This is a genomic window from Alistipes sp. CHKCI003, assembly GCF_900021155.1.
Classification (GTDB): domain Bacteria; phylum Bacteroidota; class Bacteroidia; order Bacteroidales; family Rikenellaceae; genus Alistipes; species Alistipes excrementavium.
The window spans coordinates 1-57,671 of the sequence record NZ_FCNT01000027.1 but is presented as its reverse complement, the minus strand read 5'-3'; the positions used below and the strand labels follow the sequence as shown (position 1 = coordinate 57,671).

Here is a 57,671-nt window from a genome sequence, read left to right as displayed (position 1 = left end):
CCAGATCCCAATCGGCGTGCTCCGGACGGACGGGCGCGAAAACCTCATCACGGCGATCGAGATCGCCGGCGCGCAACTGGCGGGCCGTCCCGTGGTGCCGGAAGTGTCGCTCTATTTCCAGAACCGCCTGTTTCGTGCGAACCGCACGAGCAAGCGGAGCGCCGAAGCCCTCAGCGCTTTCCGGTCGTACAACTATCCGCCGCTCGCGGAGGTCGGGGTCAACATCGCCTACAATCTCCCGGCGATCCTGCGCCCGGAGGATTCCTCTCCGCAACTGCATGTCGCCACGCGGCTGAGCGACGGGATCGCGGTCGTCAAACTCTTCCCCGGGCTCGACGAACGGACCCTGCGTGCGATGCTTTCGGCCGAGGAGCTGCGCGGCGTGGTGCTCGAAACGTTCGGCGCGGGCAACGCCCCGACGAGCGAGTGGTTTCTGCGAGCGCTCGAAGAGACCATTGCGCGCGGTGTGATCGTTCTGAACATCACGCAGTGCGGCGAGGGCAAAGTGTCGATGGAGCTTTACGAAACGGGGCTCAGGCTGCAGAAGATCGGAGTCGTGTCCGGCTATGATATGACGACCGAGGCGGCCGTTGCGAAACTCATGTATGTGCTGGGCAAGGAGCTGTCCGTAGGTGAAACGCGCGCCCTTTTGCGCAGGCCGCTGAAAGGCGAATTTACGGCATAGGGCGTTGCACGGAACGTTTTTTTTTACTATATTTCGCACTGCTAATAGAGTTAATCGGGCTGCAAAGTTGTGGCTCCGGTGTGTGGCCGGATAGGTAATGTGCTGGTTTGCAGTCGATTGCCGTGAGTGATGCGGCTCGCGGGCCGTGTGTGGGCGACTGCTCCGATCCGGCCTGTGAAGTACGCGAAGCGACCTTTTTCGGACGGGAGCGTGTCCGAAAGGACGAAAAATTTGCGGAAACCGCCGAAACGAACGTAATTTTTAACGAAACGGAAATACTTAAAAACAACAAAACAAAGTAAACTAATCAAATCTTAATTTATCAAAACACGATTATGAAAAAATTTTTTTTGATTCTGACGGTTGCCATCTTTGCTCTTGGCACTGTTAACGTATTCGCGCAAGACGCTGCTGCAGAGAGCGCTGCCGCTGCCGAACCCGTTGCTGAAGCCGTTACGGAAGTAGTGGACGAAGTGGCGGAGACCGAGGTTGCCGGCGAGACGATGCACCACGTGATGATGCAGAAGTTCCTCGAAGGCGGCTGGGCTTGGATGCTCCCCATTCTCATATTCCTCGTGATCGGTCTGGCCGTGGCCATCGAGCGCATCCTTTATCTGGCGCTTTCGACGATCAATACGAAGAAATTCGTCGCTGAGGTCGAGCAGACCGTCAAGAGCAAGGGCATCGGTGCCGCCAAGGAGCTTTGCCGCAATACGCGCGGTCCGATCGCTTCGATCTACTATCAGGGTCTCGACCGTTACGATCAGGGATTGGACGCCGTCGAGAAGTCGGTCGTTTCCTACGGTTCGGTACAGACGGGCCAGATGGAGTCGGGTCTGACGTGGATAGGTCTGTTCATCGCGCTTTCGCCCATGTTGGGATTCATGGGTACGGTCGTCGGCATGATTCAGGCGTTCGACCAGATTCAGGCTGCCGGCGATATCAGCCCGACGCTCGTTGCCGGCGGTATCAAGGTCGCCCTTCTGACCACTCTCATGGGTCTTATCGCTGCGGTTATTCTCCAGCTGTTCTATAACTACATCGTGTCGAAGATCGATTCGCTGGTCAACGACATGGAGGATGCCTCCATCACGCTGATGGACATTCTGACTGCTTACAGCAAGAAATAATTCCACGATCAAGAGTAAAACGAAATTATGAAAAAGGTATTGAATATATTGCTGGGGGTCCTGATGGCGATCACCGCCGCGTTGTTGATCTATGCGGTGGCGACACCCCATTCGGACAATCCGGCGGTGTACGATCCGTCGATCAGTCTGAACATCGTCTGGGGATATATCCTCGTTGTTCTGGCCGTGGCTTCGGCGGTCTTCTGCGCCGTCTGGGGGATGATCCAGAATCCCAAGGGAATCAAGGGTACGCTGCTTTCGCTGGTGCTGATCCTCGTGATCGTGGGTGCGGCCTACTTCTACTCCGCGGGCCATACGGTCAACATTCCCGACTTGCAGAACAGCGGTTTCTTCGACCATTCCGTTACGGTGCTTACCGAGACCAGCATCATCGTAACTTACGTGGCGTTCGTCGCAGCTTTCCTGACGGCGATCGGAACCGAGATCTACAGAGCTTTCAAATAACGGAAAAACAATGGCAGTAGATAAAAGAAAAGTACAGGAGATCAATGCCGGCTCGATGGCCGATATTGCCTTCCTGCTGCTGATTTTCTTCCTCGTGGCTACCACCATGAACGTGGATACGGGCTTGGCGCGTATGCTCCCGCCGCTTCCTCCCGAGAATCAGAAGACGGAGGACATCAAGGTGAAGCAGCGCAACATCCTGCTCGTGCTGGTCAATGGTGCCGGTCAGATCATGGCCGGAACGCAGGGACATCAAGAACTGATCGACCTGCGCGAGCTCAAGGACAAGACCAAGGAGTTCATCCTGAACCCCTACGATTTGGACGAGCTACCCGAGAAGGAGGACACGGAGATCGAGCTCCCGGACGGCGGCAAGTGGGTATATCCCGTGAGCATGGGCGTGGTTTCGCTGCAAACGACTCGCGATACCAATTATCAGGCGTATATCATGGTGCAGAACGAGCTTACCCGCGCGTTCAACGAGGTGCGCGACGATGTGGCGATGCGGAAGTTCGGGGCGAAATTCGCGGATCTGAACGATGAACAGCGCAGCGCGGTCGTCAAGGCCGTGCCCAACAAGATTTCCGAGGCCGAGCCGAAAGTCGTTAAAAAGTAGAAAGGAGAGAGTGTTATGGCAGTAATGAAAAAGAAAGGCAACAAAGGGTTGCCGCCCATTTCGACCGCATCGCTTCCCGACGTGATCTTCATGATCCTCTTCTTCTTTATGGTTTCGACGACCATGCGCGATCAGGAATTGTTGGTACGGTATAAACTTCCGGAGGCCACCGAAGTGCAGAAGCTGGAGAAGAAGTCTCTGGTCAGTTACATCCACATCGGCCAGCCTTCGCTCAACATGCAGGCCAAGTTCGGTACGGCTCCCCGTATTCAGTTGAACGATGCGTACCGCACCGCTAAGGACATCGGCGATTTCGTGGCTGCCGAGCGCGACAAGCTCAGCGAGGTCGACAAGGCTTCGATGACGGTCTGCCTCAAGGCCGACGAATCGACGAAGATGGGTGTGATTACCGACGTGAAGCAGGAGCTTCGGCGTGCGAACGCGCTCAAGATTTCTTATGCGGCTTCCAAGTCGCTCGGTTACTAACGAGTGCAGGGAAGGCTAACGTTTTCGATAAGCCGAGAGCAGAGCCGAACTTGTTCGGGCTTTGCCGATGCGGGAAAACGACTGCATGGAAGCGAACGTTTTCGAAAGGCCGGGGCAGAGGCGAACTTGTTCGGGCTTTGCCGAAGGCAGGAAGACGATTTTACAAAAGCGAACGAAAAACGGCCGGGAACCGATCCCGGCCGTTTTGTTGTCCTATGCGAACATGAGACGGAACCGGGTGGATGCGGCGGAGCGTCGTCTCTTCTATTTCGGCTGACGCAACAGGGCCCAGCCGGAAAAGAAAGTGTCCTGTTTCCGAACCGCCTTTCATTCGGTTGAATAGTGCCTTGAATAAAGTGCCCCGGTGCAGCGAAACGGTGTTTGCTGCAAACAGGCTTCCCGGTTCGAAATCGGATCTTGTTCCCCGCTCCTCCCTGTTGCTGCGCATGGTATTCTCTGCAAACACTCGTCCGGCTTCGATGGGTGTCCGGAATACGAGCTCCGGTGTGGCGACGGTAACTCCGGACCGTTGATTCTCTCTTCGTGTAGAAAACGATCGACATCGGACGGAGTACATCCGTCGTAGAGATCGACCTTCCGCACCGTTGCATCGGCGGGCCCCGGGCGGAAGATCTTTCCCACTCCGGGAGCATTGCCTGTTTCGGTGGATCGAAAATATGTTACGTGCGGGCGGTATCCGGCAGGGCGTCTCTCCGGTTGGACGGAAAAGCAGTTTCGCAAGACCGCAGGAGTGGGAAATCGGACCGGCTGCGGCTCCTAATAATTATATGGTGTCTTGGAATGCGAATTCCATCTGGTCGGCTTCGTGATTGAACGTGAGCCTGTGATAGGGCGAAAGACCGTATCTGCGAATTGCCAGACGGTGCGCGCGCGTCGGATAACCCTTGTTTTTGGCCCAACCGTATTGGGGATATTCCGCATCGAGCCGGCGCATGTATTCGTCCCGATGGGTTTTGGCCAAGACCGAAGCCGCGGCGATATCGGCATATTTGCCGTCGCCCTTGACGATGCAGCGGTAGGGAATACCGAGGTTCGTTCGGAAGCGGTTGCCGTCGATGGCGAGCAGTTGCGGTGCGGGATCGAGCCGCGCCACGGCGAGCGACATGCCTTCGAACGAAGCGTTGAGGATGTTGATTTCGTCGATGCGGGCGGCCGATACGGCTTCCACGGCCCATGCCACGGCTTCGCGTTCGATGACGAGCCGCAGCCGGTCGCGGTTGCGCTCGGTCATCCGCTTCGAATCGTCGAGCAGCGGATCGCTGAAATCGGGCGGCAGGATCACGGCAGCGGCGAAGACTGCGCCGGCGAGACATCCGCGTCCCGCCTCGTCGCATCCCGCCTCCGGTAGATCGTATTGCGTGCAATTCTCCAGCATCGGGACAAAGTTAGGAATTATTCGCTCCGATTGGGCTTTTTTCGCTACTTTTGCACAAATCGAATACCGGATATGAAGCTGGATGTTGTGCGCCAACCGCTCGTGGTCGCTTTTCTCACGCTCCTCGTCTTCGTCGCGGCGGGCATGGCGCGTATCGGATGCGTCCATCCGGCCTGCGAGTCTGCGGGCGAGGTCGCTTCGCTTGCGGGCGACGGCCTGCTGACGTTGCAGGCGCGCTGGCCGCAGTCGACGAGACTTCTGTGCGGTCTTGCCCTCTTCCTTGCAGGGGTCGCTCTGGGGCGTGCGACGGTCCGTTACGGACTCTATTCGGTCCACACCTATTTGGCAATTCCGCTGTTCGGTCTTTTAGCCTGCGGCATTTTCGTCAGCACGACCTATTCGGTCGGGTATGCCGCCGCGATCCTGCTGGTGCTCTCCGTGCGGAACTTCTATGCGGGATTCCGCAACGGTTACTGCTTCAGCGCCGTCTTCCGGGGTTCGCTCTATCTGGGCGCTCTGCCGCTAATCTATACGCCTGCGGTCGTGCTGATCCCGGTCCTGCCGCTCGCCGTTTCGCTTTTCAAGCGCTCCGCGCGCGAATCCTGTGTCGCGCTGTTCGGTTTTTCGCTTCCATTTCTTGCCTATTCATATATTATATGGGGTATGGGCGGTTCTTTCGCTGCGCCGGCCGTGATGCTTTGGGAGGCTTTCCGCACGCCCAGCGGATTTTCCGTGGGAGAGCTGCCGTTGCCGAAGCTGATGCTGTTGGGAACGCTCCTTGCGGCTATGGTCTTCACGGCCGTCTGCTATTTCCGCGACCGCTATGCTTCGGGTACGAAACCGCGGGCGATCCTGCTTTTCAACCTGATTCTTTTCATGCTTTGTACGGGTTTGTTTTTCGTCCCTTCGGGCACCTCTTCGGCAGCTGCGCTGGCAGCCGTACCGATGGCGACGCTGCTGCCTCTTTGGTTCGTGCGGCTCCCTCGTCCGGCCGCTATGTGCCTCTACATCGGACTGATCGGACTGTGCGTCGCTTCCCTTCTTCTATAAGACGTTGCGTTCAGGCTCGTTTGTGCTCGAATTCGTTTTCGAGTACAAAATTTCTATCGAACATTGCATAATCACAATAATTTCTTGTATATTTGAACTCGTACTGTAGTGACGCCAGCTATTGTACAAGTAGACTAAAAATTTTAAAAAATTACAAGAAATGGGAAAAATTTCTTTAACATCGGCTACGCAGCCGATGATTGCGAAGTATGTGGAGAACTCACATACGGGAATCCAGTCGCAGACTCTATCGCGTTATGCGATCGGCTATGTGCTGCGGGGAACGAAGTACATCTACGATGGCGATCAGCGGATCCGTCTCACACGCGGCGATCTCTTTTACTTGGGTATAGGCCACCACTACACGGAGAATGTGCCCGAGAACGGCCAGCCTTTCGAACAGATCCTCGTCTACTACACGCCGGCCGAACTCCAGCGTATTCTGATGCATCTGAACATCACCTACGGCATGGACATCACCAACGAACACCACTGTTCGGAGTGTGCGAGCCATTCATACGTGGCTATGACCGGTTGGAGCAGCGTCCGCAACTTTTTCGTCAACACGAACAACTATCTGCGCGACGAGCATTTCCGCCACGACGAAACCGTGGAAAATATCAAGATGACCGAATTGATCTATATGATCGTCTCGCACGAGGACAGCTGTCTGAAGAGCAAAATCCTGAGCAACATCGACACGGCGAAGGAGAATTTCGAGCAGATCGTCTACGACCACATCTTCAAGAACGTTTCGATCGACGAACTTGCCCGCAAAACCAACCGGTCGCTCACGTCGTTCAAGAAGGAGTTCCGCCGCATCTTCACCATACCGCCCCACAAGTGGTTCATCCGCCAGCGGCTCATGCATGCGCGGCTGCTGTTGATATCGACCTCGCTCTCGGTTTCGGAGATCGGTGTGGAGTGTACCTTCCCCAACACCTCGCACTTCATCAAACTATTCAAGAAGGAGTACGCCATGACGCCTGCGGCCTACCGCAGCCGCCATCAGGAGGCTGGAGCCGCGGCTCCGGCACAGACTGCGGCCGAGACGGAGATGCGTCAGGCACTTTGAAAAAACTTAATAATCGGATGTTAATTAAAAAATTTAATTATAATTCGACAGGAAATCAGGGGGACGATATGAAAAAATGTTACGAAAAATTTGGAGTATGATAAAAATCCACTATCTTTGTAGTACAAACGTGGGATTCTCCCACTCTCATTAACCTAACTAACCTAACCAGAGGGGCCCGATACTGCCAGGTATCCGGCCCCTTCCTCTTCGGTGTACCGTCGGTTCGGCCCGCTCGGCCGTTGCTTCGGGCTGTCTCTTTCGGACGGAGTGGACGCCTTCGTGCGGAACAAGCGACCGGTGCGGACGGGATCGGAGCCGGTCGTCGGCAGCCCGAGGTGTCGGTTATGCCGTAGCGGCGACGCCGCTCCCGGCCGTCGGGACAACGTGCCGCAGGATGATCCGGCGGCCGCTGCGCCGTGCAGGTCCGGAGTGCGTTCTCCTTTCCGCTCTCTTTCTCCGTCCGGCTTTTCTGCACCTCTTTCTATCCGCGGATCTACCCGATTCAGGAGGACGCAACGTGGTTGGCGACGGTCGGCTGCACGGCGCGGCCTTCCGCACGAAACTCCGTGCGCAGCGGTGCGCTTTCGGCGTGCGTCTCTCCCCCGCGCGGCGCCGTCCGGACGGCCGCTTTCTAAAATCGTACCTCCGAAAATGGGAATTCTCGGAAATTTTTCCTATTTTTGCATCAATTGGAAAATAATGAACTTAAATGCCGAAGTTGTATGACAGGGCAGACGTACTGAGAAAACCCGACTGGCTGAAGATCCGGCTCCACCGCACGACGGCGTACGCCGATGTGCAGCACATCGTCAAAGAGCACTCTTTGCATACGATTTGCAGCAGCGGAATGTGTCCGAACAAAGCCGAATGCTGGAGCCGCCGTACGGCGACTTTCATGATCCTCGGGGATATCTGTACACGGGGCTGCCGTTTTTGCGCCACACGAACGGGCCGTCCGCTGCCGCCCGATCCGTCTGAACCCGCCCAATTGGCCGAGAGTGTCCGTCTGATGGGACTTCGGTATGTCGTCGTAACCTCTGTAACGCGCGACGACCTCCCCGACGGAGGTGCGGCGCATTGGGCGGAAACCGTGCGTGCCGTCCGGTCGCAGAATCCCGACGCCGCCATTGAGCTCCTTATTCCCGATCTCGACGCCCGGCCCGAACTGTTGGAGGTGGTCGTCGCGTCGAAGCCCGACATCGTCGGGCACAACATCGAAACCGTCGAGCGGCTGACCCCCGTGGTCCGGTCGAAAGCCAAGTACCGCACCAGTCTGGAGACGCTGCGCTGTCTGGCCCGGCTGGGCGCCGTAACGAAGAGCGGCCTGATGGTCGGTCTCGGCGAGAGCGATGACGAAGTGTTGCAGACCCTCCGGGACCTGCGCGAGGCAGGCGTGAGGATCGTAACGCTCGGTCAGTACCTTCGGCCCACTTTGGAGCACTATCCCGTTGCGGCGTATATCACTCCCGAAAAATTCGAATGGTACAGACTGCAAGCCCTCGAAATGGGTTTCAGCTATTGCGCGAGCGCTCCGATGGTGCGTTCGTCGTATCTGGCTGACGAAGCGTTGAAAAGCGTGAACTTGTAGTTTCGGAGAAAATGGACGTCGAATACCGCGATCTGGGCCGTGTGCCGTACGGGGAGTGCTGGACTTTGCAGCGATCGCTGTTCGACGCGCTGCTCGCGCGGAAAGGTTCGGCGGACGATGCGGCAGGATATCTGCTGTTGGTGGAACATCCGCCCGTCTACACGCTCGGCAAGAGCGGACATGCGGAAAACATGCTCGTGAGCGAGGAGTTCCTGCGCAGCCGCGGTGCGGAATATTACCGCATCGACCGCGGCGGCGACATCACCTTCCACGGCGAGGGGCAGATCGTGGGGTATCCGATTCTCGATCTCGAGAAAATCGCGGTCGGCCTCAGACAGTACATCGAGAGCCTCGAAGAGGCCGTGATCCGCACAGTCGCCGCCTACGGGATCGGGGCGGGCCGCATCGCCGGAGCTTCGGGAGTGTGGATCTGCGAAAAAGGCGTGCCGCCCCGCAAGATATGCGCAATAGGCGTGCGTTCGTCGCGTTATGTAACCATGCACGGCTTCGCGCTCAACGTCTCGACCGATCTCAGGTGGTTTTCCTACATCAATCCCTGCGGTTTCGTCGACAGAGGCGTAACCTCGATCGAAAAGGAGACGGGATGCCGCATCGCTTCGGACGAAGTGAAAGAGCGGCTTGTGAAAAATTTAAGCGAGATATTGAATGTTAAAATATATAATAAATAAAAAGTATGCCCATAGAAAAGAGATGGGTGGTGAAACCGCAGGGGGGTCCCGTGGCGGCGGCGGCGCTGGCTGCCGAGCTGAGAATATCCCCCGTGCTGGCGAATCTGCTCGTACAGAGAGGCATAGACAATGTAGAACGGGCGAAGAAATTTTTTGAACCCAAGCTTTCGGACCTGCACGATCCGTTCCTGATGAAGGACATGGATCGGGCGGTCGAAAGGGTGGAGCGGGCCGTGAGGGACAATGAGAAGATCATGGTCTACGGCGATTACGACGTGGACGGCTGTACGGCCGTCGCGTTGGTGTACAAGTTCCTCCGCCACATCGGGCACAAAAACCTCGTGTTCTACATTCCGGACCGTTATACCGAAGGTTACGGTATCTCGGTCAAGGGCATCGACCATGCCGCCCGCAAGGGCGTGGGTTTGATTATTGCCCTCGACTGCGGTATCAAAGCCATGGAAAAGGTCGCCTATGCGAAACAGAAAGGCGTGGATTTCATCATCTGCGACCATCATCTTCCGGCCGACGAGATCCCCGAGGCCGTGGCCGTTCTGGACCCCAAGCGGGTCGACTGCTCCTATCCGTTCGACGAATTGTCGGGTTGCGGCGTGGGATTCAAGCTCGTCGAGGCCTATGCCCGGCGCAACGGCATCCCCTTCGCCGAGATCGAGCCGCTGCTGGACCTGCTGGTCGTGAGCATCGCCTCGGACATCGTGCCGCTCGTGGACGAGAACCGCGTGCTGGCCTATTACGGCCTTATCCGGCTCAACCGGCAGCCTTCGAAGGGGCTGCTCTCGATCATCAAGATCTGCGGACTGGACAAACACAACATCACCGTCGACGACATCGTCTTCAAGATCGGCCCCCGCATCAATGCCGCGGGCCGTATGCGGATGGACGAGAACGACGAGAACGCCTCCCCCTCGGGCGGTCATGCCGCGGTGGAGCTGCTGGTGGAGGGCAACGAAACCACGGCCGAAGAGTTCGGCAACGTGATCGACGCCTACAACCGCGACCGCAAGAGCATCGACCGCAGCGTAACGCAGGAGGCGCACGATTTCATCGAGAGCAATCCGGAGATGAAGAGCCTCAAAAGCACGGTGATCTACAATCCGAAATGGATGAAGGGCATCGTGGGCATCGTCGCGTCGCGCCTGATCGAGACCTACTACCGGCCTACGGTGGTGCTGACGATGAGCAACGGCTATGTAACCGGTTCGGCGCGTTCGGTTCCGGGCTTCGACCTCTACCAAGCCGTGGAATCGTGTGCCGATCTGCTGGAGAACTTCGGCGGACACATGTATGCCGCGGGCCTCACGATGAAACCCGAACATGTCGCGGAATTCACGCGGCGGTTCAACGCTTTTGTCGAGGAGAATATCGACCCGCAGATGCTCGTGCCGCAGGTCGACATCGACGGCGAACTGCTCTTCTCGGACATCACGCCGGCGTTCCGGCGCGACTTGAACCGCTTCCAACCCTTCGGACCCGGGAATACGGCACCCGTGTTCGTTACTTACGGTGCGATCTGCCACGGCGGGGCGAAACTCGTCGGCATGGAAAGCGAACATCTGCGCATGGATCTCATGCAGCGTCAGAAGCCCAATACGACGATTCAGACCATCGCTTTCCAACAGCCCACGCATTACGAGTGGGTGCGTTCGGGCCGTCCGATCGACGTCTGCTATCAGATCGTCGAGAACCATTACCGGGGCACGGTAACGACCCAGCTCCGGATCAAGGATATCAAACCCGTTACGGGCCGGTAGCGTGTGCGGGACATGAGCGGATTTGCGAAGAGGCTTTGGGCAGGAGCGTGTCTTGCGGCGGCTTTCGCGGCGCATGCCTCGGCGCCCGGGCCCGGCGACGGTGCGGCCCGCGACGCTCGGCCGCCGGCGGCTGTCGCGGTCCGTGCCTCCGTGTCCGATTCCGCAGACGGCGTTGTCGCTGCCGTCCGGTTGCCGGGAAGCGCCCGGATGCGTGGCGGTCTCGATTCGCTGGATGCCGTCCGTACGATTGCGACGATCGCCGGGTCGCAGCGGCCGAAGCGCGCGCGGCGTGTCGCACGGTTCGTCCGTCCGCCATTTTTGCGGGAAGGGGACAGCGTGGGGCTCGTGGCGATCTCTTCGAAGACCGACTCCGCCCGGATGAAACATTATCTTGCGGCCGTCGATACGGTGCGTTCGTGGGGATTGCGCGTGCGGCTCGCCGCACACCTTTTCGACCGCAGCGGCGGTTGGTTCGCCTCGGCGGACAGCGTGCGTGCGCAGGAGTTGCAGCAGATGCTGGAGAATCCCCATCTGCGGGCCGTGCTCTTTTTTCGCGGCGGCTACGGTGCGGTGCGTGTCCTCGATCGGATCGACCTCGGGGCAGTGCTCCGCGATCCGAAGTGGCTGGTCGGCTTCAGCGACCTGACGACGGTCCACTATGCCTTGCACAAGGCGGGAATCGAGTCGATCCACGGGACGATGCCCTCGAATTTCCGGACCGGGCCTGCGGAACGCGACACTTCGGCCCTGTGGCTGCGCGAAGCGCTCTTCGGCCGTGTGGGCGGCTATGTCTCGGCACCCCATCCGTTCAACCGGCCGGGCGAGGCGCAGGGGCGGCTCTCCGGCGGCAATCTGTCGGTCGTCAGTGCGATGAACGGCATGCCCGAAGACAACGATTTCTCCGAGCCCACGATTCTCCTCATTGAGGATGTGGGCGAAAGCATCCACCACATCGACCGGATGCTCCGGACGCTGCTGCGCAGCGGCAGGCTGGAGCGGATCGCAGGGCTCGTGGTGGGGGATTTCACGCACATCCGCGGCGAGAAACAATGGGGCTCCTCCGTTTACGAACTGATTTCCGAGTATGCCGGGACGCTGGATATTCCGGTACTGTTCGGTTTCCCTGCGGGCCACGGCCGCCTCAATGCGGCGCTCTATATGGGCCGCGAAGTGCGCCTTACCGTCTCCGAGGAGGGCGGCGAACTGCGCTTTCTGTAATTTCCGGTCTCTGCAAGGAGGGCTCCCGGATTTTTCGCAGCAGTTTTTACGCGGATGCGGGGAGCCGCCTCTTCGTCGTCGCTCGTCCGCCTTTCGACGGACGTTTTTCTGCTTTGGACGATCCGCGGATAAGTTTTGCAGGCTGCCCCGCGGCTTTCGGGGTCTCCTCTTCTGGGGGGCTTTCGTGCGCTTGCGGGATGAGCCCGATCCGTCGGAAACGCCGCCCGTATCTTCCCGGGGTGGGAGGGCCGCCGCATGCCGAACCGCTCCGGACGATGCGTTCGGATTCGCGGTACGGATGCGGTTCGGCGGAGGCGGCCGCCGCGTCCGGTTTTATTGGACCCGGACGATCTTCTCCGACTTGTCGAAGGGCGGCAGATCGGCCGGCGTGAAGTCCGAATAGCCGACGGCGAGGGCGCACAACGGTTCGCAGTTGTCCGGAATAGGCAGGAATGTCCGCAGATAATCGGCGGCCCGCTCTCCGTCGGGAGCGTCCTTGCGGCGCGGGCGGCCGTGGATGTGGACCCAGCACGAGGCGAGCCCTTCGTCCACGCAGGCGAGCTGGAGAGTCGTCGCCACGATGGCGGCATTCTCGCGCCAGAGGTCGCACGAGGCCGTTTCGCCCAGCACGACGACCGCCAGCGGAGCGTTTTTCAGAAATGCCGAGCCGTAGTCGCGCATGTCGGACATGCGGGCCAGAAGCGCCGGATCGTCCACGATCAGCAGGCGCGTCGAACGGGTATTGCGGGCCGAGGGTGCCGTGAGGGCTTCGTCGACCAGACGGTCGACGACTGCATCGGGCAAAGGCTGCGGCGAGAATTTGCGTACGCTGCGGCGTCTGCGGAGAATCTCTTTGAATTCCATGATCGGTCTGTTTTATGGGTTCGTTGCACAAAAATAATGAAAATCCGCACGCTTCGTCTCCGGCGGCTCCGGGAAATACGTTCGCGCTTGTTTTTCCGTCCGGTTTGTCGTATCTTTGACTTTCAAAACGTTTTGCAACCGATGAACGCAGAAAAACTGACCGTTGCGCTGATCTACGATTTCGACGGCACGCTCGCCCCGGGCAACATGCAGGAATACGACTTCATCCCCGCCGTGGGCAAGAGCAACAAGGAGTTCTGGACCGACGCCAATACGCTGGCCGAGGAGCAGGATGCCGACATGGTGCTCACCTACATGGCCCGCATGATTCAGGAAGCCAAATCCAAAGGACTGTCGCTCAGGCGCGAAGCCTTTCAGGAGTCGGGCCGCCGCGTGGCGCTCTACCGCGGCGTCAGGGAGTGGTTCGGGCGGATCAACGCCTACGGTGCCGCCCGCGGCATCCGCATCCTGCACTACATCAACTCTTCGGGGCTGAAGGAGATCATCGAGGGGACGGAGATCGCCCGCGAATTCCGTAAGATCTACGCCTGTTCGTTCCTCTACGACGTGGACGGCATCGCCTACTGGCCTGCCGTGGCGGTGAACTATACGAACAAGACGCAGTTCATCTTCAAGATCAACAAGGGCGTCGAATCGGTCTTCGACAGCAAGCTGGTCAACCGCTACATTCCCGAAGAGGAGCGCCCCGTGCCGTTCCGCCGCATGATCTACGTCGGCGACGGGACGACCGACATCCCCTGCATGCGGCTCGTGAAGAACTACGGCGGCCACTCCATCGCGGTCTACAATCCCGATCGGAAGGGGGCCCGGCGGGAGATGGCGCAGCTCATACACGACGACCGCGTGAGCCACGTCTGTCCGGCCGACTACTCCGAGGGGGGCGAGATGGACGTGCTCGTGAAGACGATCATCGACAAGATCGACCTCGATCATCGGCTCGAATCCATGGAAGTGATGAAGTAATCCCGTGCGGCCGGGTTTCGGACCGGGTGTCCGGAGCCGGGGCCGGAAATAATGAAGAGACCTATGAAAATCGTATTCGCAACCAACAATGCCCACAAGCTCGCCGAGGTGCAGGCCGTGCTGGGCGAAGGTTATACGCTCCTTACGCCCCGCGACTGCGGCGTTGCGGAGGAGATCCCCGAGACGCAGCAGACCCTCGAAGGCAATGCTTCGCAGAAGGCCCGCTACCTCTACGACCGCACCGGTCTGGACTGTTTCGCCGACGACACGGGGCTCGAAGTGGCCGCGCTGGGCGGTGCTCCGGGCGTGCGTTCGGCCCGCTATGCCACCGACGGACACGACTTCGCGGCCAACAACCGGCTGCTGCTCGCAAACCTCGAAGGGGTTGCGGACCGCCGGGCCCGATTCCGGACCGTGATTTCGCTCATCCTCGGCGGACGGGAGCGGCTGTTCGAGGGGGTCGTCGAGGGGCGTATCGCCGAGCGGGAGACGGGTGCCGAAGGCTTCGGTTACGATCCGCTCTTCGTGCCCGAAGGGTCGGAGCGCACGTTCGCCGAGATGACTGCCGCCGAGAAAAACGCCGTCTCGCACCGTGCCCGCGCCGTGCGCAAGCTCGCCGAATATTTGTACAACCTGAATAAATAGCTTACTTTCGCACTCCCTATGGACGAATTGTATCACAAAGAGGAGTCTTTCGATCCCGAGACGATCGGAAAACTGAAGGGACATTACGCCGCGATTCTCTGCCTGTTGGGCGAAGACGTCGGACGGGAGGGGCTGGTGAAAACCCCCGAACGGGTCGCAAAGGCCATGTCGTTCCTCACCAAAGGCTACCGGGTCGACCCGCTGAGCATTCTCCGCTCGGCCATGTTCCGCGAGGAGTACAAACAGATGGTGCTGGTGAAGGACATCGAACTCTACTCGCTCTGCGAGCACCACATGCTGCCCTTCTACGGCAAGGCGCACGTGGCCTACATCCCCAACGGCTACATCACGGGCCTCTCGAAGATCGCCCGCATCGTCGAGTGCTATGCCCGCCGCCTGCAGGTGCAGGAACGGCTGACGGTGCAGATCCGCGACTGCATTCAGGAGGCGCTCAATCCGATGGGCGTGGCCGTGGTGATCGAGGCCAGCCACATGTGCATGCAGATGCGCGGCGTGGAGAAACAGGAGTCGGCGACGACGACTTCGGCCTTTACGGGTATCTTCCTCTCCGACCACCGCACGCGCGAGGAGTTCATGACGCTCATTTCCCACAAATACCGGTAGCCGCGGCGAGCGGAGACGTGGAGGGGCCGTGCTCCGGAGCTGCCGCCCCGGCTCGCGGTCGCCGGATCGGTTGCGTATGTTCCGGTATCGCTGCGTGCCGGAAAGCGGTTCCGGGAACGGAGTATGCCGCGACTGCCCGAAGGAGGATGCGGCGGAAACCGATCTTCAGGAAGGGGCGGAATCCGGTGTATTGCCGGCCCCTCGTCCGAGCGACTTCTTTTTTCGCGGTCGGGCGGTTCGGGTGCCGCCGCATGTTCGGAAGGGGCGGGCGTCCCGGTCGCCGCACGGATTCTCCGTGCCCGGACGTCCGGCGTCTCGCTTATGACCGGCGGGGCGGTCCGATTTCATGCTTGGCTGCCGGTCGGATCGGGAGCTGGGGCGGAAAGTCCGAAAAACCTCATGAACCGCTCCGCTCGGGCGAACCGGACGATAGAATGGATAAAAGGGGCTGTCTGACAAGCTGTTTCAATCCTTTGGGAATTGCGTATTCGGAAAAAATTCCCGAATAGCAGGTACGAATAAAAAGGGGTGTCTAAAACTTGTTAGACAGCCCCTTTTTTTAATCGCAAGTCCTGTAAGCCGGGTTCTGTACCCCTTCCGGGGCCCTTGTCATTTATCTAGGGCGGCGGTCTCCCGCCGTCTCAAGCAACCTACCCCCCGGCATCGGACGAGCAGCCCTTGATTGCCGGTATACATGGTCTTGCAACCCGCGAGACGTACGGCCGGACGACATCGCTGCCTCCGCGGTGGGCTCTTACCCCGCCTTTTCACCCTTGCCTGCACACGAAACGCCAAGTCCCGTACAGGCGGTCATTCTCTGTTACGCTCCTATACCCTCACGGATATCAAGCCGTTAGCTTGCGCGGTGCTCTGTGTTGCCCGGACTTTCCTCTCCCCGACGGTCGGGCAGCGACAAGGCGGACTTGCGAGGCAAAGATAACTATTTCTCGTCGAATCGGGGAAATTTCTCCCTAAAAACGATCTCCCCCCACTGATGTTCCGGCGGCGTCTCGCCGACGGACGGCGCAGCGCAGGCCGCCGAACAATGCGCATCCGCCGCATGCGGAGGGGGCGGGACGATCTTCGCGGCATTGCCGCTGCCCGTTCCGAACCCGCGTCCGGGGGCTGCGCCGGCGTGGAACGAGGTAGAGAAAAGAGGCCGGTTTCGCGGAACCGGCAGTCTGCTCCGACTGCGGGAGGAGCGGACGACAGGTGCGGCTACTCCGGTCGCTCCTCGCGGAAGATATTGAACCGCGCCAGCAACGGATTGCGGCGGTCGAGCAGGAAGAACTCCGCGAGCAGCAGAAACAGGGCCAGCCCTACGAGGTACTGGTATTGTTCGTTGTACTCCTCGAATTTGACGGTCGAGAGCTCCGTGGCTTCCATCCGGTTGATGCTCTGTACGATTTCGTCCAGTCCGACCGACTGATTCGACGACCGGACATAGGCTCCGCCCGTGATGTCGGCGATTTGCTGCAACATCTGTTCGTCGAGTTTCGAGACCACCATGTCGCCCTTTTCGTCGCGGATGAACTCGCCGCCGATGCGGATCGGAGCTCCCTCAGGCGTGCCGATGCCGATCGTGAAGATGCGGATACCCAGTTCCTTGGCCCGCTCGGCAACGGCGACGGCGTCGTCTTCGTGGTTCTCGCCGTCGGTAATCAGCACGATGACGCGGCTGTGATTCTGCTCGGTCTCGCTCGAAAAGGACATCAACGCCTGCGAGAGCGCTTTGCCGACGGCCGTGCCCTGCACCGCTACCAGCGAGGGGTCGATCTTGCGGGCGAAAGCCTTCGCCATGCGGTAGTCCGAGGTGATCGGAAGCTGTACTTTGGGTTCGCCGGCGAAGACGACCAGTCCCACGCGGTCCTGCCGGAGACCGTCGAAGAGTCTGTCGATGGCGTATTTGGTGCGTTCGAGACGGTTGGGGGCGAAATCTTCGGCCAGCATCGAGTTCGAGACGTCGACCACGAGCATCATCTCGATGCCCTCCGACGTCTCCTCGCGGAGCTTCGAACCCCATTGGGGCCGTGCGAGCGCCAGCACGAGCAGCGCTACGGCCGCCGTGAAGAGGATGGATTTGAGCCGGACGCGGCCCGTCGAGACCTCGGGCATCAGTCCGCGCAGCAGCGTCGGATCGCCGAAGCGGGCGAGGCGTTTGCGGCGGTTTCGCGCGGCGGCCCAGTAGAGAGCTATGAGAGCCGGCACGGCCAGCAGCAGCCACAGATATTGCGGATGTGCGAATCGGAACATGGCTTAGGGTAATTTTTTCAGTGCGAGATTCGACAGCAGGAACTCGGCCAACAGCAGCAGCAGCCCTGCCAGCGCCCAACCGAGGTACTGCTCGTGGTAGACGGTGAATTCGGAGATTTCGACCTTGCTCTTTTCGAGCCGGTTGATCTGCTCGTAGATCGCTTCGAGCTTGGATTTGTCCGTGGCGCGGAAGTATTCGCCGCCGGTCGTTCGGGCGATCTGGCGCAGGGTCTCTTCGTCGATCTTCACGTCGGCCATCTGGTAGGTGATGTTGCCGAACATGTCGAGATAGGGATAGGGAGCCTTGCCGCGGGTGCCGACGCCGATCGTGTAGACCCGGATGCCTTGGGCACGGGCGATCTCGGCCGCCGTCGCGGGGGCGATCTGTCCCGCGTTGTTCTCGCCGTCGGTCAGAAGGATGATGACCTTCGACTTGGCGTCGCTCTCGCGCAGGCGGTTGATGGCCGTGGCCAGTCCGTTGCCGATGGCCGTGCCGTCTTCGACGAGGCCGCTGCGTATGCGGCTCAGGAGCGTTTGCAGCGTCCCCTGATCCGTCGTCAGAGGACTCTGCGTGTAGGCTTCGCCCGCAAAGACCACCAGACCGATCCGGTCGCCGTAGCGGTCGGCGATGAAGGTGCCGGCGACCTCCTTGGCCGCCGTGATGCGGTCGGGGCGGAAGTCGCGTGCCAGCATCGACCCCGAAACGTCGATCGCCAGCATGATGTCGATGCCTTCGGCATTCGTGCGGCTGTTGTGCTCCGCGGAGCGGGGGCGCGCCAGTGCGACGACGAGCAGCGCCACGGCGGCGCAGCGCAGCACGAACGGCACGTGGCGCAGAAAGTAGCGCACGGTCTTCGGTGCGCGGACGACGCCGGCGACGGTCGAGATGCGGATCGCGGCGCCGCCCCGTCGCGTGCGGTAGACGTACCATGCCGTCATGGGGATCAGTACCGCGAGCAGCCAGAGAAAATATGGATGTGCGAATGTCATCTTTACCAGTTCTTTTTACCGCGTACCACGACGCCCTGTTTCTCCTTCAGTTTTTCCTGTGTCCTGTCTTCCTGAGCCTGTATGGCGTCGAGCATCCGCTCCTGCTCCTCGGGCGAGATGCCTTCGGGCGCAGCCTGCGCTTCGGCGCTCCGTTCGTCGCCCTGCTCCTCTTCGGGTTCGGCCGGCTGCTCCTGCTCGTCCTGCCGGCCATCCTCCGGCTGTCCGTCCTGCCCGTTCTGCCCGTTCTGTTGCTGCTCCTCGTTTGGGTCCTGTTTTTCGTTTTGATCCTGCTGCCGGTCCTGTCGATTCTCCTGAAGCAGCCGCTTGGTGTAGGCATAGTTGTATTTGGCCTCTTCGTCGGCGGGGTTGAACCGCAGGGATTGTTTGTAGCTTTCGAGCGCCTCCTTGTACTGTTCCTGTTTGAATTGGGCGTTGCCGAGGTTGTAGAAGGCTTCGGCACGTTCGGCGTCCGTGCGCAGCGTGTCGGCCGCCGCGGCGCGCATCGTTTCGGCGGCCTTGTCGTAGCGCTCGGCCTTGTAGAGTGCGTTGCCCAGATCGTAGGCCGCTTCGAAACTTTGCGGAGCGGCTTCGAGCGCCCGCGTGTAGCGTTCGATGCTCTGTTCGTAGTTCCCCTTGTCGTACTGGCGGTTGCCTTTGCGCACGAGGCTGCGCTCGGGCATGTGCTGTGCCGCGGCGGCGCCTGAGAAGGCGATTGCCGCGAGGCAGAGCAGGAAGCGGATGATCGTATGCTGTTTCATGACTCCGGTGCGGATGGTTCGTTATCGCCCGCAGGCTCCTCCTCGACGAGTTTGGTCTCCTCGACGAAGTAGTAGGCTTTCAAGTAGTCCGCCTCGTTCTGTTCGGCGTCGGGCGTGGCCTTGGCGAACTTCACGAGGTCGGCGTCGCGCAGAATGGCCGTAAGGTCCATGGCGCTCTTCTGGGGCATGTCGTCGATGCGGCGCATGGCTTCGATGATCTCGTCGGAGGTCATCTCCATGGCTCCGATCCCGTAGCGGGCGGCGATGTAGGTGCGCAGAATGTCGGTAAGTCCCGAATAATAGAGTTTGTACCGGTTGTTCTGCCAGAGTTTCTGGTGGTGCAGCGCTTCGAGCGCTTGAATCGCCACGACGTGCGGCGGCTGCGGCGGTGCGGAGCGGAATAGACTGCCCACGCTGCGTCCGTGGCGGGCGAGCAGCTTTTGTGCGGCATAGAGTGCCGCGAGCAGCGCGAGCAGCGCCAGAAGCCCCCACTTCACGTAGCCGCTCACCTCGCCGAAGCGGAACGGAAGCGTCTTCTGCGCCTTGAGGTCGTAGATCGAGTGCGACGTGGAGTCGATCTGGAAGGTAGCGACGTGCAGGTAGAGCGAGTCGTCGCTGTAAAGCGTGTCCACGATGTTCTTGCCGGCATAGAGCACGCCGGCCTTGCCGAGGGCGTAGTTGCCTTCGTCGAAGGCGGCCAGCACGTAGCGTTTGCGGAGCTTCTGTGCACGGCCATCGCGTGCGAGCGTATCGACGGGCAGGCTCCGGACCAGCTCGATGCCGCTGCCGTCGGGGTGGAATTCGGGGAACTCCACCACTTGCACCTGATCCTTGTCCACCTCGATCACGTATTCGAAGCGGTCGCCGATCATGATGCTGTCGGGTTCGATGCGGGCCCGGACCGAGGGCTGCTCCTGTCCCGAGGCGATGCCCGCCGCAAACAGGGCGGCGGCGAAAGCGCCGAAGCGTCCGGGCATGCGGCTCCGTCCGCCTCTCTGCCCGCCTGAGCGAACCGTCCTCCGATTCTGTGCTTCGGGCCGGTGCGCTGTCCTCCCGCTCTTTCGGTCGGGTCCGCATGCTTCGCCCTCTTTCGGGGAACGGCCCCGGCGGAGGCTCGGAACGTGCCGGTCCGCCGAATCGGACCGGAGGCCCGTTCGTGCAGGTGCGGGGGCGATTGCAGCCATGTAACGGAAACTACTCATCGTTGTTTGAAGAGTTTAATCAGTTCGACGACATAGTCGCACTCCGTGGAGACCGTAGCCGTGTCGATGCGGTTGTGCCGGAGCGTATGTTCGATCTCGTCCGAACGGCGCCTCCACGATTCGGCGTAGTGGTCGCGCACGGCGCGCGACGAGGTGTCGGTCCAGACCTTGCGCCCCGTTTCGGCGTCCTGCAATTCGAGGATGCCCACGTCCGGAAGCTCCGTTTCGCGCGGATCGTAGACGCGTATTCCGACCAGATCGTGGCGGCCTCCGGCGATCTTCAGCGCATCGTCCAGCGCCTCCCGGTCGTTCGACGAATCCATGAAATCCGAAAGGATGAAGGTCGTGCAGCGTTTTTTATTTACATTGGTGAGGAAGCGGATCGGCTCCGAGAGCTTCGTGCCCGCCGACCCGGGGCGGAAGCCGACGAGCTCGCGGATGATCGTCAGGATGTGGCTGCGTCCCTTTTTCGGAGGGATGAACTTCTCGACCTTGTCCGAAAAGAAGATGCACCCCACCTTGTCGTTGTTCTGCACGGCGGAGAAGGCCAGCACGGCGGCGATCTCGGTCATGACGTTCTTTTTGAGCCGTTCGGCGGTGCCGAACATACGCGAACCGGACACGTCCACGAGAAGCATCATCGTCAGTTCGCGCTCCTCTTCGTAGACCTTGATGTGGGGTTTCGACGAACGGGCCGTAACGTTCCAGTCGATGTCGCGCACGTCGTCGCCCGCGCGGTACTCCCTCACTTCGGAAAACGACATACCCCGCCCGCGGAAAGCCGTGTGGTACTTTCCGGCGAAGATCTCGTTGGAAAGACCGCGGGTCTTGATCTCGATCTTGCGGACGCGCCTGAGAATATCGTTCTCGCTCTCCTGCATCGTTAGGGTACGATTACGTTGTTGAGGATGTCGGTGATGATCTCCTCCGAGGAGATGTTCTCGGCCTCGGCTTCGTACGTGAGGCCGATGCGGTGGCGCAGCACGTCGTGGCAGACGGCCCGCACGTCCTCGGGGATCACATAGCCGCGGCGGCGGATGAAGGCGTAGGCGCGGGCGGCCTTGGCCAGCGAGATCGACGCACGAGGCGAACCGCCGTAGGCGATCAGCGATTGGAGTTTCTGGAGGTTGTATTCGGCCGGTTCGCGCGTGGCGAAGATGATGTCGATAATGTATTTTTCGATTTTCTCGTCCATGTAGACGTCCTCGACGACGCGGCGGGCCTTCACGATGTCCTCGGGCGAGACGACCTTGTTCACTTCGGGCATGCCCGAGCCCGAGAGGTTCATGCGCACGATGTCGCGCTCCTCCTGTTTCTTGGGGTAGGAAATCTTGGCCTTGAGCATGAAGCGGTCGACCTGTGCCTCGGGCAGAGGATAGGTGCCTTCCTGCTCCAGCGGGTTCTGCGTGGCGAGCACCAGAAACGGCTGCGGCAGGGGATAGGTCTCCTCGCCGATGGTTACCTGCCGCTCCTGCATGGCTTCGAGCAGCGCCGACTGCACCTTCGCGGGCGAGCGGTTGATCTCGTCCGCCAGCACGAAGTTGGCGAACACGGGGCCTTTCTTGACGATGAACTCCTCGTTCTTCTGCGAATAGATCAGCGTGCCTATGAGATCGGCCGGCAGCAGATCGGGCGTGAACTGTATGCGCGAAAACTGTGCGTCCACGGCCTTGGCGAGGGTCGTGATGGCGAGGGTTTTGGCCAGTCCCGGCACGCCTTCGAGCAGGATGTGCCCGTTGGAGAGCAGGCCGATCAGCAGCGTATCGACCAGATGGGTCTGACCCACGATCACCTTGCCGATTTCGGTGCGCAGCGTATCGACGAAGACGCTTTCGCGCTCGATCCGCTCGTTGAGTTCTTTGATGTTGATGACTTCGCTCATTTCTGTGGTATGTGTTTTCCGTTGATTCCTTAACGTCCGGTGTGCAAAGATATTGCAAAAATAGTAAATTTTTTGAAAGGCTTTCGTTTTCGGAGCGGGCGCTTCGGTCCGACGCGGGAGGAGGCCGAATGCAATAAATATAAAATATTCGGTCGAAAAAACGGCTGAAAGTACAATAATATATACAATTTTAGGGACCTATGATATGAAAAAAGGAGAAAAACTGCACCACCCGTAAGAGGAATGGATAATTTTGTCTACGTAATTCGACGGGTGCGCCTCAACACCGCGGACGGAGTCGGAAAAATGTTTCTTACGAAGCGCCTCCGGAACATTTTTCCATTGCATTCACCGAATGCCGGATGGATGTCTGTTGTTCTGCGTGGGAGAGGGTGGCGTTTTTCGCCGCCCTCTTTTACCATACCTCCTCCATGCATGGGCTCCGCCGCAGTCGGGAAAACGGTTCGCGGCTTCGCGGAAACAGGGTATGATACGGAGCCGGACGCTGCCGCGAAATCGGGAATTTTCCCCCCCCCTCGGAGCCCTTCCCGCATGGTTGCTTCACGGCGGCCGTTTCGGGTAATATAATGCTTAAAGGCTCGTTGATGCGCTGTTAGGTCAAGGGCCTGTGCCGCAAGGATGAATCGTGTTATCTTTGATTATCGCTAAAATTGTTCGCTTATGAAAAGGTTCGGTCTGTTCTTCGGGTCCGTATTCGTATTTTCTCTGTTTTTTGCGGCATGCGTGCAGAATGAAACGGACACTCTTGCGGAACCGCCTCGTGATCCTCATAAGGTACCGGTCGCACAGGCGTTGGCCGATCTCGACGGTCTGCTCTGCGAGATCGACGGCACGACACGTGGGGGCGGACGCAGCGTGAGGAGCGTCGAGACGCTCGCGGCTTCGGAGCTGACGGCCGCCACGCGGTCGGAAGCGGCGGACGAAATCGGGGATCTGATCCACATCGTGAATTTCGACAACGACGGCGGCTACGCCATTCTGGGTGCCGACGACCGTATCCCGTCGGTAATCGCCGTTACGGAGCAGGGTAATCTTTCGGCCGCAGAATTCGTGGCGGCTTCGCTTGCGGACGATCCCGATACGGAAAATCCGGCGCTGCGACCCGAGCTGGTGGAGTATGTACAAGGTTTGAGCGAGGATTTTCCGGACGATTCCGTGTCGCCTACGGATGCTCCCTCCCCCTATCTCGTCAGCCAAGTATGGCGTACGATCGAAAAGACGCCGATTCTGACCTATGTGAAATGGAATCAGGACGGACCCTATAACTATTATGTGAAGAAGTACAGAACAAATGGAGTTTATACGGGTTGTGTGGCCGTTGCAGTGGCGCAGATCATCACATCTGTATTGTATAAGTATTATTGGCAGCGGAATTACATTTTTCCCGAAGATCTGAAAACCATCAATGGCGAGAAAATCGACTGGGAGGCGATCTTCCGCGATATGGATGCCGGCAAATATACTTATGAATCAGAAGATGATTCGGTAGGATCGAGGGCTGTGGCATGGCTGATGTTGAGTATAGGCAGTGCAGTAAATATGAAATACAATGGGAATGAAGGTAGTAGTTCCTCTATATCGGAGGCATCCTATTTTCTGAGAAATTTCCGATTCAAAATGGCGTTGGATGTGGATTACAGTACGAATCAGGTCGACATGATGCTTACATCGTTCAATTTGCCGGTGTATGTGCGGGGGTCTGATTTGTCAGTCAACAAAGGTCATGCATGGGTGATCGACGGACGCATCGAACAAAAAAGAGCGCTTGCCGATCCGAGCGGAACGGGGTACACGGAGGAATGGAGGACTTTATATCATTGTAATTATGGATACGATGGTGATTATGACGGTTACTATTATTCGGAAGTTTTCGACTTGAAGAAAGGAGCTGAGATCATTGATAAAGAAAATGGTGATGTGGATACGGATGGTGATTACATTTTTTCGGCGAGCCACAGAATAATCACTTGTGCCGGATTTACCATTTGAGTGTGAACGATTAAAAAAGAAGGCAATGAAAAGATTATTGATTTTGTTGTTTGCTGGAACTATCATTAGTTCTTGCGACGGAGAGGGTGTGATGCCTGACGGTGTGGACCCCGTGTTTCTCCGGCATTTTATCGTGGGGTATGAAAACGGCGATTATGAGATCGGGATGGATGAGTGGGGTGTGCTTTGTTTATCTGTGTCGAAAGGAACTAAGGTCTGTTATTACTCGCCGGAGGTAGCCTTCGGAGATTATTTGGCGGATACGGTGAAATTCCTGCGGATCGCGGAGCGGAACGGAGACATGTCCTACAATCGAACCGGTCATCGCGTGTTGTTCTTTCTGAATCACGTATGTTTTGCGGATAATTTCGAAAAAATCCATCTGGTTTGTACGGCCTCCGAGGGCGATGCCCCGTGGGATACGAATCATCCCGTCGGATCGTCTTTGGACGATGTGGCGGAACTCCATTTCGCCAGCTATGCCGATTTTATCCGTAACGGATATCCGGATACGAAAGAGACGATGACCTTTGTGGAAAAACGTATTTCGGAGCTTATGCCAGACGATTTGGCGATGATCATGTGCCGCGACAAAGTGAAACTTGTTTTCGACAATCCACCTTCGTCGGGCAAATACGAATTGGAAATGACGCTGACGACGACCGAGGGCAAAGTGAAGACCGCGAGATATACGTATGATGCCGAAGCGGAAAAATAACGGGTGCAGGAATGCTTGACCGAAGAGCGGCTGCCGGCCGCGGTTCGGCGATGGGCGTCGGCCGCCCCGATTCGGCGAAGGGGCTGTCTAACAAGTCTGATTTTAACGATTTCACCCCTGCCAGAATGAATTCTGGCAGGGGTGATTTCCGATTTTCGGGACTTGTTAGACAGCCCCTTTTTCGTCCGGAGCGATATTTTCGCGGCGCAGGTGTTCGGCGTAAGGCGAAATGTCCGTAACTTTGCAGTCCAATATCGCAATTTATGGAATCGAAGATATTAGAGGGGTTGAATCCCGCCCAGCGCGCCGCCGTGGAGCATTACGACGTGCCGTCGCTCATCATCGCCGGCGCCGGTTCGGGCAAGACGCGCGTGCTGACCTCCCGCATCGCCTACATGATCGAGCAGGGTGTGGCGCCGTTCAACATCCTCGCACTGACCTTCACGAACAAAGCGGCCGAGCAGATGCGCGAACGCATCGCGCAGATGTTGCCCGACAACCGGAGCCGCTACATCCGCATGGGGACGTTCCACTCGGTCTTCTCGCGCATCCTGCGCGAGAACGCCGCCCGGATCGGCTATCCCGACTCGTACACCATCTACGAGCCCTCGGACTGCCGCAACCTGCTGAAGACCATAGTGAAGGAACTGCGTCTCGACGAGGACAAGTACAAACCCGCGAAGATCGCTTCGCGCATCTCCTACGCCAAGAACTGCCTCGTAACCCCGGGGGCCTACCTCGCCAACGCGACCTTCGGGGCCGAGGACCGCGCGGCGCAGATTCCCGAGTTCGGGACCGTCTACGAGCTCTACTGCCGGCGCTGCAAACGCAACGGTGCGATGGACTTCGACGACCTGCTGCTGCAAACCAACATCCTGCTGCGCGACTGCCCCGACGTGCTGGCCCGCTATCAGGAGTTGTTCCGCTACATCCTCGTCGACGAGTATCAGGACACCAACTATGCGCAGTACGTCATCATCCGCCGCCTGTCGCAGACCCATTCGAAGGTCTGCGTCGTGGGCGACGACGCGCAGTCGATCTACTCGTTCCGCGGGGCGAAGATCGAGAACATCCTCTCCTTCCGCAAGGACTATCCCGACGCCATGACCTTCAAGCTGGAGCAGAACTACCGCTCGACGCGCACGATCGTCGACGCGGCCAACTCGGTGATCGTCCGCAACTCGAAACGGATGGAGAAGAACTGCTTCTCGGAGGGGCCCGCAGGCGACAAGATCCGCGTGCTGAAAGCCTATACCGACCGCGACGAGGCCGAGCAGGTGGTCGCGGATCTGCGCGACCGCGTGCGCGCTTCGGGCGATGCGTGGAGCGATGCGGCGATCCTTTACCGGACCAACAACCAGTCGCTCGTGATCGAGGACAACCTCCGGCGACGCGGCATCCCCTACCGGATTTACAAGGGCAGCTCCTTCTACGACCGCAAGGAGGTCAAGGATCTGCTGGCTTATATCCGGTTGGTAATCAATCCGCGCGACGACGAGGCCTTCAAGCGGATCGTGAATTACCCTGCGCGCGGCATCGGCGACACGACCGTGCAGCGCATCGAGCAGATGGCGCGCGAGGGGGGCGTCTCGATGTGGGAGGCGGTGGACCGGCTCGTGGCCGAACCCGCGGCGGATCCCGTGCAGAAGACCATCGCCCGCAAGGCCGCGGAGTTCGTCGGCATGATCCGAGCCCTTTCGCTGGCCCGCAACGAAAAGGGGCTCTACGATTTCGGACTGGAGATCGCCGCCCGCTCGGGCATACTGGCGGCCTACCGCACGGAGAATACGCCGGAGGCGACCTCGGCGCTCGACAATATCGAGGAGCTGCTCAACTCGATGCAGCTCTTCCGCGAACAGCGCGACGCCGAGATCCGCAACGGCGAACGCCCCGAGGGCGAGGAGGCGACCATCGAAGAGTGGTTGCAGAACGCGATGCTCATGACCGACATGGACAAGGACGATCCGGAGGACCGGAACAAGGTTACGCTGATGACCGTCCATTCGGCCAAGGGGCTGGAATATAAATACGTCTACATCGTCGGATTGGAGGAAAACCTCTTCCCTTCGCAGCGGGCCGCCGAGACGCCCGACGGCTTCGAGGAGGAGCGGCGGCTCTTCTACGTGGCGCTGACGCGGGCGAAGGTGGCCGCGACGCTCTCCTATGCCGAGATGCGTTTCAAATGGGGCAATATGGAGTTCTCGCGCCCGAGTTGTTTCCTGCGCGAGATCGACCCCCGATACCTCGAGATGCCGGTCGAAGAGGAGGAGTGCCCCGTGCGTTCGCCGGCGGGCGGCACGAGAGGCGGCGCGGCCATCGACGAACTGCGCCGACGGTTCGACTACCGCTTCAGGCAGCAGCAGGGCGGTCCGAACCGGTCGGGCGCGCGTCCGCAGCCGGCTTTCGGCCGTTCGGATGCCCCGAAGCAGGCGCCCGATCCGGCGTTGATACGGCCCACCCGTCCCTCGACCGAGGGGATGCGGAGGCTGGGCATGCGGCAGGAAGGCGCGCTTCCCGCGGCCGCTGCGACCGCGGGAAGCGACTACGCCGTCGGGCAGCGCGTGGAACATCCCAAGTTCGGCGCGGGGACCGTCCGGCGGATCGAAATGCTGGATACGGATCAGAAATTGGTCGTCGATTTCGGGAGCTGCGGCGAGAAGACGCTGCTGGCCAAGTTCGCAAAACTGACCAAACTCTGACGCCGGATGGATGCGCCGCTCGTTTCGGTCTGCATGACCGCCTACAACCACGAAGCCTACCTCGCCGAGGCGATCGAAGGGGTGCTGATGCAGCGCACCGCGTTCGGCGTGGAGCTGGTGCTGGGCGAGGATTGCAGCACGGACCGCACGGCGGAGATCGGCCGCGAATATGCGGCGCGCTATCCCGGTCGCATCCGTCTGGTCGCGGGGCCGGAAAACGTCGGCTGGCGGGCCAACTACCGCCGCACGGTCGCAGCCTGCCGCGGCAAGTACGTCGCTTTCTGCGACGGCGACGACCGTTGGTGCGACCCGCTCAAATTGCAGATGCAGGCCGAACTGCTGGAGGCCGATCCGTCGTGCGGCATGTGCTATACCCGGACCGAGAAGGCGGACGGGCGGCGCGGTGTGCGGGAATACCTGCCCCAAGGAGAACCTTCGACGGATTTCCGCTCGCTTCTGCGGAGTTATACGATCGGCAACTGTTCGGCGATGGGCCGCCGCGACCTGCTGGAGCGCTTCTATGCCGAGGTCCGGCCCGAGCTGCGCAGCGAATGGCTCACGGGCGACGTGCCGATGTGGCTCTGGGTGGCGGCCCATGCGCGAATCGCCTTCATTGACCGTGTGGCGGCCGTGCATCGGGTGCTGGAGCGCAGCGTCAGCCACGACCCCGACTACGCGCGCCGGATCGCCTTCTGCGATTCCGTGGCGGAGATCGGCCTGTGGTTCGACGACCGCTACGGCGCGCGCCGCGACCGGCAGCGGCTTCTGCGACGGAAAAGCGAGGTGGCGCTCTGGGTGCTCTCGCGGAACGGAACGGCCGCGGCGTACCTCGCGCGCTGGTGGAAGGATGTGCGGTCCTGTCCCTCTTTGCTGTTCGATGCGGCGGGATACGGACTGTTCGTGAAGAAACTTTTATTGCGGCGAAAACCTGAAAAACCTGAGAAACCATGACGACCAAACAACGTTACGAAGGCGTGATCGGCTGGTTCGGCGAGCATATGCCCGCGGCCGAGAGCGAATTGCAGTACAAAGACCCTTATCAATTGCTGGTGGCGGTGATCCTCTCGGCGCAGTGTACCGACAAACGGGTGAACATGACCACGCCGGCGCTGTTCGAGGCTTTCCCGACGCCGCAGGACATGGCTCGCGCCACGGCCGAAGAGATCTATCCCTACATCAAGAGCATATCCTATCCCAACAACAAGGCGAAAAACCTCGCGGGCATGGCGCGCATGCTCTGTTCGGAGTTCGGGGGCGAGGTGCCCAGCGACCTCGACCAGATGCAGCGGTTGCCGGGCGTGGGCCGCAAGACGGCGAACGTGCTGGGAGCCGTGCTGTGGCGGAAGGAGGTGATGCCGGTCGATACGCACGTATTCCGCGTCTCGGAGCGTATCGGACTTACGACCGGTTCGAAAACGCCGCTCCAGACCGAACTGAAACTCGAGCGGAACATCCCGTCGCATCTGCTGCCCGTGGCCCATCACTGGCTGATCCTGCACGGCCGTTATGTCTGCACGGCCCGTTCGCCGAAGTGCTCGGAGTGCGGCATTTCCCCTTGGTGCCGGAAATTCGCCGCCGACAACCGCAGCAAATAAAAAGGCGCAAGATCGGGCGAATCTCCGGAAAAATCATATATTTGTCCCTGAACACTTAAAAAAAGTCGGGAATATGGGGAAAATTTCTTATTTGCAGACGCTGCTCGTTGCTGTCGCCGCATTCGCGTTCGTCGCATGCAGCGATGACAAAAACGGGAGCGATCTTCCGGACGGTGGCGTGACGGAAAAGGATTGCAGCAATACGAAAAGCGTAACGGGCGGTGCGGGCAGTTTCAAGATCACCTTCACGGCGGTCGGAGACTGGGAGGCGGTATCGAGCGACGACTCGTGGCTTACGATCGTGCCCGCCGACGGCGGTAAGGGATCGAACAAGATCACGGTATCGTTCACGCAGAACACCGCGGCGACCAGCCGCCGAGGAACGGTGGCGATCCGTGTGAGCGGTTACAGGGATGCCGTGCTTTGCACGCTCACTCAGTCGGGTGCCGGAAGCGGTTCGGATACGGCCGTGAACGAATGGATCGAAGAGTACATGAAGGAGGCCTATCTGTGGAACGAGGCCATCGATCAGGTGGCGCTCGACAACACGGTTTCTTTCAAGGAATATCTCAAGAGCATTCTGGACGGCGTGGCCGCCCAGAAAGACGCGAGCGGCCGCCCGGTCAACTACGACGACGGGTATTGGGAGAACGGCGTGCGGCAGGAGTATTATTCGTACATCGAACTGAACGAACAGAGCCGCAGCACCCGTGCGGGCGAGACTTACAACGATACGGGTATTCTGAATGTGATCAGCGGCTATCTGCAGGAAGAGCCCTACATCGGCGGATTGGTCATCATGGGCGTGGCTCCCGGCTCCTCGGCCGACGAGGCGGGACTCAAGCGCGGACACATGGTTACGGAGGTCGACGGCGTGAAATACACGAAAAACCTGTCGGCGGACGTCAAACAGAACATGTTCCTGAAACTGGTTCAGGGCAACAACGTGCGGATCGTCGCCAACGAGGTCAGCGGAGGCGACAACGGAGATTGGGTGCTCACGCCCCTGCCCGAGATGACCCTCAGCTCGTTCAGTTACGTCGATCCGGCGATATACAAGCAGGATGTGGTCGATATCGACGGCAGGAAAGTCGCCTATCTGCTGTACATGGGCTTTTCGAGAGCCTACGACGAAGACCTGTTCGAGGCTTTCGACCGCTTCAAGGCGGAGGGTGCCGAGGAACTCGTGCTCGACCTGCGCTACAACGGCGGCGGCGAGGTGCTTTCGAGTACGCTGCTGGCGACCCTCATCGCAGGGCAGGAGTACAAGGGGCAGGTATACGTGAAAACGACGTACAACGCATCGCGCACGGCTGCGGGGCAGACCGGCGCCCTGTACAAGATCGGCGAAAGCGTCGTTTCGGGCAGCGACAGCAGTTATTCGCTGATTGCCGAAGCGCTGAACCATTCGCTCGGCCTGAAGCGGATCTATGTGATCTGCTCGGTCAATACGGCTTCGGCGAGCGAGCTGATAATCAACGGTCTGCGCGGCATGGGCATCGAGGTGCGCCTGATCGGCACGCAGACGCAGGGCAAGAACGTCGGCATGGAGGGATACGTGAACCGCAAAGTCGGCAACCTCTACTACGATTTTCTCCCCATCACGTTCTACTCGGAGAATGCCGTGGGCTTCAAGGATTACAGCGACGGATTCACGCCCGATGTGATTTTCGACGATGCGAACTACTATCCGGGCGACTTCGGTACGTTGGACGACGGACTCTTCTCACGTGCGGCGAGCTGGATCAGGACCGGCGAGAAACCCGGGGCTGCATCCTCGCTTCGGAAGAGCCGCAGCATGGTCGTGAAACAACGTTACAGAGCGGATTTCCCGCAGCGGCATCCGGTCGGTTCGCTGGTCCTGCTCGACGAGCAGTAGCGGTGCGATTCCCAAAATCGAGGGCGGCATTTCCGAATGTCGCCCTTTTTACGTATATTTGACGCTGCCTTGGATACTCCCGTTCGGCGAAAACGATTAAAATTCGTTTTTACACGCGAGTTTTCGTATCTTTGACTTCGTCTTGGATACTCCCGTTCGGCGAAATGCAAATAAATTTGTTTTTGCGCTCGACTTTTTCGTATCTTTGTCAACCCCTCAAGCGAAACCGTATTATGGAGATTACCTTACAACAGACCGAGAGCTTGCGGCGAATGCTCGAAACTCCCGCACGGCGGATCGTCATCGTATCGCATACCAACCCCGACGGCGATGCCGTCGGTTCGTCGCTCGCATGGCGCGACGTGCTGGTGCGCATGGGACACCGCGTAACGTGCGTCGTTCCGAACCGTTATCCCTATTTCCTCGACTGGATGACGGGCATCGACGGCATCGTTACCTTCAAGACGGACGAGAAAGGGGTCGCCGCCTCCGCGATCGCGGAGGCCGACATCATTTTCTGCCTCGACTTCAATGCCGTGTCGCGGCTCGAAATCCTGAGCGATACGCTGGCCGGCAATACCGCCGCGAAGCGCGTGCTGATCGACCACCACCTCTCGCCCGATCCCGATTTCGATCTCATGTTCTCCTATCCCGATTCGTCGAGCACGTGCTTCGTGGTCTATGCCTTGATCGAGAAGATGTTCGGCACGCAGATCATCACGCCGGCCATGGCCGAAGCGCTCTACGTGGGCATGATGACCGACACGGGCAACTTCTCGTTCTCGTATCTTACGCCTGCGCTCTACCGCGCTTTGGCCGTGCTGGCCGAAACGGGGATCGACATTCCGCGCATCCACAACAATGTCTACAATGCCTATACCGAGGGCCGTGCGCGTTTGTTCGGCTATGCCATCGACCGCAAGATGAAGTTGTTGGAAGAGGGGACCGTTGCCTATATGTCGTTGCTGGAGAGCGAGATGCGTCGGTTTCAGTTCCAGCAGGGCGACAGCGAGGGGTTCGTCAACTATGCACTGACGATCAAGAAGGTCAAGATGTCGGCCATGTTCCTCGCCCACCGCAAGTTCATCCGCGTGTCGCTGCGTTCGAGGGGCGACGTGGACGTGAATCTCTTCGCCCGCAGATACTTCAACGGCGGCGGCCACCGCAATGCGGCCGGCGGCAAGTCGTTCGTCTCGATGGACGATACCATCGCCCACTATGTCCGGTCGGTCCGCGAATTCGCCGAAGCGGGCGGGTTGGGCTGACGCCGCGGGAGCGGATCCGATCGCACCTGCGTTGTCCGTGAATGCCGGGTGCGGAGACACGTCGCGGTGCGATCGAACCGAAGAGAGAACGCCGCATCCGTTGCGTCCGGTTCGAAGGGGGCGCGGCGGTCGGTGCGCGGAGGTGCAGAACGGGCGTTTCGCCGGCGGCATTGGCCGTGCGCCAGATGCGGACGGCCCCGTCAGGCGATGCGGATGCCTGTCTCGCCGGCCGGTTTTCCCTTACAGTCTCGGCAGTCGGGGCTCTTTGTGTCCGGAGTAGCTCAACACCGTTTCGCGGACGAAATCGGCGAAACGACGCGCTTCGCCGTCGTCGAGCGGACGGGGATAACTCATCAGCACCAGTTTGTGCGTAACGAAAGGTTCGCGGAACGAGGGATGGAGGTATTCGTGCGGATTTTCGACGAATCCCAGCCGTCGGTAGAAGCGGAGCCGGCGGATCGAGATCTCGTCCACCGGCGGATCTATTTCGAGTATGACGCGGCCGACCCGTTCGCAGAATGCCGCGAGCGCCTTCGATCCCATGTGCTGCCCCCGCAGAGCGGGGGATATGGCCAGATGTTCCACGTAGCGGCTGCCGCTGCCGCAGTCCCAATGATAGATGATACCGGCCAGTGCGTCGCCCGTCCAGATGCCGTCGGCTTCGAAGCGGGGATCGGCGAGCGCCCGCAGATGATCGGCGAGCGAGCGGCGCTCCTTGTAGGGGAATGCGTTCTCGTAGAGTTCCCAAGCCTCCGTCCACCCCCTGTCCGAGGGGGATTCGAAGGGTATGAATCGTATGTTCGTCTCCATGGCGTGGTTTTTTCGGCAAGATAATGCAAATTCCGCTTCGAAACAACTTTTTCCCTCGCGAGAGGCGTCCTCGGCGCATGCCGGCCGTTCGTTATGCCGCAGCGGCAGAGGGAGCTGCACCGATGCGGGCGGCGGGCGGAATGCCCCGTTCCGCCGCGGGATCGTCGCTCCGGATGCGTTCGTTTCCCGGGAAATCGTTACCTTTGCGGCCTGAAACGAAACGAATCCTGCTATGAAACCACCCGTTTTTTACGTACTCCTGTGCGGAGCGGCGCTGCTGGCCGCTTGCGGCAGCCCCGCGAACAATCCCGTACTGACCGTCGAGAGCGGCCGTATTCGCGGTGTGGAAACCGCGACCGAAGGGGTGATCGTCTACAAGGGCGTCCCCTATGCCGCGCCTCCCGTGGGCGATTTGCGCTGGCGCGAACCGCAGCCTCCCGAGCCGTGGAGCGGCGTGAGGAGTGCCGATGCGTTCGGCCCGGCTGCGGTGCAGGCCGACCAGTCAGTCGGATCGTTCTATGAGCGGGAGTTTTTCTGGATGGGCGACCCCGTTCGCAGCGAGGACTGCCTCTACCTCAACATATGGACTCCGGCGGCGGGCGAGCCGGAGGCGAAGCTTCCCGTGGCAATGTGGATTCACGGCGGCGCCTACATACAGGGCTACGGCCACGAAACGGAGTTCGACGGCGAGGCGTTCGCACGGCGGGGCGTGATTCTCGTAACGGTCAACTACCGGCTGGGAATCATGGGTTTTCTGGCCCATCCGCTGTTGTCGGCCGAAAGTCCTCGCGGAGTTTCGGGCAACTACGGCATCCTCGACCAGCGGGCGGCACTCGCGTGGCTGCGCCGCAATATCGCGCAGTTCGGAGGCGATCCCGACCGGATCACGGTCTTCGGTCAGAGTGCCGGTGCCGGCAGCGTGCAGTGTCTGGTGGCTTCGCCCTCGTGCGAGGGGATGATCGCCGGCGCCGCGATCCAGAGCGGCGGCGGCCTTCGGGGGCTCGGCCGGTGGCAGAAGCTTGCCGACGCCGAAGCCTCGGGTGCGGCTTTCACGGAGTTCGCCGGTCTGGGTACGCTCGACCGGATGCGGGCCTGTCCCGCCGAAAGACTGTGCGCACTCGCGGCGCAATATGCCGCCGAATCCGCCGTAGGGTTCCGGCCGGCTCCCAATGCGGACGGATGCCTATTGCCTGCCGGCTTCGAGGAAACGGCGCTCGCAGGCCGTTTGCCCGATATTCCTTATCTGGTGGGTTCCGTCGCCGGAGACCCGGAGCCGATGAAGGCGTCGGTACCCGATTTCGGGCGGCTGCTCGACAGTCTGGGCCGTCGGCCCGCTTATCTCTATACCTTTGCGCGGGCTTTGCCCGGCGACGGGGCCGGAGCGTTCCATTCCGCCGAACTGTGGTATCTTTTCGGTACGCTCGACCGCAGCTGGCGTCCGTTTACGGCCGCCGACCGGGAGCTGAGCGACCGCATGATCGGTTATTGGACGAATTTCGTCCGCACGGGCGACCCGAATGCCGATGGGCTGCCTCTGTGGAAGCCCTATACGAAAAACGATCCGGAGGTGTTGACGCTGGATGTCCGCAAGTGAGCTTGCGGCGCGGACGGAAAGCCGGGGCTTCGTGCGCCGGCTTTTTTGTGCCCGTCCGTATCGGAAGAGGAGGGGGAGTTGCGCGCTTTCCGTGAAAATGGCTCTCTCCGGAAAGCGGATATGCCCGATCTTTGCACGGTGAAGTGCGGAAAGCGGAGGCGAGAAGACGAAGCCCGTTTTCGAAGGGAGCGCCCGCCCGTTCTGGCCGGCGATCAGGCGCCGGGAGGTTCGGATGCCGTTCGTAGGAGGCGTTCTGCCGCTCGCAGCCGGAGGCGGCCGCCTCCGTGGCGGCGACGGAAACGGCGGCGGCTGCGCAGGAGGGGCGGCGCAGGCCCGCGAGGAGGGAAAAACTCGTCTTCGGCCATCCGAGAACATAAGGGTTGTAGGTCTATTTATTCAATGCCGATGCTGCTGTCGGAGCCGTTCAGACGGTTCGCGGGAGCGGCAGCGGGGAAAAACCGGAAAAAATGGAAGTAAAGCATTTGACGAAAGCGGAGTTTTTGAGCCGCGTGTACGATTACGAGGCTTCGCCCTCGAAGTTCGAATCGAAGGGCGACAAGCCCGTGTTGGTCGATTTCTATGCATCGTGGTGCGGACCCTGCAAGATGATGGCGCCCGTGCTCGAAGAGATCGCCGGGGAGTACGAGGGGAAAATCGACGTCTACAAGGTCGACGTAGACGACGAGCGGGAGCTTGCCGCGAGGTTCAACGTCCGAAGCATTCCTGCGCTGCTTTTCGTCCCGAAAGGCGGTATGCCGCAAATGATCGCCGGCGCGATGCCCAAAGACGCTTTGAGGGCGAAGATCGACGGGGTGCTGCTTCGGTAGGGGGGCGCTTTCGGCGTGTCGGGAGCGGACCGGATGGAGGGGCCGCTCCCGGTGTTTTGTGTCCGGTCGGTCGGCGGGCCGGGACCGCCCCCCCCCAATGTATCCTTTTAGGTAAGTTGTACGCTGAAAAAATACCGAAAAGAGGTGATTGTACGGACCCTCGGCCGTGTCGTAATTTTGCAGCCGAAAAGACGGAACGAAATATGATACGGAAAATCTGGTTCATCACGATCCTTGCGATAGCTCCCGTGTTCGCCGTAATGGGACAATCGGATGTCAAGGCAGTCCTTGCGGGCAACATCATCACTTCGGACGGCGCTCCGGCTCCGTTCATCGCCGTCCAGCTGAAGAATACGACCTACGGCGGTACGTCCGACGCCCGCGGACGGTTCGAGTTCACGGCTCCCGCAGGCGATTATACGATGGTCGTACAATCCATCACCGCCCACCGCGAGGAGTTTCCGGTGCACATCGAAGCGGGACGCCGGTACGATTTCCCGGACATCGCCATCCGCGAAAACGTCTCGCAGCTCGACGAGGTGGTCGTTACGGGACAATTCTCGCCTCAGTCCATGCGCAACTCGCTCTATAAGGTCCGGTCGATCACCAGCGAACAGATACTCCAGAAGACGCCGACCAGCGTCGAGTCGCTGCTCAACACCGAGGTGGGCATACGCCTTTCGAACGACATGGCGTTGGGCGAAACTTCGTTCGAGCTGATGGGCATGAGCGGTTCGAACATCAAGATTCTGCTGAACGGCATTCCGATGATCGACCGCGGCGACAAACAGTCGAGCCTCAGCCAGATCGACGTCAACAGCATCGAACGCATCGAGATCGTCGAAGGTCCCATGTCGGTCGTATACGGCACGGACGCACTGGCGGGCGTCATCAACATCATCACCCGTAAAGGCAGCGAGGACACTTCCGTAAGTACGTGGCGCGTGGGCGCCCGCGTGCAGGAGGAGTCGGCGGGCAAGGAGTACGAGTTCTTCCACGGCGACGGTCTGCACAACGAGAGCGTCGATCTGGCCTACAACCACAAAAGCGGATTCTACGTCAACGGCGGCTACACGCGCAACGACTACGGCGGCTGGACGGGCGATCTCACGGGGCGCGAAAAACGCTGGCATCCCAAGGATCAGTCGATGGCCAACGGCACGGTAGGCTATCACGCGCGCAACCTGAATGTCTGGTATCGTCTCGACTTCCTCGACGAGACCATCTACGGTCCCATGAACGGCAACGATCCGAAAAACCCTTCGCAGGTACGGGACAAGGATTATCTTTCGAAACGCTATACGCACCAGCTGCAGGCCGACTGGAAACTCTCCCGGTGCTTGAGCCTGAACGGGGCGTTCTCGTTCCAGAACTACCGCCGCCGCACGTTCACCACCATCACCGACCAGTCCACGGGCGACCGCTGGCTGTCGGACCTGCCCTCCGAGCAGGACACCACCACCTACAAGGCATGGGTCGCCCGCGTAACCGCGGCATGGGTCGTCTCGCCGAAGCTGAGTTTCCAGCCCGGCGTCGAGTACCAGTGGACGCAGGGCTACGGCGACCGGATCGCCGGCCGTCCCGAGATTTCGTATGCCGCATGGTTCCTGTCGGCCGAATACAAGCCGTGGGAGTGGATGAGTCTGCGTCCGGGCGTGCGCTCGTTCTTCTTCGCCGACTACCACACGCCGGCCGCGATCCCCTCGCTGCTGACCAAGTTCAACCTCGCGCCCTCGCTCGACCTGCGTCTTTCGTACGCCTACGGTTTCCGGACGCCGAACATTCAGGAGTTGTACATGTCCTACCACAACGACAACCACGACATCGACGGCAACCCGGATCTCAAGGCCGAATATTCCCACAACGTTACGGGGTCGTTCACATGGCGCATCCTGCACAACGAGCGGATTCGTCTCACGACCAGCCTCAGCGGTTTTTACAACGATTTCAAGGATAAGATCAGTCTCGTCGAGAATGTCTCGCGGCCGAACTTCTACACCTACTACAACATCGACCGTTACAAGACGGTCGGCGGATCGCTCGAAAATTCGCTCGTCTGGGGCGGTCTTCGTGCGAGCGTGAACTTCTCGCTCATCGGACGCTACAACCGCTACTCTGCCGATGCCGACGGGATGGACAGCTTCCGTTTCTCGCCCGAGGTGAGCGCGAGCATCAATTACCACATCGAAAAGAGCGGGACGGACATCAATATCTTCTACAAATACACGGGCCAGCGGAAAGAGTACTACTACCGTGAATACACGGCGGCGGACGGCTCGAAGCAGAACGAATTCTATCTGCGCGGTCTGCCGGGCTACAACACGGGCGAGATCGTCGTAACGCAGCGGATCACGCCCTATCTGAGCATCAATGCCGGCGTGAAGAATCTGTTCGATCTGACCTCGATCCAGACGATTTCCGATTCGCCCGACGACACTCCTTCGACGAGCTATCTGGGCTGCGGCCGCAGTTGGTCGATCGGACTGAAGCTGTTGCTGAACGGAAAATTCAAAAAATAAACGAATCAAAAAACCTATAAGAAAATGAAAAAACTGTTTTATGCATTGAGCTGTATGGCTGCCGTCGTCGTCGCCGGCGGTTGCAGCGACGACGACAGCGATCTGACCTATCAGGAGACGACGGTCGATTTCGCCGTCTCGGAGATCGGCATGGAGGGCGATGCCGCCGAAGTGGGACTCAAACTGAGCCGGGCGGCGAAGGAAGCATTCACCGTAACGATCCGGATGAGTTCGTCCGACGTCGCTCCGGAGGACATCGTATCCGACCCCGCGCTCGACGGAGATATGCTCGTGGTGCCCATCGCTGCGGGCGAGACTACGGGTTCCTTCACGATTTCCAAAGCCGAGGGCCGCAATCCCGAGGGTACGGTGAAATTCCGGATCGAATCGCTTTCGGCGACCTCCGGCTATAAGATCGGAACCACGACCGAGACGACGCTGTCGTTCACGGCGATCGTCTCCACGGGTACGGAGATGCAACTCGAAGGCAAGGTCGGTGATGAGAACGACCGCAACATGGTTTATGTCGATCTGAGCAACAGCACCCAGCAGCAGATCGACCGCAAGAGCTGGAACCTCGGGTTCTGCTGCGGCGAGGAGTTCCGCGTGATTCTCAACTCCTCCTACGCGACGCTCGCCGTGGCGACGGAGAAGAGCGATTTCGCATCCGTCGGGCTCGAAGACGCCGAGAAGGCGCCGAGTCTGCTCGGCGGCATGACGGACGACATCACGTCGCTCATCGACGATGTGGAGGGCGACCCGACGAAGACCGTCTTCGGTCGGATCGCTTCGTCGGACGACGAAGCCAAGGTATTCTTCGTCGCCTCGGAGGACAACAAGAAGGATGCCGAGGGGCAGGAGGACCGCACGCTGTGGTACAAGGTGAAGGTTGTGCGCAACGGCGAGGGCTATAAGGTGGAATACGGCACTGTGGGCGACACGACACCGAAGATCGTGGAGATCGCCAAGGATCCGCTCTACAACTACGTGGGCCTTTCGCTCTCGACGGGCAAGACGACCGAGGCGGAGGCCGAGGCGAAGAAGTGGGATTTCATGTGGTCCTATGCCGCGGCTTCGACGGTGATGGCCTCGGGCCCCATGCTCTCCTTCTCGCAGGATGTCATCACGATCAACCGTCTCTCGGGCGTGGAGGTCGCCACCGTAATGACCGAAACGAAGACGTATGCCGATTTCAAGTACGAGGACGTCGCCTCGGCCGAGTTCGAGACCGCGGCGAATGCCATCGGCACCACGTGGCGTACGCCTGCCATGCCCGGATCGACGGGAGGCGTCAAGACCGACCGTTTCTTCGTAATCAAGGATTGCGGCGGAAACTACTACAAGCTCCAGTTCCTCAGCTTCGGCTCGGGCGACAGCGGCGAGCGCGGACGTCCGGAACTCCAATACGAATTGCTCAAATAGAAAACCGGAACCGGATAACGGAACAGGTGTTTGGCTGGCGGAACCGTGTGGAGGGACTGCCGGCCAAACGGTGTGAAAATCCGGACCGAAATGTCCATCGACAACATGATACGCAAAAAAACAGCAATCGTCCTGCTGGCTGCCGCGATTGCGGCGGTATGCCTCTGGGCCGCATGGAGCCGCTGGGGCTCCGCGACGCGCATCGGATTGGTGAATTTCCAGAATTTCCAGACCACGAGCTTCGTCAAGTCCAACGAGGACCGCTTCGTCGAATACGAGACGGTGCCTCTCGACCGGCTCGACCGGCTGAGCCGTTACGACTTCGTTCTCGGCTTCGGCATGGGCCTGCACATCACCGAGGAGCAGCGGGCCCTGATCCGCAAGGCTGCCGACCGGGGGACGCCCGTCTACATCTATGCCGCGACGAATCCCGAGAACGACATCTCGACGCTCGACAGCCTCGAAGAGGCGGGCTTGCAGTCCTACCTGAGCAACGGCAACAAGCGCAACTACCGCAACATGGCGCGCTACATCCGCCGCGAGATCGACCGCAAGCGTCTCTTCGCCGATGCGGCCGATGCGGCCGTCGAGAGCGCTTCGGACGTGTTGTACCATCTCGACGAGGAGCGTGCGTTCGAGACGGTCGCCGAATACGAATCCTATCTGCGCGAGGCGGGCCATTTCCGCGCGGGAGCGCCCAAGGTGGCGATCGTGGGCGGTCTGAACGACCCTTTCAGCGGCAACCGCGCCAATACGGACAGTCTGATCGTCTCGCTCGAACGGGCAGGAATGAACGTCTATCCCATCTCGTCCTATCGCAAACGTCTGGCTTTCCTGAAGGGGATCGAACCCGACGCGGTCATCTATTTCGCGCACGGCCGCATGGCCATGGGCGAGGGCGATGCCGCGGTCGAATGGCTCCGGGAGCGGAATATTCCGCTCTTCTCGCCCCTCACGATCCTCTCGACGCGCGAGGAGTGGGAGCAGGACCCGCAGGGGATGTTCGGCGGCTTCCTCTCGCAGAGCGTGGTCGTCCCCGAGCTGGACGGCGCCATCTGGCCCTATGCCGTGAACGATCAGGTGATGGACGCCGACGGGGTCTACCTCTTCCGGGCCATGCCCGACCGGCTGGCCCGGTTCACGCAGGTCGTCCGCAACTTCGTCCGGCTGAAGGAGAAGCCCAATGCCGAGAAGAGGGTGGCGATCTACTATTTCAAGGGTGCGGGACAATCCTCTCTGACGGCGCAGGGGCTCGAAACGGTGCCGTCGCTCTATAATCTGCTCCGGCGGCTCAGGGCCGAAGGGTATCGGGTTGACGGCCTGCCGGCGACCGTGGAGGAGTTCGAGCGGCTGTTGATGACGCAGGGCGCCGTGCTCAGCACCTATGCCGAGGGGGCGTTCGACGACTACATGCGCGACGGCCGTCCCGCATGGGTATCGAAAGAGGAGTACGAGTCGTGGGTGCGCCGGGCGCTTCCCGAAGGGCTCTATGCCGACGTGGTGAAGCAGTACGGCGAAGCGCCGGGCAGCTACATGAGCGCCGTGCGCGGCGGAGTGCCCTCGCTGGCCGTCGCCCGCATCGACTTGGGCAACGTCGTGCTGCTGCCGCAGCCGATGGCCGCCGTGGGCGACGATGCGTTCGCCATCGTCCACGGAGCCAAGACCGCGCCGCCGCACACCTACATCGGCGCCTATCTCTGGTCGCAATACGCATTCGGAGCCGATGCCGTGATCCATTTCGGCACGCACGGCAGTCTGGAGTTCACGCCCAGCAAACAGGTGGCGCTCGGCAACTACGACTGGCCCGACCGCCTCGTGGGCGCCGTGCCGCACTTCTACTACTATACGATCGGCAACGTCGGCGAGAGCATGATGGCCAAGCGGCGCTCCTATGCCGCGACGATCTCCTACCTCACCCCTCCGTTCACCGAAAGCAAGACCCGCGGCCAGTACAGGGAGCTGACGGACCGGATCGAGGACTATTGGAAAGCTCCGGAAAACGGGCGCGGGAAGGCGTCGCTGGCGGTGAAGAAGATCGCGCTGAAAATGGGTCTGCACCGCGATCTGAGGCTCGACAGCGTGCCTTCGCGTCCCTACACGGAGGAGGAGATCGTGCGGATCGAGAACTTCGCGGAGGAGATCGCGGGCGAGAAGATCACCGGCGAACTCTACACGACGGGCGTGCCTTACAGCCCCGCGAAGATCCGTTCGTCGGTGCTGGCCATGAGCGTCGATCCGATCGCCTACGGACTGGCTGCGCTCGACCGCGAGGAGGGGAAAGTAACGGACGGACAGTTGAAAAGCAAGCCGTACTTTACGAAACGTTATCTGGAGCCGGCCCGCCGGCTGGTCGTCCGGATTCTGGACGGAGCGCAGGCCGACGAAGCTCTGATCTGCCGCACGGCAGGGATCACGCCTGCCGAACTGGCGGAGGCCCGGGAGGTGCTCGCACCGCCCAAGCGGGGCATGATGATGTCCCGGAGCGAGCGGAAGCCGGCGGCCTATACGAGCGAACAGAAACGGCGTGCGCAGGCTATCGCGGAGGTCGCACGGACGATCGGGAACGTCGCCGCCTACGAAAAGGCGTTGCGCGAGAGCCCCGAGGCGGAGATGCGCTCGCTGCTCAATGCGCTCGCGGGCGGATACGTGGCCCCGACATCGGGCGGCGATGCGGTGGCCAATCCGCAGGCTGTGCCCACGGGCCGGAACCTCTATGCGGTCAATGCCGAGGCCACACCTTCCGAACGCGCGTGGGAGCGGGGCAAAGAGCTGGCCGGGCAGACGCTCGAACAATATCGGAAAACGCACGGAGACTATCCGCGCAAGGTGAGCTATACTTTCTGGAGCAGCGAGTTCATCGAGAGCGAGGGTGCGACGATCGCGCAGGTGCTCTACATGCTCGGCGTCGAACCCGTGCGCGACGCCTACGGCCGCGTGAGCGATCTGCGGCTCATTCCGTCCGAGGAGCTGGGGCGGCCGCGCATCGACGTGGTGGTCCAGACCTCGGGCCAGTTCCGCGATCTGGCGGCTTCGCGTCTCGCGTTGATTTCGCGGGCCGTGGAGATGGCCGCCTCGGCGACGGGCGACGCGAACGGCAACCGCGTGGCCGAGAGTACGGTGGAGACCGAACGCCTGCTCGTGGGGCAGGGCGTCTCGCCCAAGGAGGCCCGCGAACTGTCGACCAAGCGCGTCTTCGGAGGCGTCAACGGCATGTACGGCACGGGTATTCAGGAACTCGTCACCAGCGGCGACAAGTGGCAGGACGAGGCGCAGATCGCCGATACGTACCTCAACAACATGGGTGCCGTGTACGGCGGCGAAGAGGAGTGGGGCGAGATGAAGGCCGGGCTGCTGCGTGCCGTGCTCCACAACACGGATGCCGTGGTGCAACCCCGCCAGAGCAATACGTGGGGTGCGCTCAGCCTCGACCATGTGTACGAATTCATGGGCGGTATGAACCTCGCCGTGCGGAACGTTACGGGCAAGGATCCCGACGCCTACTTCGCCGACTACCGCAACCGCAACCGTGTGAAGATGCAGGAATTGAAGGAGGCGATCGGCGTCGAGTCGCGCGCCACGGTCTTCAACCCCGAATACATCAAGGAGGTGATGAAGGGCGGCGCTTCGAGCGCCGCGCAGATCACGGAGGTCGTAACCAACACGTACGGCTGGAACGTTACGAAGCCCGACGTGGTGGACGATGCGATGTGGGACCGTCTTTACGATGTCTACGTGGAGGACAGCTACGGTCTGGGGACCGAGCGGTTCTTCCGGCAGCAGAATCCCGCGGCTTTGCAGGAGATCACGGCCGTGATGCTCGAAACCGCCCGCAAAGGCATGTGGCACGCCTCGGACGCACAAATCGCCACGCTGGCCGGATTGCACACCGATCTGGTTCGCGAATTCGGTTCGACGGGCGCCGGCTTCTCCGGCGGCAATGCCAAGTTGCAGGAGTACATCGCCGGCAAGACGGCGCCGGAGCGTGCGGCCGCTTACCGGCAGCAGCTCCGGGCGATGCAGACGGCCGACGTCTCGGCCGGACAGAGCGGCATGGTGCTGAAGAAGGACCAAATGGCGATGGGCGAAGAGAGCGGTCGCAATGCGCTCGACGGCATATGGATCGCGGGCGGCGTCTTCGCCGCATTCGTCGTGCTGCTGCTTGTCCTGCGCAAAAAACGAAAGGAGGATTGACGGCTCATGGAAATCATCATCAGCATACTCGTTCTGTTCATCGTCGTCAACTGCATTCTCAAGCTCAGCTTCTGGCGGGGGTGGCAGGCTGCGGTGTTCGGCCTCGTCTGCGGTGTGTTCGTCGCGGCGACCTATCCCTATGCGATCCTGCAATCGAAGACGCAGCTGGCCGACTATCTCGAAAATACCGTGGCGCTGAAAAACATGGCCGTCATCGTTACGCTCGAATCGGTCGTCTGTTTCGCCTACTGCATCGCCGTGTTGCAGGGCGCGCGGCGGCAGCGGTGGTGGATGCGTCTGCTCAAGTGGTATCCGAGCCTGCTGCTCTTTCCCGTGCTGTTCTACCTGCAGACCGAACTGATATTCGGTTTCCCGGGGGCGGATTTCACGACGATTTCCTACGTTTTCGCCGGAGCCGTCGTCGTACTCGTGCCGCTGTTGCGCCTGTTTTTCCTGCGTCTGCTGCCCGAGGGGGAGATGCGGCTCGAAATCCACTTCCTCGCAAGCCTCTTCGTCTGCATCATCGGTCTGCTGACGACCGTCAACGGCGACGTAACCTACGCCGCCGTGCGCGAGCCGATGAACTGGAAGGCGCTCGGCTTCGCTTTCGGGCTCTTCCTCGCGCTCTTTCTCGCAGGCGTGGGCTGGGGGCGGATCAAGTGGCCGCTCTTGCAGAGGATGTCCGCGAAGAGGCGGTCTCATTCCGGTGCCGGACAAACGACAATCAATAAAAAATAACCGAACGCAAATTTATGGAAACAATTTCTCAAGCACTTTTCTGGGTGGCCAACAGCCTGCTCATTCCCGACATTCTGCTGCTGCTGCTGCTGTTCATCCGCTCGCTGCTGCTCGTGGGCGGCATCTACAACCAGTACATGACCAAGCGCCGCAACGACAGCCGCCTGAACCTGCGGATCAAGGAGCTGACCCCCGAGACGGTCGGCGAACTGGCCGGGGCGCTGCCCGCGAAGGACAACTCGCTCTTCGTGCGCTACCTGCGCGATCTGCTCTCGACGCCGCCCAGCACCGACTATGCGGATTTCCTGATCTCGGAGTTCGAGAACGAGGCCGAGAAGGACGTGATCCTCTCGCGCCTGTTGACCAAGATCGGCCCCGTGCTGGGTCTGATCGGCACGCTGATCGCCATGAGTCCCGCGCTGGTGGGGCTCTCGACGGGCGATATCGGCGGCATGGCCTACAACATGCAGGTGGTCTTCGCCACGACGGTCGTGGGTCTGGTCGTCAGCGGCGTAGGGCTGGTGTCGCTGCAACTCAAACAGCGCTGGTATGCCAAGGATGTGAACAACCTCGATTACGTGGCGCGTAAACTCAACGAAAAAAACGGAAAGGCATGAGTACGACGCGTCGCAAGAGCCGCTTTGCCGGGGATGAGGATTCCGATCCGCTGAGCGTGGTCGTCAACCTGTTCGATGTGGCGATGGTCTTCGCCGTCGCGCTGATGGTGGCGATGGTCATGCACATGAACATGACCGAGGTCTTCACGCAGGAGGATTTCACGATCGTGAAGAATCCCGGCAAGGAGAACATGGAGATCATCATGAAGGAGGGCAACAAGATCAACAAATACACGCCCTCCGAGGAGCAGAGCACGGGCGCCAAGGGCAAACGGGTCGGAATCGCCTATGAGCTCGAAAACGGAGAAATTATCTATGTACCCGAATAACAGAAAGAGCAACATGAAAAAATGGATCGTTTTGACGGCGTGCTGCCTCGCGGCGACGCTGGCGACGGCGCAGGAGAAGAAGGCCTACGCCATTTTCGATGCCGAGGGTCGCAAGACCGACTACGGAGAGATGCTCCGCGCATTGGGCGAGCGGGACGTCGTCTTCATCGGCGAAGTCCACAACTGTCCCGTCGCGCATTGGATGGAGCTGGAGATCGTCAAGGACCTCTATGCCCTCCACGGAGAGCGGCTGGCGGTCGGCGCCGAGATGTTCGAACGCGACGACCAGCTGGTGCTGGACGAATACCTCGGCGGCCTGATTTCGGCCGACCGCTTCGGCAAGGAGACCAAGTTGTGGGACAACTATAAGACGGATTACGCGCCCGTCGTCGAATTCGCCAAGGCGAACGGTATCCCCGTCATCGCCACGAACATTCCGCGGCGCTATGCGAACATGGTCGCACGCGGGGGATTCGAAGCGCTGGAGCGGTTGACGGACGAGGCCCGGGGGTATATCGTGCCGCTGCCGCTGGACTACGTGCCCAACGAGAGCGTCGACCGTTATTTCGCGGCCATGCGGATGCCGGGCATGAAGGCCGGGCAGGCCGAGAATCTGTCGAAGGCGCAGGCGATCAAGGACGCCACGATGGCGTGGACGATCGCGCAGCGGATCGGCGAAGGGCGTCTCGTGCATCTGAACGGAAGCTTCCACTCGACGGCTCATGCCGGCATCCTGACCTACCTCGACCGCTTCCGGCCCGGTCTGCGGATTGCGACGGTAGAGGTCGTCCGGCAGGACGATGCGGAGCGGCTGAACGAGGAGGAGCTCGGCGACGCCGATTTCTACATCTGCGTGCCGAAGGATATGACCACGACGTTCTGACGAGGCGTTTCCCGCACTCCGGACGCGCAATGCGCAGGGAGGGCACGTACCGGCGATCCGCCGGGGGATAGCCGCAGCGAACGGGCGGCGGACCTTTTCGGGTCCGCCGCTCCCGATTCGGCATGCGGCCGTCGTTTCGGACGGTTTTTGTGTGCAGCACGAGAAAATTTATTATATTTGCAGAACCTAACCAATCCAATTACAGGTATGAAGAGACTTTTATGCTGGGGGGGGATTTCTCATCGCACTGATTATGCCCTCCTGTTACTCCACCCGGGTTCTGCATGGGGATGTTGAGCCCAACGAACCGCTGGTGCAAATCAACCGACAGTGGAACCACCATGTGATCGGCGGTCTGATACCCGTCGGCTGCAACAAACTCGAAGCTGCGGAATATGTGAACGATGCGCCCGATTTCGTGGTAAAGACCAATCAGAGTTTTCTGAATCTGCTCGTTTCGGGAATCACATGCGGCATTTACACTCCGACGCAAACGAAGTTCTATGTTCCGCTGCGTGTCTTGCAGAATGCGGCGCAAGACGGGAAGATCGAAACGGACGAATAAAAAAAAGAATCGAGAGGGCTGTCTGACAAATCTTAGACAGCCCTTTTTTATCCGTACTGCTCTTCGGGAGTTTTCCCGAATGGCAATTCTCAAAGGGGTAAAAAATGTGTAGGACAACCCCGGCTCCGGGGAATTGCGGTCGAGAAGCGGATTCCGGTCCGACGGCCTCGATGCCGTTCCGGCTTGCGGGAGAGGAACGCGAGCGGTCGGAACCGGTCGATGGGCCGTTCTTCGTCTGCGGCCGATGCTCTTCGGGGGTACACGTATTCATCCCGGCTCGCGAAATGGAAACCCTCCGGCATTTGCTTATACCGTATGAAGCTCAAGCGGATGTACCGAATATTGTCGCATCGATCGGGTGCGGGATTCGAGATTTTGTGAAAAATGTGTAATTTTGGAAGTGCTAACGAGCTAATTATGGGAGATTCGAAATTCTTTACCAACGACCTGACCAATACCCTTTTCGACAAGTTCAGCGGAATACTTGCCGAGATGCGGGGGCTCCATAGTTTTCATGCCGTTGCGGGGTATTTCCGGTCTTCGGGATATTATGCCATTCGTGAAAAGTTGCAGGGACTCGGTAAGATTCAGATACTTGTCGGCATCAATATCGACGATATCTTTCACCGCTACAACAAATCGATGATGTTCTTGCCGGGGGATAAGGTATATCGTCAGGCGCGGGAACGGTTTCAGAACGATTTTGTCGAAGATATACGCGATGCGGGCTATTACCGGCAAATCGAGGAGGGGGTCGCCCTGCTTGCGGATGATCTGCGGACGGGCAAGGTGGAAATGAAAATTCATGCCACGAAGGATCTTCACGCTAAATTCTATCTGTTCCTTCCGGAAAAACACACGCCGCATTCCGACGGCTGGGTGATTATGGGATCGAGCAACTTCTCCGAATCGGGGCTGGGTCTTACGCAGCCGCCGCGCTACGAACTGAATGTGGCGATGAAGGATTTCGACGACGTGGCGTTCTGCAAAGCCGAGTTCGAGAAACTGTGGAAAGAGGGGCTGCCCGTTACGCCCGACGATATCGAGCGGTTCGAAGCGAAGACGCACTTGGGACAGGCGCCTACGCCCTACGAAATCTACATGAAGCTGTTGATCGACTATTTCGGCGACCAGATCGAAGATGATTTTTCGCTCGATGTGCCCGAAGGGTTCATGGATCTCAAGTATCAGCGGGATGCCGTCGGGCAGGGTTATCAGATGTTGAAAAGATACAACGGCTATTTTCTGGCCGACGTGGTGGGCTTGGGCAAAACGGTCATTGCCACGATGACCGCCCGGCGTTTCGTCGAAGAGAACAGCTTGCACAGCTCCCGAATTCTGGTGGTGCACCCGCCGAAGCTGCTCGACAACTGGCGTTCGACATTCGAGACGTTCGGCATTCTGAAATACGCCGATTTCGTATCCTGCGGCAATCTGGAGAAACTTTTCGGGGAAAAGACCGATTATCTGCCGCTTGAGGAGTACGACCTGATCGTCGTCGATGAGGCGCACCGGTTCCGGAGCGATATGTCGAATATGTACGACAACTTGCAGCGCGTCTGCAAGACCGACCGCATCCGCATCGGACGTGTCGGAGGGGTGCACAAGTTGGTGATGCTGGTGTCGGCGACGCCGCTCAACATCAGTCCCCGGGATTTGTACAATCTGCTGCTGCTGTTTCAGGACAAGCGCAGTGGCAGCATCGAGGGCGTTCCCAATCTGCAGAACTATTTCGCACCCCGCATCGGCCTCTATACCAAGTTGATGTCCCCGACCAACAAGGTGATCGACATCGAAGCGATCAAGACGATTTACGAGCAGATCCGTCGGGATGTGATCGACAAAGTAACCGTGCGCCGCACCCGTGAGAATATCCTCAATTATGCCGAATACCGCGACGACCTCAAGAAACAGGGGGTGGTTTTCCCGAAGATCGAGAAGCCGCGCGGATTGGTCTACTACCTTCCCGAAAAGTTGAAAGTGCTGTTCAATGCCTCGATGGATGTGCTCACCGAACGGCTCAAATACGCGCGTTATAAGGCTATCGAGAGTCTGACCCCGGCTTTTGCGGCCCGCTATGCGAATGCGCCGCAGATTTCGGCGGCGCTGGCCGGCATTTACCGGGTTCACATGGTGAAGCGTCTGGAGAGCAGCTTCGAGGCGTTCCGCCGTTCGCTGCATAACCTCCGGCGGAATACGCAGGGCATGGTCGACATGTGGGAGGCCGACAAGATCGTCATTGCTCCCGACCTCAAGGTGAAGGAGTTGCAGGACAAGGGATTCGAGCTGGACGACATCATCGACAAGGGCATCGAGAAGTTCGGCGGTTCGAAGGAGGATTTCGTCTATCGCCGCGATGCGTTCTATCCTTGGTTCATCGACGATCTGAAGAGCGATATCGCTCTGCTCGACGATCTGATCGACGAGTGGGAGCGGGTTACGGAAGACCCCAAGCTGGACAAATTCGTCGAAGAGATCGAGACCCGAATGCTCGCTCCCGGCGAAAACCCGACCGGGAAGTTGGTGATCTTCTCCGAGAGCAAGGACACGGTGCACTATCTGGAGCGGGCCTTGAAAGAGCGCTTGGGCCGCAGCGATATTCTGAGCGCGACGTCGGACAGCCGCAAAAAACTCTTCGAGACGATCCTCGCCAACTTCAAGCCCCGTCCGAAAGGCTGCAAGCCCAAGGACGACTTCAATATTCTGATTTCGACGGATGTGCTGGCCGAAGGTGTCGACCTGCACCGCGCCAATGTGATCGTACACTACGACTCGCCGTGGAACCCCACGCGCCTCATGCAGCGCAACGGGCGCGTGAACCGCATCGGCAGCGTGGCCGACACGATCTATAACTATCTGTTCTATCCGTCGGCCGAGGGCGATGCCGAGATCCGGCTCTACCGGAATATTCTGGCCAAGTTGCAGGGTTTCCATTCGGCCTATGGCGGGGACTCGCAGATCTTCTCGCGGGAGGAGGTGCTCTGCAGCTTCGAACTGTTCAATCCGAACATCGGCGACGATGTGGATAAGATGCTGCAATATCTGGACGAGGTGCGCAGGTTCCGCAAGGCGCATCCGGCGGATTTCGAGCGCGTGCGGAACCTGCCCGTCAAATCCCGCACGGGGCGCTGCGCGTCGCGGACCGGGGGGCCGAAAAAAGACACGGCGCTGGTGTATGTCCGTTCGGCCTACAAACAGGAGTTCTACAAAGTCGAGCCGAACGACGCCCCGCCGGCGAAGCCGGCCGGTATGGACCGGCCGGGATTCACGGTGCAGAAGGAGCGCTTCACGGTCGCGCCGCTCGGGTTCCTCGAAGCGGCGGCATTGTTCCGGGCGGCGCCGGATGAAAAGCCGCTTCCGCTTTCGGAGCGGCACTACCAGAGCGTGTCGGCGGCCCAAAGGCGCTTCGACAAGGATGTTACGGATATGCTCGACGACGCCGTACCTTCGTCGAGCGAACAGGATAAGACGACCAAAACGGCCGAACGATTCCTCAAATGGATCTGGCGCAGCGGGCAGCACCCTGCGACCAAGGAGCATTGCGAAATTTTGGGTCATTACGTGGAAGCGGGAACTTTTACGAAGCTTTCGCGCGAGCTGAACCGTCTGGAACGCCGTTATCGCCGGTCTGAGATCGGGTTCGAAGAGGTGGAGAAAGCGATCCGGGCTTTCGTGATCCGCTATCATAAGAGCGAGAAAAGGTCGGGCGCCGGGAGCGATCCCAGATCGTGCGTCGTATTGGCCGAATATTTCGAATAAAAAGAGACTGACCTATGCAGCAGGAGGAACCGAGAAGCGAATTGAGAAAGCTGTTCCGGCAGCCCTACGATTCGGAGAAATGGAAGCGGATGCTGATCGATTTTTTCGGTGCGACGGAAATGCGCCGGGAGGCGCGCGTGCTGACCTCGGAGCACGACGAGAAAGTTACGGGTTACGAACTCGGAAAGCTCCGTTTGCCGGGGTTCGATATCGGTCTGTATGAGTTCGAGATCAGGGGATACCGCATCGGGCTGAATCGTGTCGGTCTGCGCTCGTTGGTCAAAAGCTATACGGCCTACGATGTCGAGGCCGCGCTGGTGGTCTATTACGACGACCGTCAGTGGCGGCTGTCGTACATCTGCAATCTGCGCGACGGGAAGACGGCTCCCAAGCGTTTTACCTATTTGTTCGGCAATCCCGACGAGACGTACCGCACGCCCGTCGATCGGTTTCTGCTGCTCAGGAACAAAGGGGTTACGCCCGAAAACATATACGAGGCATTCTCGGTCGAGAAACTGAATGCCGACTTTTTCAACGGCTACAAGGCCCAGTTCAGGAAATTCTGCGCGTATATCGGCGGGCGGGAGAAGTGGCAGCGGGATTATGTCAAGAAGCTGTTGGGGCGGCTCGTCTTCCTGCAATTCCTCCAGAAGAAGGGCTGGATGGGTGTCCCGTCCGAAGCCCGAGGGTGGACGGGCGGCGATGCGAACTACATGCGCACGCTGCTCGACCGTCATAAGGGCAACGACCGGCTGCTCGCCGAGGTGCTCGAACTGCTGTTTTTCGAGACGCTCAACCGCAAGCGGGAGGACGATCTGGCCGATCCGCTGCTGGGCGACCGCATCCGCATTCCTTATCTGAACGGCGGTTTGTTCGACCGCGATGCTCTGGACCGGAACCGGATCGACTTCCCGTATGCTTATTTCGACGAGCTGATCGAGTTTTTCGCCCAGTACAACTTCACGATCGACGAAAACGACCCCGACGACAGCGAGGTGGGCATCGATCCCGAAATGCTGGGGCACATCTTCGAGAATCTGCTCGAAGACAACAAGGACAAGGGGACGTTCTACACCCCGAAGGAGATCGTGCAGTACATGAGCCGCGAGAGCCTGATCCAGTATTTGCGGACGCATACCGACGAAGCGGTTCACGCCGCTGTCGGCCGGCTGATCCGCACGGGCGAGGTCGATCCTGCGCTGCAGAACCCCAAGGTCGCGGCGCGGCTCGACACGCTGCTCCGTGAGGTCAAGGTGTGCGATCCGGCGATCGGCTCGGGCGCTTTCCCGATGGGGGTGCTGGGCGAAATCTTCAAGTGCCGCCGGGTGCTGTACGGCTTTACGAAGCGGCGGGAGGCCTTCTCGCCGTCGAAGGTCAAGCGCGAAATCATCCAGAAGAACATCTACGGCGTCGATATCGAACAGGGTGCTGTCGATATCGCCCGCCTGCGCTTCTGGCTGTCGCTGGTGGTGGACGAGGAGGAGCCGCAGCCGCTTCCGAACCTCGACTACAAGATCATGCAGGGCAACTCGCTGCTCGAAAGTTTCGAGGGGATCGACCTGAGCAGATTCGCCGTGCAGCCCGAAGCGGACGGCTTGCTGTTCGGTTCGCCGGCCGATGCCCAGACCCGCCGGGCGCTCGGACCTCTGATCGGGCAACACTTCTCGGTAACGGACCATGCCGAAAAGGAGGGGATCAGGGGAGAGATCGACGCGATCATCCGGAGCCATATCGGGAATGCGCTCGACCTCAGGGAGCGGGAATTGCTGGCCGAAGAGGCGCAGCATATGCGGGCGGTGAAAGAGAACCGCGAGTTCATCGATAACCCTTCGACCGCCGCAGGCAACCGCCGCAAGTACGAGAAAAACCTGAAATCGGAGGAGGCCAAGTTGAAGCGGACGCAGGAGAAGCTCGAAAAGGTCGGCGCGAGCCGCGTGCACATCGGGCATCTGGACCGCACGAACTGTCCGTTCTTCCTGTGGCACACCTATTTCAAGGATGTGTTCGACCGCGGGGGATTCGATATCGTGATCGCCAATCCGCCGTACCGAATTTTGACTAAAAATAATACGGATAATTCTGAATTGTTCTGTTATATAAAAGATTATGAGTCGATAAAAAATTCATATTCTAAAAATCTTTTTACACTTTTTATAGAATTAGGTATAACTAAATTACTGAAAAAGGGAGCTATTATTGCATATATTATCCCAGAAGGCTTGTTCAAAACGAGAAGTTATGAAGGTTGTACCGGAGTTATGTCGATGTATGGTAATACATTGATAACTGTTACTTTCACGGATTATGTTTTTGAAAATGCGGTAACGGGTAGTTTAATTTTTGTTTATCGTAAGCAACATGATGATTCGATTACAAAAAAATACCATTTTGATTCTAATTATCATCTGAAAGAGATTGTCGAAACCCATAATCCAATCTTATCTAAAGTTTCAAGTGGTGCAACTCCGCTCGCCGAACTAACTACTATTTTCAAGGGGATGGTCGTTAAGAACCGGTCTCAATGTATTTTTTCAGAAAAAAGGAATTTGCCAGATATATTCTTGCTGGGGAAAAATATTTCTAAGTGGGTTGTTAAATCACAAAATCATACGGATTATAAAAATTTATCGATCATTGGAGGTACAAAAAAGTTGTCTAAACATCAGCAAGTTCCAAGAATTCTTATTCGACGCACAGGAGACGCTTTATGTTGTGCGTTTCTTGAAGTCCCAGCACTTACAGAAAGTACATTATATTCGTGCTGGTCGACCACAACAAATGTCTCGAATAGATATTTAATAAGTCTTCTTAATTCAAGATTGTTAGATTATTATAATCATCAGTTGTTTATTACGAATCAGCAAGGTTTTCCGCAGATTTTGATGTCTGATTTGGAACTTTTACCGATTAAAATTGCTGAAAACCAGCAACCTTTTATCGCCCTTGTCGATCGGATTCTCGAAGCCAAGCGCGAGAACCCCGCCGCCGACACCTCGGCCCTCGAAGCTGAAATCGACCGGATGGTCTACGACCTCTACGGACTCACTCCGGCCGAAGTGGATGTGGTCGAAGGGCGGACGCCGCCCGCGGAACGTCCGGACGAAAATAATAGGGGTAAAAAATTCGACTTCTTTATCTCCCACGCCTCGGAGGACAAACAAGACATTGTCCGTCCGCTGGCCGAAGCGCTCAAGGCGGCCGGATGCCGTGTCTGGTACGACGAATCCGAACTGAAGCTCGGGGACAGCCTCCGCAGGAAAATCGATCACGGATTGGCCAATTCGAGATACGGCATCGTGGTCATATCCCGCAACTTCATGAAAAAGAACTGGCCCGATTACGAGCTGAACGGCATGGTGGCCCGTGAGATCGACGGCGTGAAGGTCATTCTTCCGCTGTGGCACGGCGTAACGAAAAAGGAGGTGGCCGCCTACAGCTCGTCGCTTGCCGACAAGCTGGCGCTCGACACGAGCGAAGTCGGGATTCCCGAGATCGTCGGGAAGTTGAAAGAGCTGCTGGCGGAGCCGGTGCCGGAGGAGTGAAATCGGGAGGCGGACAACGGTCCGATGCGGTTGGAGCAATCCCGGGAAACGAAGCCGCGAAACCCGCTGGAGAAGGGGCTGCGGAATCGACATCGGCCTGACGACCCGTCGAGAGGAGTTGGGAGGCATCGTTTCCCCATGGACCCGATTTGCGGTCCGACCGGACGCAGGGTGCGGCGGAACCGTGGGCGCAGATGCGGCGCGGCGCTCCGGTCCTGCCGACGAAAGAAGCGCCGGAGAGTTCGGTCTTCGGAGGCGGCCGGATTCAGGGGTAAATGATGCAGATGCCTCCTGCTCCGCGCCGGGAAAAGCGAAGGGGCTGTCTGACAAATCCGATTTCAACGATTTCACCCCTGTCAGAATGAATTCCGGCAGGGGTGATTTCCGATTTTTGGGGCTTGTTAGACGGCCCCTATCTGTGCCCAGGACAAGACTCGAACTTGCACGAACTAAACGTTCACTACCCCCTCAAAGTAGCGTGTCTACCAATTTCACCACCTGGGCTTGCGTTCCCGAATACGGACTTCGGGAGTGCAAATATAGATACTATTTCGGTTTCTGCAAAATATCCGGTGAAAAAAATCGGATTTCTCGCTTCATTCCGTGCGGATTCTGTCCGTATCGGGTGCAGAGCCTCCCCGGCCGAATCTCTTTTTTCGTCGGTCGCAGACGCCTTTCGGCGGCCGCTACTTCCGCAGCGTCATCTCGTCGAGCAGATAGCCCGCGCCTCCCACGCGGTCGATGACGAAGAGCACGTAGCGGATGTCGACGGCGATGTTGCGGCAAATCTCGGGATCGAACTCCAGATCGCTCATCGTCGAGCGCCACGTGCGGTCGAAGTTGACGCCGATGAGTTCGCCGCGCCCGTTCAGCACGGGCGAACCCGAGTTGCCGCCCGTGGTCTGGTTCGTGGCGAGGAAACAGACGGGGACCGTGCGCCGGCCTTCGATCTGGGTGCCCCAGCGGCCGTAGGCTTTCGAGGCGTAGAGGTCGCGCAGGGCTTGCGGAATGTCGTAGTCGTAGACCGTCGGATCGTCCTTGGCGATGATGCCGTCGAGGGTCGTGAGCGCTTTGTGGCGCTCGCCGTCGGCATAGCGGTAGCCGGCCACGGTGCCGTAGGATACGCGGAGCGTGGAGTTGGCGTCGGGGAAGAAGGCACGCCCGGTGTCCCACTCCTGCAATCCGCGCATGTAGGTCTTGTAGAGCTCCTCCAGACGGGCGCTGCCGAGATTGCGCAGGCGGCGCAGTCCGAGTGCGGCGGTCAGTTCGCCGACGTTCTGGCGTATGTCCCTTTCGAGTGCGGCGAGCTCTTCGCTCGCGGGATCGTCCGCCGCGAGGGCGAACAGATGGTCGGCATAGGCTTCGGCGCCGCCTGCGCGCCGGATGCCTTCGCGCACGGCGGGCAGCAGGCGGTCGCCTTGGCAGAGGGAGGCGTATTCGCCCACGGCGAGCCGCCAGAGCGCCCGTTCGGTCGGGCGGCGCGCTGCGAAGAGCGGATCGGTCCGTTCCGCTTCGGGATAGGGCATCGGCAGCGTGCGGAGGGTCTCGGAGAGGACTTCGAGGTTGAAGAAGATCGGGATGATGCGGGCGTATTCGGCCTTCAGCTCGCGCACGACGTCGCGGTATTCGGGTTTGTCGGCGGCCCACGCTTCGAACGCGGTTTCATAGGCGCGTTTGCGCTCGGCGGTCCGCAGCCGTTCGAGGCCCAGCACTTCGCCCTGCCACTTTTTCCATGCGTTGGCGATGTTGGCGTGGCGGGCCGCATAGAAGATGCGCAGCGCAGGGTCCGTCTCCTGCGCCCGGCCGATCAGATCGAGCCTTGCGGTGCGGATGGCGATTTTGGTCGGATCGGAGATTTTCTGCGCGTATTCGACCGCATCGGAGAGGACGTATTGCTGGGTGTTGCCCGGGAAGCCGTAGATCATCGTGAAGGCTCCCTCCTCGGCGCCGCGGGTCGAGACGGCGAAGTGGCGGCGGGGACGGTAGGGGACGTTCTCGGGCGAGTAGGCCGCCGGCTGGTTGTCCGGACCGGCATAGATGCGGAACAGGGAGAAGTCGCCCGTGTGGCGGGGCCAGATCCAGTTGTCGGTGTCGCCGCCGAACTTGCCGATCGACGAGGGCGGCGCGCCGACCAGCCGCACGTCGTCGAACTGCTGGTAGACGAAGAGGAACTGCTGGTTGCCGTAGTACATCTGCTCGACCGTCGCGCGGTAGTTGGGGCCCTCCTTCTCGGCTTCGGCGATGATCCGCTCGGCGGTTTCGCCCGCCGCGATGCGGTCCGTTACATCGTCCATGCGCACCAGAAAGCGCACGAAGAGCCCCTCGGCCGGCAGCTCCTCGGCCGCGGACATGGCCCAGAATCCGTGCGTGAGGTAGTCGTGGTCGACGCTCGACAACGCCTGCACGGCGTCGTAGCCGCAGTGGTGGTTCGTGAGCAGGAGCCCGCGTTCGGAGATCAGCTCGCCCGTGCAGAAGCCGCCGAACGAAACGACGGCGTCCTTCATCGAGGCGCGGTTGACGGAGTAGATGTCTTCGGCCGTGAGGCGGAATCCTTTGGAGCGCATGTCCCCGATGCGCGATCGGATGAGGCTCGGGAGCCACATGCCCTCGTCTGCGAGAGCGGGCAGTGCGAGCAGCGTACAGAGTACGGCGAACAGTGTGCGTTTCATGGGTTTGGTGTTTTACAGTCGTTTAATCGCTTCGGCACATTCCCGCATGCGCGCGGAGTGCGGTCGGAGCGGGGTTGCGGATTCTGTCGTGCAAGATACGGAATTCCGTCGGATTATCCGAGAAATTCGTTCAGTTCGACGTAGAGTTTCTGCACCGGCAGCCCCATCACGTTGTAGAACGAGCCTTCGATGCGTTCGATGGCGGCATATCCGATCCACTCCTGTATGCCGTAGGAGCCGGCCTTGTCGTAGGGTCGGAAGGTGTCGAGGTAGTAGGCGATCTCCTCGCCGGCGAGGGGCCGGAAGCGGACGTCGGTGCGTGCGCCGAACGAGCGGCTGCGCTCCGCGGTGCGGAGCGTAACGCCCGAGACGACCGTGTGCGTCGCGCCGGAGAGGCGCCGGAGCATCGCGGCCGCGTCGTCGCGGTCGCGGGGCTTGCCCAGCACGGCGCCTTCCGAGACGACCACCGTGTCGGCCGTGAGCAGAATTTCGTGCGGCGCGAGGGGATGGGGATAGGCGTCGCTCTTGAGGCGTGCGAGGTAGAGCGGCACCTCCTCGGCGGGCAGCGTCGGCGGGTAGCGTTCTTCGCAGTCGTATTTCGGTGCGAGTTCGAACGGCAGGCCGCAGGCGGCGAGCAGTTCCCGCCGGCGGGGCGACTGCGAGGC

The 57,671-nt window shown here is 59.7% G+C and carries 45 protein-coding genes, 1 tRNA gene and 1 other RNA gene (1 of these 47 running past the window's edge); 34 read left to right on the top strand and 13 right to left on the bottom strand.

The window, feature by feature from the left end; translation table 11 throughout:
- The 6 genes from BN3659_RS04270 to BN3659_RS13090 all read left to right on the top strand — a co-directional run.
- Positions 1–685: the 3' portion of an asparaginase gene (locus BN3659_RS04270; RefSeq protein WP_091534843.1), read on the top strand. 344 nt of this gene lie to the left of the window's left edge; the window shows 685 of its 1,029 coding nt (coding positions 345–1,029); the start codon falls outside the window, past its left edge; its stop codon occupies positions 683–685.
- A 335-nt stretch (positions 686–1,020) separates the two neighbouring features.
- Complete coding sequence (locus BN3659_RS04260) at positions 1,021–1,815, top strand: MotA/TolQ/ExbB proton channel family protein (protein WP_091534838.1); 795 nt, start codon at positions 1,021–1,023, stop codon at positions 1,813–1,815.
- A gap of 27 nt (positions 1,816–1,842) precedes the next feature.
- A complete protein-coding gene (locus BN3659_RS04255; RefSeq protein ID WP_091534835.1) occupies positions 1,843–2,280 on the top strand; it encodes a hypothetical protein in 438 nt (145 codons plus the stop codon).
- A 10-nt stretch (positions 2,281–2,290) separates the two neighbouring features.
- Positions 2,291–2,896, top strand: a complete 606-nt coding sequence (locus tag BN3659_RS04250) for an ExbD/TolR family protein (RefSeq protein WP_091534832.1) — start codon at positions 2,291–2,293, stop codon at positions 2,894–2,896.
- A gap of 15 nt (positions 2,897–2,911) precedes the next feature.
- On the top strand, positions 2,912–3,382 hold the full coding sequence (locus tag BN3659_RS04245) for an ExbD/TolR family protein (RefSeq protein ID WP_410488789.1): 471 nt from the start codon (positions 2,912–2,914) through the stop codon (positions 3,380–3,382).
- Between the two features lie 85 nt (positions 3,383–3,467).
- A complete protein-coding gene (locus BN3659_RS13090) occupies positions 3,468–3,659 on the top strand; it encodes a hypothetical protein (protein WP_171847700.1) in 192 nt (63 codons plus the stop codon).
- A 507-nt stretch (positions 3,660–4,166) separates the two neighbouring features.
- Here the strand turns inward: BN3659_RS13090 and BN3659_RS04235 are convergent.
- On the bottom strand, positions 4,167–4,778 hold the full coding sequence (locus BN3659_RS04235; protein WP_091534826.1) for a ribonuclease HII: 612 nt from the start codon (positions 4,776–4,778) through the stop codon (positions 4,167–4,169).
- 72 nt (positions 4,779–4,850) lie between these two features.
- Here BN3659_RS04235 and BN3659_RS04230 point away from each other — a divergent pair, with 72 nt between their 5' ends.
- The 6 genes from BN3659_RS04230 to BN3659_RS04205 all read left to right on the top strand — a co-directional run bounded on the left by BN3659_RS04230 (position 4,851) and on the right by BN3659_RS04205 (position 12,173).
- Positions 4,851–5,828 carry a hypothetical protein gene (locus tag BN3659_RS04230; RefSeq protein WP_091534824.1) on the top strand — a complete coding sequence of 326 codons (978 nt, stop codon included), beginning with the start codon at positions 4,851–4,853 and terminating at the stop codon, positions 5,826–5,828.
- Between the two features lie 160 nt (positions 5,829–5,988).
- On the top strand, positions 5,989–6,903 hold the full coding sequence (locus BN3659_RS04225; RefSeq protein ID WP_224757788.1) for an AraC family transcriptional regulator: 915 nt from the start codon (positions 5,989–5,991) through the stop codon (positions 6,901–6,903).
- A 712-nt stretch (positions 6,904–7,615) separates the two neighbouring features.
- Positions 7,616–8,494 (top strand): lipoyl synthase, encoded by an 879-nt coding sequence (gene lipA, locus BN3659_RS04220; RefSeq protein ID WP_091534822.1) that lies wholly within the window; start codon positions 7,616–7,618, stop codon positions 8,492–8,494.
- Positions 8,495–8,505: 11 nt separating this feature from the next.
- A complete protein-coding gene (lipB, locus tag BN3659_RS04215) occupies positions 8,506–9,183 on the top strand; it encodes a lipoyl(octanoyl) transferase LipB (RefSeq protein WP_091534820.1) in 678 nt (225 codons plus the stop codon).
- Between the two features lie 5 nt (positions 9,184–9,188).
- Positions 9,189–10,955: a single-stranded-DNA-specific exonuclease RecJ gene (gene recJ, locus BN3659_RS04210; protein ID WP_091534818.1), complete on the top strand. Its 1,767-nt coding sequence runs from the start codon at positions 9,189–9,191 to the stop codon at positions 10,953–10,955.
- Between the two features lie 12 nt (positions 10,956–10,967).
- Complete coding sequence (locus tag BN3659_RS04205; protein ID WP_141682490.1) at positions 10,968–12,173, top strand: S66 peptidase family protein; 1,206 nt, start codon at positions 10,968–10,970, stop codon at positions 12,171–12,173.
- A gap of 333 nt (positions 12,174–12,506) precedes the next feature.
- Here BN3659_RS04205 and BN3659_RS04200 read toward each other — a convergent pair whose 3' ends face one another.
- Positions 12,507–13,037 (bottom strand): nitroreductase family protein, encoded by a 531-nt coding sequence (locus BN3659_RS04200; protein ID WP_091534815.1) that lies wholly within the window; start codon positions 13,035–13,037, stop codon positions 12,507–12,509.
- A gap of 141 nt (positions 13,038–13,178) precedes the next feature.
- Between BN3659_RS04200 and BN3659_RS04195 the strand changes: the two genes are divergently transcribed.
- The 3 genes from BN3659_RS04195 to folE all read left to right on the top strand — a co-directional run bounded on the left by BN3659_RS04195 (position 13,179) and on the right by folE (position 15,290).
- Positions 13,179–14,021, top strand: coding sequence for an HAD family hydrolase (locus tag BN3659_RS04195; RefSeq protein ID WP_091534814.1), 843 nt, complete (start codon positions 13,179–13,181; stop codon positions 14,019–14,021).
- A gap of 63 nt (positions 14,022–14,084) precedes the next feature.
- Complete coding sequence (rdgB, locus tag BN3659_RS04190; RefSeq protein WP_091534812.1) at positions 14,085–14,666, top strand: RdgB/HAM1 family non-canonical purine NTP pyrophosphatase; 582 nt, start codon at positions 14,085–14,087, stop codon at positions 14,664–14,666.
- Positions 14,667–14,684: 18 nt separating this feature from the next.
- Positions 14,685–15,290 (top strand): GTP cyclohydrolase I FolE, encoded by a 606-nt coding sequence (gene folE, locus BN3659_RS04185; RefSeq protein WP_091534811.1) that lies wholly within the window; start codon positions 14,685–14,687, stop codon positions 15,288–15,290.
- 559 nt (positions 15,291–15,849) lie between these two features.
- Here folE and rnpB read toward each other — a convergent pair.
- From rnpB to BN3659_RS04150, 7 genes are all read right to left on the bottom strand, one after another.
- Positions 15,850–16,219: RNase P RNA component class A (gene rnpB / locus BN3659_RS04180), an RNA gene on the bottom strand.
- 289 nt (positions 16,220–16,508) lie between these two features.
- Positions 16,509–17,543, bottom strand: coding sequence for a vWA domain-containing protein (locus BN3659_RS04175; protein ID WP_091534809.1), 1,035 nt, complete (start codon positions 17,541–17,543; stop codon positions 16,509–16,511).
- A 3-nt stretch (positions 17,544–17,546) separates the two neighbouring features.
- Positions 17,547–18,533 (bottom strand): vWA domain-containing protein, encoded by a 987-nt coding sequence (locus tag BN3659_RS04170; protein WP_091534808.1) that lies wholly within the window; start codon positions 18,531–18,533, stop codon positions 17,547–17,549.
- Between the two features lie 2 nt (positions 18,534–18,535).
- Positions 18,536–19,291, bottom strand: coding sequence for a tetratricopeptide repeat protein (locus tag BN3659_RS04165; protein ID WP_410488788.1), 756 nt, complete (start codon positions 19,289–19,291; stop codon positions 18,536–18,538).
- A complete protein-coding gene (locus BN3659_RS04160) occupies positions 19,288–20,268 on the bottom strand; it encodes a hypothetical protein (RefSeq protein WP_091534806.1) in 981 nt (326 codons plus the stop codon). Before BN3659_RS04160 ends, BN3659_RS04165 begins: the two co-directional genes overlap by 4 nt.
- Positions 20,269–20,489: 221 nt before the next feature.
- Complete coding sequence (locus BN3659_RS04155; RefSeq protein WP_091534804.1) at positions 20,490–21,374, bottom strand: DUF58 domain-containing protein; 885 nt, start codon at positions 21,372–21,374, stop codon at positions 20,490–20,492.
- A 2-nt stretch (positions 21,375–21,376) separates the two neighbouring features.
- Entirely contained in the window at positions 21,377–22,375 is a 999-nt protein-coding gene (locus BN3659_RS04150) for an AAA family ATPase (protein WP_091534802.1), read from the bottom strand.
- A gap of 681 nt (positions 22,376–23,056) precedes the next feature.
- Between BN3659_RS04150 and BN3659_RS04145 the strand changes: the two genes are divergently transcribed.
- From BN3659_RS04145 to BN3659_RS04115, 7 genes are all read left to right on the top strand, one after another.
- On the top strand, positions 23,057–24,385 hold the full coding sequence (locus BN3659_RS04145) for a C10 family peptidase (RefSeq protein WP_091534801.1): 1,329 nt from the start codon (positions 23,057–23,059) through the stop codon (positions 24,383–24,385).
- A gap of 25 nt (positions 24,386–24,410) precedes the next feature.
- Positions 24,411–25,103 carry a hypothetical protein gene (locus tag BN3659_RS12800; RefSeq protein WP_171847698.1) on the top strand — a complete coding sequence of 231 codons (693 nt, stop codon included), beginning with the start codon at positions 24,411–24,413 and terminating at the stop codon, positions 25,101–25,103.
- A 263-nt stretch (positions 25,104–25,366) separates the two neighbouring features.
- The gene (locus BN3659_RS04135; RefSeq protein ID WP_091534798.1) at positions 25,367–27,802 is read left to right on the top strand and encodes an ATP-dependent helicase; all 2,436 of its coding nucleotides are present in this window, start codon (positions 25,367–25,369) and stop codon (positions 27,800–27,802) included.
- 6 nt (positions 27,803–27,808) lie between these two features.
- Positions 27,809–28,753, top strand: coding sequence for a glycosyltransferase (locus BN3659_RS04130; RefSeq protein WP_091534797.1), 945 nt, complete (start codon positions 27,809–27,811; stop codon positions 28,751–28,753).
- Entirely contained in the window at positions 28,750–29,397 is a 648-nt protein-coding gene (gene nth, locus BN3659_RS04125; protein WP_091534795.1) for an endonuclease III, read from the top strand. Before BN3659_RS04130 ends, nth begins: the two co-directional genes overlap by 4 nt.
- A gap of 73 nt (positions 29,398–29,470) precedes the next feature.
- Positions 29,471–31,276 carry a S41 family peptidase gene (locus tag BN3659_RS04120; RefSeq protein WP_171847697.1) on the top strand — a complete coding sequence of 602 codons (1,806 nt, stop codon included), beginning with the start codon at positions 29,471–29,473 and terminating at the stop codon, positions 31,274–31,276.
- A 233-nt stretch (positions 31,277–31,509) separates the two neighbouring features.
- Positions 31,510–32,541, top strand: a complete 1,032-nt coding sequence (locus BN3659_RS04115) for a DHH family phosphoesterase (protein WP_091534792.1) — start codon at positions 31,510–31,512, stop codon at positions 32,539–32,541.
- A gap of 240 nt (positions 32,542–32,781) precedes the next feature.
- Here the strand turns inward: BN3659_RS04115 and BN3659_RS04110 are convergent, their stop codons facing one another.
- Positions 32,782–33,351 carry a GNAT family N-acetyltransferase gene (locus BN3659_RS04110; protein ID WP_091534791.1) on the bottom strand — a complete coding sequence of 190 codons (570 nt, stop codon included), beginning with the start codon at positions 33,349–33,351 and terminating at the stop codon, positions 32,782–32,784.
- Positions 33,352–33,583: 232 nt separating this feature from the next.
- Between BN3659_RS04110 and BN3659_RS04105 the strand changes: the two genes are divergently transcribed.
- The 12 genes from BN3659_RS04105 (at position 33,584) to BN3659_RS13085 (ending at position 54,337) form a co-directional block, all read left to right on the top strand.
- Positions 33,584–34,945, top strand: coding sequence for a carboxylesterase/lipase family protein (locus BN3659_RS04105; protein ID WP_091534789.1), 1,362 nt, complete (start codon positions 33,584–33,586; stop codon positions 34,943–34,945).
- A 467-nt stretch (positions 34,946–35,412) separates the two neighbouring features.
- Complete coding sequence (trxA, locus tag BN3659_RS04100) at positions 35,413–35,772, top strand: thioredoxin (protein WP_091534788.1); 360 nt, start codon at positions 35,413–35,415, stop codon at positions 35,770–35,772.
- Between the two features lie 203 nt (positions 35,773–35,975).
- Positions 35,976–38,291, top strand: coding sequence for a TonB-dependent receptor (locus BN3659_RS04095; protein WP_091534786.1), 2,316 nt, complete (start codon positions 35,976–35,978; stop codon positions 38,289–38,291).
- Positions 38,292–38,315: 24 nt separating this feature from the next.
- Positions 38,316–39,713: an HmuY family protein gene (locus tag BN3659_RS04090; RefSeq protein ID WP_091534785.1), complete on the top strand. Its 1,398-nt coding sequence runs from the start codon at positions 38,316–38,318 to the stop codon at positions 39,711–39,713.
- A gap of 105 nt (positions 39,714–39,818) precedes the next feature.
- Positions 39,819–43,904: a cobaltochelatase subunit CobN gene (locus BN3659_RS04085; RefSeq protein ID WP_091534926.1), complete on the top strand. Its 4,086-nt coding sequence runs from the start codon at positions 39,819–39,821 to the stop codon at positions 43,902–43,904.
- A gap of 6 nt (positions 43,905–43,910) precedes the next feature.
- Positions 43,911–44,642 carry a hypothetical protein gene (locus BN3659_RS04080; protein ID WP_091534783.1) on the top strand — a complete coding sequence of 244 codons (732 nt, stop codon included), beginning with the start codon at positions 43,911–43,913 and terminating at the stop codon, positions 44,640–44,642.
- Between the two features lie 14 nt (positions 44,643–44,656).
- Entirely contained in the window at positions 44,657–45,259 is a 603-nt protein-coding gene (locus tag BN3659_RS04075; protein WP_091534781.1) for a MotA/TolQ/ExbB proton channel family protein, read from the top strand.
- A complete protein-coding gene (locus BN3659_RS04070; protein ID WP_091534780.1) occupies positions 45,256–45,588 on the top strand; it encodes a DUF2149 domain-containing protein in 333 nt (110 codons plus the stop codon). The genes BN3659_RS04075 and BN3659_RS04070 overlap by 4 nt, the downstream gene beginning before the upstream one ends.
- A 13-nt stretch (positions 45,589–45,601) precedes the next feature.
- Entirely contained in the window at positions 45,602–46,471 is an 870-nt protein-coding gene (locus BN3659_RS04065) for a ChaN family lipoprotein (RefSeq protein WP_224757787.1), read from the top strand.
- A gap of 253 nt (positions 46,472–46,724) precedes the next feature.
- Positions 46,725–47,036, top strand: a complete 312-nt coding sequence (locus BN3659_RS04060) for a Bor/Iss family lipoprotein (RefSeq protein ID WP_141682488.1) — start codon at positions 46,725–46,727, stop codon at positions 47,034–47,036.
- A gap of 417 nt (positions 47,037–47,453) precedes the next feature.
- Positions 47,454–50,795, top strand: a complete 3,342-nt coding sequence (locus tag BN3659_RS04055; protein ID WP_171847696.1) for a helicase-related protein — start codon at positions 47,454–47,456, stop codon at positions 50,793–50,795.
- A gap of 14 nt (positions 50,796–50,809) precedes the next feature.
- Positions 50,810–54,337, top strand: coding sequence for an Eco57I restriction-modification methylase domain-containing protein (locus BN3659_RS13085; protein ID WP_171847695.1), 3,528 nt, complete (start codon positions 50,810–50,812; stop codon positions 54,335–54,337).
- Positions 54,338–54,756: 419 nt separating this feature from the next.
- On the opposite strand, the gene BN3659_RS04045 is transcribed toward BN3659_RS13085, so the two are convergent.
- The 3 genes from BN3659_RS04045 to BN3659_RS04035 form a co-directional block, all read right to left on the bottom strand.
- A tRNA-Leu gene (locus tag BN3659_RS04045) sits at positions 54,757–54,841 on the bottom strand.
- 182 nt (positions 54,842–55,023) lie between these two features.
- Positions 55,024–57,006: a S46 family peptidase gene (locus BN3659_RS04040; RefSeq protein WP_091534773.1), complete on the bottom strand. Its 1,983-nt coding sequence runs from the start codon at positions 57,004–57,006 to the stop codon at positions 55,024–55,026.
- 113 nt (positions 57,007–57,119) lie between these two features.
- On the bottom strand, positions 57,120–57,671 hold a 552-nt coding region (locus tag BN3659_RS04035; RefSeq protein WP_141682487.1), incomplete at its 5' end, for a Maf family nucleotide pyrophosphatase.

Bases quoted from the DNA above. Each gene is read 5' to 3' on its own strand.
- BN3659_RS04260 (WP_091534838.1), top strand. From the start codon at position 1,021: ATGAAAAAATTTTTTTTGATTCTGACGGTTGCCATCTTTGCTCTTGGC.
- BN3659_RS04255 (WP_091534835.1), top strand. From the start codon at position 1,843: ATGAAAAAGGTATTGAATATATTGCTGGGGGTCCTGATGGCGATCACC.
- BN3659_RS04250 (WP_091534832.1), top strand. From the start codon at position 2,291: ATGGCAGTAGATAAAAGAAAAGTACAGGAGATCAATGCCGGCTCGATG.
- BN3659_RS04245 (WP_410488789.1), top strand. From the start codon at position 2,912: ATGGCAGTAATGAAAAAGAAAGGCAACAAAGGGTTGCCGCCCATTTCG.
- BN3659_RS13090 (WP_171847700.1), top strand. From the start codon at position 3,468: ATGGAAGCGAACGTTTTCGAAAGGCCGGGGCAGAGGCGAACTTGTTCG.
- BN3659_RS04235 (WP_091534826.1), bottom strand. From the start codon at position 4,778: ATGCTGGAGAATTGCACGCAATACGATCTACCGGAGGCGGGATGCGAC.
- BN3659_RS04230 (WP_091534824.1), top strand. From the start codon at position 4,851: ATGAAGCTGGATGTTGTGCGCCAACCGCTCGTGGTCGCTTTTCTCACG.
- BN3659_RS04225 (WP_224757788.1), top strand. From the start codon at position 5,989: ATGGGAAAAATTTCTTTAACATCGGCTACGCAGCCGATGATTGCGAAG.
- lipA (WP_091534822.1), top strand. From the start codon at position 7,616: ATGCCGAAGTTGTATGACAGGGCAGACGTACTGAGAAAACCCGACTGG.
- lipB (WP_091534820.1), top strand. From the start codon at position 8,506: ATGGACGTCGAATACCGCGATCTGGGCCGTGTGCCGTACGGGGAGTGC.
- recJ (WP_091534818.1), top strand. From the start codon at position 9,189: ATGCCCATAGAAAAGAGATGGGTGGTGAAACCGCAGGGGGGTCCCGTG.
- BN3659_RS04205 (WP_141682490.1), top strand. From the start codon at position 10,968: ATGAGCGGATTTGCGAAGAGGCTTTGGGCAGGAGCGTGTCTTGCGGCG.
- BN3659_RS04200 (WP_091534815.1), bottom strand. From the start codon at position 13,037: ATGGAATTCAAAGAGATTCTCCGCAGACGCCGCAGCGTACGCAAATTC.
- BN3659_RS04195 (WP_091534814.1), top strand. From the start codon at position 13,179: ATGAACGCAGAAAAACTGACCGTTGCGCTGATCTACGATTTCGACGGC.
- rdgB (WP_091534812.1), top strand. From the start codon at position 14,085: ATGAAAATCGTATTCGCAACCAACAATGCCCACAAGCTCGCCGAGGTG.
- folE (WP_091534811.1), top strand. From the start codon at position 14,685: ATGGACGAATTGTATCACAAAGAGGAGTCTTTCGATCCCGAGACGATC.
- BN3659_RS04175 (WP_091534809.1), bottom strand. From the start codon at position 17,543: ATGTTCCGATTCGCACATCCGCAATATCTGTGGCTGCTGCTGGCCGTG.
- BN3659_RS04170 (WP_091534808.1), bottom strand. From the start codon at position 18,533: ATGACATTCGCACATCCATATTTTCTCTGGCTGCTCGCGGTACTGATC.
- BN3659_RS04165 (WP_410488788.1), bottom strand. From the start codon at position 19,291: ATGAAACAGCATACGATCATCCGCTTCCTGCTCTGCCTCGCGGCAATC.
- BN3659_RS04160 (WP_091534806.1), bottom strand. From the start codon at position 20,268: ATGCCCGGACGCTTCGGCGCTTTCGCCGCCGCCCTGTTTGCGGCGGGC.
- BN3659_RS04155 (WP_091534804.1), bottom strand. From the start codon at position 21,374: ATGCAGGAGAGCGAGAACGATATTCTCAGGCGCGTCCGCAAGATCGAG.
- BN3659_RS04150 (WP_091534802.1), bottom strand. From the start codon at position 22,375: ATGAGCGAAGTCATCAACATCAAAGAACTCAACGAGCGGATCGAGCGC.
- BN3659_RS04145 (WP_091534801.1), top strand. From the start codon at position 23,057: ATGAAAAGGTTCGGTCTGTTCTTCGGGTCCGTATTCGTATTTTCTCTG.
- BN3659_RS12800 (WP_171847698.1), top strand. From the start codon at position 24,411: ATGAAAAGATTATTGATTTTGTTGTTTGCTGGAACTATCATTAGTTCT.
- BN3659_RS04135 (WP_091534798.1), top strand. From the start codon at position 25,367: ATGGAATCGAAGATATTAGAGGGGTTGAATCCCGCCCAGCGCGCCGCC.
- BN3659_RS04130 (WP_091534797.1), top strand. From the start codon at position 27,809: ATGGATGCGCCGCTCGTTTCGGTCTGCATGACCGCCTACAACCACGAA.
- nth (WP_091534795.1), top strand. From the start codon at position 28,750: ATGACGACCAAACAACGTTACGAAGGCGTGATCGGCTGGTTCGGCGAG.
- BN3659_RS04120 (WP_171847697.1), top strand. From the start codon at position 29,471: ATGGGGAAAATTTCTTATTTGCAGACGCTGCTCGTTGCTGTCGCCGCA.
- BN3659_RS04115 (WP_091534792.1), top strand. From the start codon at position 31,510: ATGGAGATTACCTTACAACAGACCGAGAGCTTGCGGCGAATGCTCGAA.
- BN3659_RS04110 (WP_091534791.1), bottom strand. From the start codon at position 33,351: ATGGAGACGAACATACGATTCATACCCTTCGAATCCCCCTCGGACAGG.
- BN3659_RS04105 (WP_091534789.1), top strand. From the start codon at position 33,584: ATGAAACCACCCGTTTTTTACGTACTCCTGTGCGGAGCGGCGCTGCTG.
- trxA (WP_091534788.1), top strand. From the start codon at position 35,413: ATGGAAGTAAAGCATTTGACGAAAGCGGAGTTTTTGAGCCGCGTGTAC.
- BN3659_RS04095 (WP_091534786.1), top strand. From the start codon at position 35,976: ATGATACGGAAAATCTGGTTCATCACGATCCTTGCGATAGCTCCCGTG.
- BN3659_RS04090 (WP_091534785.1), top strand. From the start codon at position 38,316: ATGAAAAAACTGTTTTATGCATTGAGCTGTATGGCTGCCGTCGTCGTC.
- BN3659_RS04085 (WP_091534926.1), top strand. From the start codon at position 39,819: ATGATACGCAAAAAAACAGCAATCGTCCTGCTGGCTGCCGCGATTGCG.
- BN3659_RS04080 (WP_091534783.1), top strand. From the start codon at position 43,911: ATGGAAATCATCATCAGCATACTCGTTCTGTTCATCGTCGTCAACTGC.
- BN3659_RS04075 (WP_091534781.1), top strand. From the start codon at position 44,657: ATGGAAACAATTTCTCAAGCACTTTTCTGGGTGGCCAACAGCCTGCTC.
- BN3659_RS04070 (WP_091534780.1), top strand. From the start codon at position 45,256: ATGAGTACGACGCGTCGCAAGAGCCGCTTTGCCGGGGATGAGGATTCC.
- BN3659_RS04065 (WP_224757787.1), top strand. From the start codon at position 45,602: ATGAAAAAATGGATCGTTTTGACGGCGTGCTGCCTCGCGGCGACGCTG.
- BN3659_RS04060 (WP_141682488.1), top strand. From the start codon at position 46,725: ATGCCCTCCTGTTACTCCACCCGGGTTCTGCATGGGGATGTTGAGCCC.
- BN3659_RS04055 (WP_171847696.1), top strand. From the start codon at position 47,454: ATGGGAGATTCGAAATTCTTTACCAACGACCTGACCAATACCCTTTTC.
- BN3659_RS13085 (WP_171847695.1), top strand. From the start codon at position 50,810: ATGCAGCAGGAGGAACCGAGAAGCGAATTGAGAAAGCTGTTCCGGCAG.
- BN3659_RS04040 (WP_091534773.1), bottom strand. From the start codon at position 57,006: ATGAAACGCACACTGTTCGCCGTACTCTGTACGCTGCTCGCACTGCCC.